Source organism: Faecalibacterium sp. BCRC 81149 (assembly GCF_022750605.1).
GTDB lineage: Bacteria > Bacillota > Clostridia > Oscillospirales > Ruminococcaceae > Faecalibacterium > Faecalibacterium duncaniae.
Genome location: NZ_QXJA01000013.1, coordinates 1 through 57,671, shown reverse-complemented (window position 1 = coordinate 57,671; position 57,671 = coordinate 1). Strand labels below are relative to the sequence as shown.

Below are 57,671 nucleotides of genomic sequence, written 5' to 3'. Positions count from 1 at the left end.
GCTCATCATTGACGATTTCGGCATGGAGCGTGGTACCGAGTACGCACTGGAACAGATCTACAACATCGTGGACAGCCGATACCGCAGCCGGAAGCCGTTGATCGTCACCACCAACCTGACGCTGGACGAGATACGGCACCCACAAGATACAGCCCATGCCCGCATCTATGACCGCCTATTGGAAATGTGCGTCCCGATCTCCTGCATTGGGGTCAGCTTCCGGAAAGAGAATGCACAGGAAAAGCTGGAACGCTTAAAAAGTTTAATCGGATGAATCAAGGGATGTTTCTAAAATTCGCAGGACTGTCAAAGTTCTGCTACAAGGAAATGGAGTTGCCTATTGAAAAAATACTATGACACCGAAACTGACAATGCATCCTTTGTACGCTGTATCGATGTTATGGCAAAGCTGATTCAAAAATATGGCTCAACTGTACTGGAGCAAAAGGAGTCTCCGCTTTGCGCGACCAACAGTAAAGCTGCATAAGCAGATTTACACGTTGCGTAATTTTTGTTTTTATGTTAAAATAATTGCGTAGCGTGTTTTACATATATGAGGACAACTTTATGGACTGCAAAGACAAAATCCTCGAACTGCGCGAATCGACCGGGATGAACCGCCGGGAGTTTTGCACTTTCTTCCAAATTCCCTACCGCACTGTAACAGAATGGGAACTCGGCCACCGCCATGCGCCAGAGTATGTACTCCGGTTGCTAGAGTATTATATCCAGCATGAAAATCTCACACAACAACCAACCGCCGAAAGTGAGGATTTCTTATGAAAAAAGCACGCACCAAATGCTACATTTATACTCGCGTATCTACGGCCATGCAGGTGGACGGTTACAGCCTTGATGCACAGCGTGAAAAGCTGCGCAAATATGCCGATTATGAAGATATGGTCATTGCTGGAGAATATTCTGATGAAGGATTTTCCGGTAAGAACATTCAAGGTCGGCACGAATTTCAACAGATGCTGCGAGATGTGCAAGACTGTAAAGACGGCGTTTCTTATGTTCTGGTATTCAAACTCTCCCGTTTTGGGCGCAATGCGGCCGATGTTCTGAACTCCTTGCAGCTTATGCAGGATTTCGGTGTCAATTTGATTTGCGTAGAAGATGGCATCGACAGTTCCAAAGATTCCGGCAAGTTAATGATTTCTGTTCTTTCTGCTGTTGCTGAAATCGAACGTGAGAATATCCGTGCTCAAACGATGGCCGGCCGTGAACAGAAAGCCCGTGAGGGCAAATGGAACGGCGGCTTTGCACCCTATGGCTATAGGCTGGAAAATGGCGAGCTTTCGATTGCAGACGATGAAGTGGAAGTTATCCGTGTTATTTTTGACCGCTTTATCCATACCAACGATGGTGTAGCAGGTATTGCCCGGTATCTGAACACCCATGGCTATGTGAAAAAGCTCCGTCAGAATGGAACTATTCCAAAGTTTTCTGCTGTATTTGTTAGAGGTATTCTGGACAATCCCATTTACTGCGGTAAGATTGCATTTGGTCGCCGTAAGGTTGAAAAGAAACTCGGCACTCGAAACGAAATGCACGTTGTGAAGCAATCCGAGTTTCCCGTCTATGTCGGTCAACATGAAGCCATCGTTTCCGAGGACGACTGGAATCTTGCACAGACCAAGCGTCAGCGTACCACAGGGCGGCGTGAATATGTGCGTGACCCCGACCACGCACATATTCTTTCCGGCATTCTGAAATGCCCCTGCTGTGGACGGAACCTGTACGGAAATGTCTCTAAGGCTCACAGCAAGGATAACAAAACTCGTTACTACTACTTCTGCAAGAGCATCAAAGGGCAGACTGGACACGAATGTTCTTTCCGGTTGAACATTGAACAGAACGAAATCAATCAGATGGTCGCATCCATCGTATCCGCTATGGTTCACGACCCGCGCTTCGTAGATGCCATCAAAGAAAAAATCGGTTCCGCAGTCGATACCAGCGAGTTGGAGCAGCAGGCCGATGCAATCAAAGCGCAGCTCCGCCAGCGACTCAATACAAAGTCCCGTCTGGAGCACCAGATGGACACACTGGACTTTAATGATCCCTATTATGACCGTAAGTCTTTGGATTTGCAGCGGCGTTACGATGAGCAATATGAACTGATTGAGGACATGGAAGCCCAGCTCGCTGAAATCCAAGGTCAGATTGATGACATTCATCAGGAGAAGATCACAGCGGACAACATCTATCACCTGCTTCTGGCCTTCGATGAAGTCTACAATGCCGCCACTGAGGTGGAGCAAAAGGAATTCATGCGCGCCTTCATCGAGCGCATTGATATTTTCCCGGAAAAACAGCCAAATGGCAACTGGATTCGGAACATTGTATTTGCCTTCCCTGTTCCCTATAATGGAAAAGAGATTCGAGAATTTCCCTTGGAATCGCAATCAACCGTTGAAGCGGTTCTCCTTTTGACCAAACTCAATGTCGAGCGGCACATCGAAGTGGACGTCAGCATGGATGAGCTGGATGTGACTGCTGCGGAGAGCAAGGCGACTTACAACGAGATTCGGGAGTACGTATGGGAACACCACCAGTTGAAGGTTTCCAATCTCTATATCGCACAGGTGAAGCAGAAGTACGGCATTATTGAGCGAGAGAATCACCATAAAGCGAAAAATGAAAATGCGAAGCAGCCCAAGTGTCCGAAGGAAAAAGAGGATGCGATTGTGGAAGCGTTGAAGCATTTTCAGATGATTTGATACGCAATCACCCCAGAGAGAATAGCCTCTTGTGCGTTCTCTCTGGGGTGATTTTTGCGTTATGCTACTTCCGGGTAGCGCATATATACATACTCGTAGATTTTCTTCTGGTAGGTCTGGATATCGCCTACATCATAGCTATTGGGAAGTTCTTGCCAAAGGGTATTGCGAATCAGGTTATCCACAATTGCCTTAGTTTCCTGCTTGTCCGTCCAATGGTCGAGTTTGGCAATCTGCTGTTTGATTTTTGTCAACAAGTCCACAGACACCTCCTTGATCGTTTCAATTTCCTGCTTCGTGAGGTTCTCCGAAAACAGCAAATCGTACACTGAAAGTTCCTCGTCACTGGAAAAGCCCTCACGCACATAGCGCTGCTGCTCCGTGTCCAGTGAACTTGCAAGCTCCATCAGATCCATAAAGGTTTTCTCAATGGTTGCCCGGTTCTGCTCTGCATTATAGGCATCGATGATCTCCTGATAGCGGTCATAATAATCCATGCGGTGCGGGTTTGCAAACAGCATTTTCGCCAATTGCTGATTCACCAGTTCATCCAGATCGCGCAGCAAGAGATTCTTCCGCCGGGTGTGGGCAAACTCCCGGCTCAGCAGGTCAAAATCAATTTTGCTGATGTCAAACTGCCGGGATGGTACAGCCTCCTGATCCGGCTTTTCCACATGGATGTACTCGTTGACGATGCCGTTGATCTGCACTATCAGGTCCGTGTTATCTGCGTGTTTCCGCTTCTGCTGCAAGCCCTCGTAGATGGCGAGAATTGCGTTTTTCCGGGCGCGCACAGTATCGTCCACATCGTCACGGTCTGCGTAGCGGAACAGCCGCGCCAGTTCAGACGCATAGGTCTGAAAGGTTTTCTTGGTTTCCAATGTCTCGCACATTGCGTTGACCGCATCCTGTACAAGGCTCATCTTTTCAAAGTCCTGTGCGTCCACCAGTTCCTGCAGCTGGAACCCATGTTCTGCCAGAAAACCGTCCGTTTCTCCGATGACCGTACGGATACGCTGAATCAGCTCCGTTTTGTCCACCGTTGGGTCAATGCCCGCCGGGCTGTTCTTGCTGACCGTATAGTCCGCCAGAGCCTTGCGCAGCGCCTTTACGATACCAATATAGTCCACGATCAGGCCGTTGCTCTTGCCCTCCGAAACACGGTTTGCACGAGCGATGGTCTGCATCAGGGTATGGGCTTTCAACGGCTTGTCCAGATACAGGCAGGACAGACACTTTACATCAAAGCCCGTCAGCCACATGGCACAGACGAACACCACCCGGAACGGATTCTTGCTGTCCTTGAATTCTTTATCCAGCTCCCGCTTTTCCATTTTGGCACGGTGCGGCAGAATATCCAGCCCCCACTTTTTGAAGGTCTGCACCTCGTTCTGCTCCTGACTGATCACCACTGCCATTTCGGTTTCTTTCATCCATGCCAGTTTGCGGGCAAGCTCCTGTGCTTCCTGCTGGGTCGCTGTACCCTGCCGGGCTTCCAGTTCCCTGATCTTTGCCCGCCAGTATTCCTGCACATAATTGTACATCCGCACACAGGTGACCTTATTCAGGCAGACAAACATCGCCTTGCCGCTGGTCCAAAGGTCAGAGTAATGCTCCACAAAATCCTTTGCAATGGAGCGCAGCCGTTCATCTGCGGTGAGAATATGGATTTCCTTGGCAAATTCTCGTTCCAGCTTTTCCTCCTGCGAGGGATCAAGGTCGGCTGCTTCAATGGCATCCAGAATCCGCCCGGTGATCTCCGGCTTGTCCAACTGGGCGATCTTATCCGCACGGTTTTCATAATACAGCGGCACCGTTGCGCCGTCCTCCACCGCCCGCTTGAAATCATACACCGACAGATACCCGCCAAAGGTTCGCTCGGTGATATGGTCATCTGCCAGAAGCGGCGTACCGGTAAAGCCGATGCGGGACGCCGTGGGCAGCAGGTGCATCATGTTGTCTGCAAAAACGCCGTACTGGCTACGGTGGGCTTCATCCGACAAAATCAGAATGTCGTGATCCGGGTAGATGGGCGGCTCCTTGGGCAGGTTGAACTTCTGGATCAGGGTAAACACAAAGCTGGGGTTGCCCTGTAGCTTTTTTACAAGGTCTGCACCGCTGGATGCAATGAACTGTGAAGCCTTTGTCTTGCCCAGCAGACCGCAGTTTTCAAAGGTATCGCTGATCTGCCGGTTCAGCTCGTCACGGTCGGTCAGAACCACAATGGTGGGCGAGCCTGCAAACTTGCGCCGGATCTTCTGCGCCAGAAAGACCATCGAATAACTCTTGCCAGACCCCTGCGTGTGCCAGAACACACCCAGCCTGCCGTCTTTCAGCTTGCGGCTCTCGTAAGCACTGACGGCCTCGTTGACGCCGAGATACTGGTGGTTGCGGGCCAGAATCTTGGTGGTGCGCCCACCGGAATGGTCGTAAAGGATGAAGTTTTCCAGCAGATCGAGGAAGGTCTTTTTCTCGCAGATGCCCCGCAGCATGGTTTCCAGTTCCACGCTGCCTACATCGCTTTCCTTCAGACGCTTCCATTCGTGGAAAAACTCGTACTTGCTGCCAAGCGTACCCACCTTGGCTTCCAATCCATTGGACAGCATAAGAAAGGCATTGTAATAGAACAACTGCGGAATGGTATCGAGGTAATCCCGATAGTTGTCTAGGTAGGCGTTCTGCACATCCACGGTGGGCTTTTTCAGCTCGATGAACAGCAGCGGAATGCCATTGACAAAGCCCACAATGTCTGTACGGCGGCGGTACAGCTGCGAGTGGATCTTCATTTCTTTTACGGCGAGGAAATGATTGTTTTCCGGGTTTTTGAAGTCGATCACCGCCGCACTCCGCGTTTCAGTGCGGCCATCCGGCCGCTTGACCGTCACCGGGATGCCATCCCGCAGCAGAAAATACTTTTCCTCATTGATCTGCATCAGGGATGCGGTGGAAACATGCGCCGTGAATTTCTTCTGCACCTCGTCCAGCTGGTTCGGAGTGAGCCACGGGTTCAGCCGCAAAAGTGCCTGCCGAAAATACCGGGTCAGCAGCACTTTCCCATAGCTGGTGCGGCCCAACGTCCCGTCCGGCCCCAGCTTTTCGGAGTTGTAAGCCATCACGACCTCCCAGCCCAGAACGTTTTGCAGCAGGTTGCCTGCGCTGTTCTGGACAAGGACATTTTCGGAGTATTCGCGGCTCATAGGATCACCTCTTCATCGTAATTTCAACGATTCGTTTTTATTACATCTGCAATTTCTTTAGCAATATCCTCCACGGTATCGATTGCCGTATTTCTTGCTAATTTATCTGCCAAAGAAGGACTATAATCTATAACTTCCTTCTTCGTAATATTATGCCAAATGGGGAGTATGATTTGCTCACCTGATACAGCCTTTGTTATAATGCCGTCCAACTCATAATTTGTCCAGCCCTTTTTTATGAAATCACGTGATACCACAACGATTCCAAATCGACTATTTGCTAATCCCTTATCAATTTTTCTTCTCAGACTATCTCCTATTCTCATTTCAAATTCGTCATACCAAACTTTTATACCAAGATTTTTAAGTGCATTTGCAAGTGGCCTGACAACCTCATCTTTATCTTCAGATGCATGAGAAATAAAAACGTCATACTCTGGTTCAATTCCAGCGTCTTCATTCATAATCAAGCCGTTATTATGGACAAGCGATGGAACCTCTGCAAGCGGACGATTTTCTATTTGCGGTAACGGTGCTGGTAAAACCCGAACTGAACTTTGAACTCTTCCACCCAACCCCGCCAAATCGATTGCAACATACCAATGCGCTGAGTGCGTCGTCTGCAATCTAACTGGTGATTTCTTTGCAAGCCCTCCAATATATCGATGATTTCGTCCATTTCTGTAATTGTTGAAATTGCTACTGTCCATCAATCGGACATTTGCAGCATTTCCCTTTAAAATAATTTCTACAACACGGCCCTTATCCAGTTGCCCCAAATCGTATTTTGTAAATTGCATTGTGTGCCTCTTTTCATTTTCTAATCATTTGTTCATTAAAAGCTTTTTCACCTATTTTAGCAATACAATGGAGTCTCAATCCTCGTTCATACTGTCCTAGGAGTGTGTACAGCGTACTATCTGATGCCTCTGAAAACGGCACCCATTTTGTCGCACCCTGCGCCATTTCCAAGGCCGAAATTTCCATCAGCGCACTCATTTTTGCATCTCGCAACGCTTCGATCATTCCATCTCTGGTCGGATTCTTCATTTGAGCACGAAGTTTTTGAATTTTATTCATCGCATCTTTTACGTCCTTAAGATCATTTGCTTCGGAACAATATTTATTAAGCGGATTTGACATATTATGAACACCCCTTTCATCAAAGCTCATGAAATTAATTTTATTACTGTCCTATTTTTAACAGCAACGGCAATAACGCAACGCCTACATCACAACTCTTATCTGCCAGCCACGTCAAAACAGGCTTTACTTTTTCCCACTTTGACTTTTTGCTGTCTTTGGACTTTACCACTTCTTCAATCTCAGAGATTTTATCCAGCACTTCCTGTGTCTGTTCATTCGTGAGTGAAGTCATTTCTTCTACTTCTTTGCGTACCTGCTCAAACGTAACATTCACATTCACGCTGTTGGTCACGTTGACGACCTGAGAATTAGAAACTTCCGGCTTGGGCAACTGTACCGCATTCATCTGGTATTTGTACGTTTCCAGCTTTGCCTTCATCATTTCCAGATTTTCGGTCACACAATTCGGATGTTCTACCAGATGTCCATAAAAGACCATTTTCGCATTTTTATCATTGTACCACAGACCATCATACCATTGCTTTACACATGCTTGGTATTTTCCGTCTATTTCTCTATGTAACTTCAATCGTTCCTCGTTGCTTGTAGTTTTTGCCTTTTCAATCCTAGTAATGTCATTACATACCATATTATAAAATTCTTTTGGCATATCCATAGTGTCACACCTCCACTTCTCCGCTCATCAATTTGGGCAGCAATCTATCCCGTGCTTCTCGCAATTTACGATTTTGATTCTCTAACAGAAGTCGCTTATCAAAAAGTATCATGAACGGTTTATAGAATCCTTCTGGTGAAGTCAAAAGATAAATTGAATCCAAATGTTTTTTTCCCAAATGCGCTACCGTTGCACCTACAACTGTCCGCTCAAAAAATTTGATTGGCTCATAGATTGCCTGCAACAGCCAGCCTTTTATCTCTGTGTTTTTAGGTCGTATACAACACACTCGCTGAACGAGATATGCCGTATTACCCGCCCAAGCATTGATATGAAATTCTCCATCCATTCCAACAATAATTTCGCCGTTTTGAACTAAGTAATTTTCACTCACATGCTCTGTCGTGTAATCCATTGTTTCTGCTTGTGGAATGTTGCGAATACGAATTATTGGTGTTCCATTTTTGTCCGCATTAAACAATGTACCATCAAAAGCATACCCATACTGAATCTCTGCTATATCCACCAACCGCTCTTTTTTCCACCCCTCCGGCACGCCATCCACAATTTTCGTGTTTTCATGCCCCGGAAAGTGTAAATCCACAAACCACTCTTTATAAAGCCGCTGGGCTGCTTCTTCCAGCAATTTGATTTGTTTCTGGTTGTTTTCAATCAGGTCATCATAAGCAGAGAGAATATCTGCAATGCGGTGCTGAATATCCAAATCGGGTGCTTTAATCTCGATATTTTCACATTCTGGAACTCGTAAATGTGCAACTGTAGAACCAACGCCTTTTGATATAATTGCCTGCTTGTTATCATGCCACAAAAGCGAATACATCAAAAATCTTCCATCGCATATCTTATCATTTGCACGGAACAAAACCAAACGCTGTCCGAGAAAATAGTTTTTTTCTTCACGAACTAGTCCTACTTCTCCTAGTGGCGCTTCTCTTGTGAAAATCACATCTCCTTTTTGGAGCTTCCCACGGCGCGTCCATTTTTCATAAACTTCCTTTGTCACGCAATTCAGATTTTCAAGATTTATTTTTCCCTCTCTGATATCACTGGTACGAAGCATTTTATACGGAGTAGGCGCATCGCTTGTAGGTGCAGTTTTATTTACGCAGTCAACTATTTCAGAGCAAAGTTGTTTTAGTTTATATGTTTCCCTCTTCATACCCCCATCTCCTCCAGATTCTTCGAGATGGTTTCCATCAGGCGGTTGGACTCTGCCTGCAATTCCAGCAGTTCCTTGTGGATTTCCTTCATCCGCTGGGCAAAATCCACACCGTCATCCTCCACAGGTGCAACGCCCACATAGGCACCGGGCGTCAGGGATGCGCCTTTCTCGTTGAGGATGGTGTCGCGGCTGGCCACCTTGCACAGACCGGGAATATCCTGATAAACGCCCTCGCCAAACTTTTCAATGAGCCAGACGGCCTCCTTGGCAACGGTCAGCTTCTCGCTGAGGGCTTCCAGCGCCTTGTCGAACTTTTCCTGCGTGGTCTTGCGCTCTTTACGGGGTGCTGCCTCCACCGCGGCTTTGGCTTCTTCCCGCTTGGCCTGCACGTTTTGTTCCAGTGCGGCCTGAATCTCTGCAAAGGGGCGGTCGTCCGCCAGTTCTGCGTGATACTCCGCCAGAAGCACCTTGTACTTGTCCTCTTCACCGCGATAGAGCCAGACAATGGCGTTGAGGTTCTTCAGCTGCCAGTCGCTCCACTCGTTCTGGGTGCGGTCCACCACGGTATAATAGTTGCGGGCATCGATGAACAATACGGTGTCCAGCAGATGTTCCGGTTTGCCCTTATCCAAAAACCACAGCGAACAGGGCAGGCTTTTGGTGTAGAAGAAATTGTTGCCCACGCTCATCATCACGTCCACATGGCCGGTCTGAATCAGTTTTTCGCGGATGTCCTTGTCTTTGCCCTGACTGTCGGTAGCCGAGGACGCCATCACAAAACCCGCACGGCCATGCTCGTTCAGGTAGGAGTAGAAATAGGACACCCACAGATAATTTGCGTTGCCCACCTCTTTTGCCTTGTTCACGCCGGGCAGGCCAAAGGGCAGCCGCCCGGCACTCTGCGCCGACTCCGACTTGACCTTATCCACGTTAAACGGCGGATTTGCCATCACATAGTCGCAGCAGCCGTTCAGGTTGTGGGCATCATGATAGAAGGTATTGGCTTCATCGCCGGACTTGATCACGCCGGTCAGACCATGCACGGCCATATTCATCAGGCAGAGCTTGGCATTGTACTCCACCTTTTCCTGTCCGTAGAAAGTCATGGTGTTGTTGGCGATCATGCCCGCATGGTTTACAAAGTCGCCGGTCTGCACAAACATACCGCCGCTGCCGCAAGCCGGGTCCAGCAGAACACCGTGGGCAGGCTCCAGCACATTGACGATCATCTTCACCAGCGATTTCGGCGTAAAGAACACGCCGTCATCCTGTGCCACGTTCTTGGCAAACTTATTCAAAAAGTACTCGTAGATACGGCCGATCACATCGCCGCCCACATCGTCCAACGCATCATTGTTGAAGATGCGCAGCAGTTCCCCCAGCAGTTCATCCGAGAAGATGGTGTAGTCCTTCGGCAGAACGCCCTGCAGCTGCTCGCTCTGCTGCTCCACCAGTTCCATGGCGTTGTTCACCACTTCGCCCAGACTGTTCAGAGGATTGCCCTCAATGCCGGTCAGCCCCTGCTCCGGGATGTTGGCGGGCAAATTGACTAAGTAATTGTACTGCGCCTCCTTGGGCAGAAACAGTGCACTCTTTTCGGCAAAGTCGCTTTGCTCCACCGGCAGCACCCGACCGCCGCGCATGGGACGGTCTTTCAGGATCTCCTGCTCTACCAGTTTGAAGCGGCTGTACGCATACCGCAGAAAAATCAGTCCCAGTACCGGCATACAGTATTGGTTCGAGGTGAGTTTAGAGCCTGCACGCAGCAGATCTGCCGACTCCCACAGGTCAGCTTCCAGTTTTTTGACGTTCACATTATTTGCCACGAGGGGATTCCTCCTGTTGTTTGGATTTTCATTTTCTATTGTATCACATTTTTCTGCAATGTTCATCTTTAATCATCGCTATTTTCTTTTTTGACTGGAAAAAGTTGTTTACCAATGGCTGACAATGTGTTAGAACCATAGACTTTCTCATTTGGAGACGCTAATCCTGCAGATGCAGTTCAAGGGTTTGGGTGTCCCCAACAAGTATTTTGCAGAGCAAAATTTGCGTTTGCGGAGCGCAGCGCAGCAATGAAAGCCCCAGTGGGGCTTTTAAGCGACAGAACGGTCTGCGACAGCAGATGGAGGGGCCTCGCCCCGACAAGTTCGCAGATGTATATACGTCTGCATTGCTTGCGGGTGCTATGAAGCCTCTCAAGGTGCTTTCCAAATTTGAAAATTATTTTCTAATCAGGACCGTCAGCTTTCAAGTTCACCTTGAAGCTGGCGGTTATTTTTCTACACAAAAATTTTCGAGTTTGCAACCGCAGCAAGTAGGGCGAGTTAGTACCAACTTGCAATTTTTGAATCCGATTTTACAAATCCAGCTTCAAAACACTTGTTGGGCTTCGCCCAAACCCGATGTTCAGCACAAGAATACGCTAGTTCCGCACCTTAACGGACGCTGAATAAGCAAATTTCTTGGAGAAAAATTCGTTTCGGAAAAATCAGCGTTGATTCATCCAATATCACATCAAACCGGACCTATTACTTCCGGTTTTGAAGGTAAAAAGCGGAAGTAATAGGTCCTAAAAAATCGAGTGACTTTATGGTATGCTCTATCCAGAACATTTTCTAAAAAGCGGAAGCATCCCTTCCGGTTTTTCCTTGGGATTCTCCTAAAATCCACTGAAAACCGGAAGGAATGCTTCCTAAAAATTTCTGCTTCATTGTGATATGCTTTCTACAAGCCTTCATCGAACCTTGAGAACCAAATGACCGTCTGCATGGGATACCCGGCGATGACCCCCAAGTGGGAGAGCCGGAAGACACCGCCGGAAGGGGGCAGGAAACCCATGCAGGGAGAACGGCAGAAATACCAATAGATTTTTGAAAGGAGATTTTGCCTATGAAGAAAAACAAGTTTGAATTTATCATTGATTCTGAATTTCAATCTCAGATTCCTGCATTGACCGATGAAGAATTTCAGCAACTGGAAGAAAACATCCTTTCAGAGGGCGAAGTCCTGTCTCCCCTGATCGTCTGGGGCAACATTCTTGTTGATGGTCATAATCGCTATAAGATTCTCCAGCAGCACCCAGAAATTCCTTATGCCACCCGTTCGATTTCCTGCACCTGCGAAACCCGTGAAGATGTTCTGGCATGGATCTGCAAACATCAGCTGGGTCGTCGGAATCTGACACCCGAGCAGAAAAAGTTTCTGATTGGAAAGCAGTATCACTCTGAAAAATCCACTCGTGGGGGAAACCATGGCAATCAGTACACGCAGGTGGCAAACTGTCAAATTGACAATTTGACATCGGTAGAAAACACGACCGAACGAATCGCCAAAGAAAATAATGTAAGTTCCTCTTTTGTAATTCGTGCCGAGCAGTTCATGAAAACCGTTGAGCTGATGGAAAAATACTGCCCCGGCATTCAGAAAGAAATCTTATCCGGCAAACTTAAGCTATCCCAGCGAGAGGCTATCATTATCCGTGGAACTCCCACGGAAGCATTGCCCACCGTGGTATCAACATGTCGAGAAGAAAAGATGAACGGTAAAGCAGAAGATAGTGCAGACACCTATGAGAATTTAGAATTACTTTCCAAGGTCACCGAACGCAATTTCTCTAGTGCTGCCACATCGAAGATCCAAACGGCTGATCCACTCTCAGAGAATCGACCTTTTATTTCATCGGGAAAGCGCAGCACCGAACTCCAGACCATTCGTGAGCTAGGAGAAAAGATGGCAACGGTTGATCATGTCGCCGATGCCGAAGGGATGTTTTGCGAAATCAAAAGTGCCTCTGATAGCTTTATTTTTCGCCTCGAACACTGCTTTGCTCTTTATCCTGACTTTCTGACAAATGTGGAGATTGAAGCAAAAGTTATTGCTGCTTTGCAAAAAGCAAAAAGCTATATTGTGCATCTGAAAGAACAGCATCGGCAGCATCTTCTGGAGACTGCCAACAGCCAGTAAAATGCTTTCCAAAAATTTGTTTGATGAAAAAACACTGGAGGTGAATTCTATTTCCGACTACCTGACTGTCACTACGCCCTTACCGCAATATCTACCCTATCCCCGCTTTCTGCTGGATACCAACCTGAGCCACACAGCAAAACTACTCTACACCCTGCTGCTTGACCGAGCAACGCTTTCTCAAAAGAACAACTGGATCGATGCACAGGATCGCATTTATGTAGTCTATCCGCTTTCTCATCTGTCAAAAGACTTGAGATGCAGCATTTCCAGTGTAACGCGCTCTTTCTCCGAGCTGGAAAACGCACAGCTCGTGGAACGTATCCGCAGTGGATTTTCCAAGCCCAGCCGTATTCTGCTCAAGGTTCCGCATACTACGCAGAATTGCGCAGTCACAGTATGCAAAAATGCCGAGCATGACTGTGCAGAAACGGACAGTATGATTGCGCAAAAATGCACACCTAACCAACGTAATAAGAACAACCTGAAAGAGAACCACCTGATAAAAACAACAGATGCTTATTTGACCTTTGGAGAATATCAGAATGTCTTTCTGACGGAAAAAGAGTACAAACAGCTCAAGGCAGGCTTTTCCGGGCTGGACAGCCTGATCGAACAGCTATCCGCTTATATCCAGTCCACCGGAAGGAAGTACGCCGACCATGCTGCTACACTTCGTATCTGGGCAAAGCGGCAGAAAACAGAACGAAAATCGACACCGGGCATCCCGAACTACACATTCAAGGAAGGAGAAAGCCTATAAAGACGATAGAAAAAATTTTGGAACAGCTCCCATCCAGTATTCCCGAAAACACCGATGATTATTATGGCAAGGATGGCCTGCTTTATTGCGGAAAATGTCATACCCCAAAAGAAGCGTTCTTTGCAAGGAGCATTGCCCTGATGGGCAAAAACAAGCACCCAATCGAATGCAGCTGCCAGCGCACGGAAAGAGAACAGCAGGAAGCCCTTATTAACCAACAAAAGCACATCGACCTTGTGCGGCGGCTGAAAGCCGAGGGATTTTCTGACCCGGCAATGCTGGACTGGACGTTTGAAAACGACAACGGACGCAGCCCACAGATGCACCATGCACACCGCTATGTAGAGCAGTGGCAGACCATGCGCTCAGAGAACATTGGGCTTCTGTTCTGGGGCGGTGTCGGCACAGGCAAGAGTTTCCTTGCCGGGTGTATTGCGAATGCTCTAATGGCTCAGGAAGTACCTGTGTGCATGACGAACTTCGCACACATCCTGAACGAGCTGAATAACAGCTTTTCCGGGCGGAATGAGGTGGTGGAAAGGCTGTGCCGCTATCCTTTGCTTATCATTGACGACTTCGGGATGGAGCGTGGCACGGAGTATGCGTTAGAACAGATCTATAACATCGTGGACAGCCGCTATCGCAGTCGGAAGCCACTCATCGTCACCACCAATCTGACGTTGGACGAGATTCGGCACCCACAGGATACCGCCCATGCCCGCATCTATGACCGCCTGCTGGAAATGTGTGTTCCGATTTCCTGCATTGGGGTCAGCTTCCGGAAGGAGAACGCACAGGAAAAGCTGGAACGCTTAAAAATTTTAATCGGATAGATCAGAAACATTTCTGAAGGAATCCGCAGGACGTCCTAAGTTCTGCTACAAGGAAATGGAGTTGCCTATTGAATAATTTTCATCGTACAGAAAACAATCCCACCCCTTCGGAATGCTCTACGCCCACACTCGATGAATGGAGCGCATTCGCAACCTTTCTAGCCGATGTGATCGAGAAGTACGCATCGGTCTTGGAAATAGACAACGCCGTATCCTCAACCAACAACAAAAATCGACAAGATACTGTTGATACCGCTCTTGCAGCATGATATAATATTCTTGTAATATTTGTCCCAACACAGTGGTAAGGTCTCCCCTTCCACTGTATTACATACACGGAACGAGGTGCTTAAAATGAATCGACCAGATGACTCTCCTAAAAATTCCATCCTCATTTACACCACAGAAGATGGCCTGACCAAAATTGATACTACCTTTGACGGTGACACCGTCTGGCTTTCCATTGACCAGATGGCTGAGTTATTCCAACGTGACAAATCCACAATTTCCCGTCACATCAAAAACATTTTTGCAGAGGGTGAGCTTGAACGAGATTCAGTTGTTGCAAAATTTGCAACAACTGCCGCAGACGGAAAGACCTATCAGGTCGAATTCTACAATCTTGACGTCATTATTTCTGTTGGTTATCGTGTCAAATCCAAACGAGGCACACAGTTCCGTATCTGGGCAACTGGCATCCTGAAGGAATATATGCGCAAGGGATTTGCGCTGGATGACGAACGCCTGAAAAATCTGGGCGGCGGTGGATATTTCAAAGAGCTGTTAGAACGCATCCGTGACATCCGTGCTTCCGAAAAAGTGTTTTATCGTCAGGTTCTGGAAATCTATGCAACCAGCATTGACTACAACCCAAAAGCAGAAATCTCCGTCCAGTTCTTCAAAAAAGTCCAGAATAAAATTCATTATGCCATCCACGGTCAGACTGCCGCCGAGGTCATTTACAACCGTGCAGATGCCGAAAAGGAATTTATGGGTCTGACCACTTTTGCAGGAAACCAACCCACTTTACGAGAAGCTACTATTGCCAAAAACTATCTGAACGAGAAAGAGCTTCGTGCTATGGGGCAGTTGGTTTCCGGTTATCTGGATTTTGCTGAGCGTCAGGCAGAACGTGAACAGCCCATGACAATGCAGGATTGGGCAAACCACCTTGACCGTATTCTGACTATGAGCGGCGAGCAGCTGCTTGTTGGCAATGGCAGTGTGACCCACAAGCAGGCAGTGGACAAAGCTACTACCGAATATCGGAAATATAAGGCTAAAACCCTCAGCGATGTGGAGCAGGATTATCTGGATTCCATTAAGTTTCTGGAGCAGAAAGCAGACAAGAAATAACTGTTTTGTGAGGTTTTTATGTCACAGGAAAAGACAAAGGTTTACATTTACACCCGTGTTTCCACGACCATGCAGATCGATGGCTATTCGCTGGATACACAAAAGGCTCGCATGAAAGCCTATGCTGACTTCAACAATTACCAGATCGTCGGCGAATACGAGGATGCAGGCAAGTCGGGCAAATCCATTGAAGGCCGTGCTTCTTTCTGCCGGATGATGGAGGACATCAAATCCGGCAAGGATGGTGTTGCCTACGTGCTGGTGTTCAAGCTCTCCCGTTTTGGCCGCAACGCTGCCGATGTACTGTCTACCTTGCAGGTAATGCAGGATTTTGGTGTGAACCTGATTTGCGTGGAGGACGGCATTGATTCTTCTAAAGACGCTGGCAAACTGATAATCTCCGTTCTGTCCGCTGTCGCTGAAATCGAACGTGAGAACATCCGTGTCCAAACCATGGAAGGCCGCATTCAGAAGGCACGGGAAGGTCGCTGGAACGGCGGTTTTGCGCCTTATGGCTATCGTTTGGTTGACGGTGTGCTGCAAATCAATGAGGATGAAGCCCCTGCCATTCGCACGATTTTTGAGCAATATGTAAACACCGACACAGGCGCAAATGGTCTTTCCAAATATCTGGAGACCCACGGCTTTCAGAAGCTCGCCCGTCAGAACGGCACCTCTCCCCTTTTCAGCGCAACATTGATTCGTGCCATCCTGAAGAACCCCGTCTACTGTGGAAAAATCGCCTTTGGTCGCCGCAAGCTTGAAAAGATCCACGGCACCCGGAACGAATATCATCAGGTTCCACAGGAGAATTATTTGCTGGTGGACGGCCTGCACGAGGGCATCGTATCAGAAGAATTGTGGAACGCTGCACAAGTCAAGCTGTTGGCGCAATCCAAACGATACGAGCCAGTCAACCGCAGCAAGACGGAACAGGCGCATTTATTATCCGCCCTTGTCAAGTGCCCCATTTGCGGTGCTGGAATGTACAGCAACAAATGCACCAAACGAAAGAAAGATGGCACACCCTATAAATCTTTCTCTTATTACAGTTGCAAGCACCGCAAGATGCAACGTGGGCAGAAGTGCGATTTCAACAAGCAAATTCAGGAAGAAGTTCTGGACAACGCCGTGGTGGAGGTTATCATCAAATTGGTCAGCAATCCAAAGTTTGCCGCCATGATGCAGGAGAAGATCAACAGCAAAGTAGACACCACCGCCATTGAACAGGAAATCGCAGCCGCCGAAAAGCAACTGCGCCAGTATTACTCCGTCAAATCCAAACTCATGGATGAAATCGACACCCTTGACCCGGATGACCGGCACTACATCATGCGCAAATCCGACCTTGACGAACGGCTCTACAAGATGTACGATAAAATCGAGGGTACCGAGAATCAGCTTGTGACGGCTCGTGCCAAGAAACAGGCCATCGAAGCAGACAAAATCACCGGCGACAATATTTACAAGATTCTGCTCTGCTTTGAGAAGCTCTACAACGTTATGAATCCTGTCGAACGCAAAAAGCTGATGGAGCACCTGATTTCCGAAGTCCATATCTACCCGGAGCGTCAGCCCAACGGCCAGTGGCTCAAGTCCATCAAATTCCGACTGCCTATCATCGAAAATGGCGCGGATTTGTGTTTGGACAATGGAAGTCACGTGGAATGTATCACGGCATTTGTCCGCATAAATCCTTGATTTCTAGCACTTTCAAGGTTTGAAGAGCAGTAATTTTCCACCTTTGAACCGGCTCCAGATCAGCCAGAATAATCTTCACCGTCTCATGGAACTGCGAACAAGAAAACCGCCCTGCCGTATAGCTACGACAGAGCGGTTTTCTGCTGTATGGACTCGAAGGGAGTCGAACCCTCGACCTTTCGGATGCGAACCGAACGCTCATCCCAACTGAGCTACGAGCCCTCAACTGTCCTCTGACCACTAGAGCCAGAGGACATCGTTCATTTTGACTTTATTATTTTACTGCTTCTGGAATCATTTGTCAAGAGTTTCTACCTTCCGGCGAAGCAGACTCATGGGGGGCAGTTCCGGGGTAGGGATGGTGTACTTTTCCATGGCGTGGGGGGTGGATTCCACGCTCTCCCCTGCCTCGTTTTTGATCCACTCCGGGTGCAGCGGGATGCTGCGCCCATCCGGGCAGAGCACCTCCAACGTATCCCCAAGGCTCCATTTGCCGCGCTGCTGGCAGGAGGCAACACCATTCTCCCAGCTTTCCACAGTGCCCACAAACTCCCACTCACGGATATAAGTAGCACTGTCGGTTGCCTGACGGGCCTGCTCGCGGCCAAAGTAGAAGCCCGGGGAGTAGTGCCGGTGGCTGGTACGGGCCAGCTCGGCCAGAACGTCATCGCTCAGCTCAAAGTTATCGTTGAGCGGGTCGGCCAGATACTGATCCAGAGCCTTACGGTAGGCGGCGGTGACGCTGGCGACATAGTAGAACGTCTTGGCGCGGCCCTCGATCTTCAGGCTGTCCACACCTGCCTTGCAGATGAGGTCGATGAAGGGAGCGGTGCACAGATCGTTTGCATTGAGGATATAGCTGCCGTTCTCATTTTCGCCGATCTCATACAGCTGGCCCGGGCGGGTCTCCTCGCTCAGGTAATACTTCCAGCGGCAGGGCTGGGCGCACTGGCCCCGGTTTGCATCCCGGCCTGCCATGTAATTGGAGAGCAGGCACCGGCCCGAAATGCTCATGCACATGGCTCCGTGGACAAACGCCTCGATCTCCAGCTCCGGCGGGGTCTTATCGCGCAGGGTGGCGATATCCTGCAGGCTCATCTCACGGGCCAGCACCACACGCTTTGCACCCATGTTGTAAGCGGCACGCGCAGCGGCCCAGTTGGTGATGCCGGTCTGGGTGGACATGTGGACATCGATCTCCGGGGCGAACTGCTTACAGGCTTCCAGCACACCCAGATCGGCCACGATAAAGGCATCCACACCGGCGGCAGCAGCAGCCTTGATGGCTTCGGGCAGGCGGTCAGCTTCCTCATTGGTGGGCAGCGTGTTCATGGTCAGATAGACCTTGCGGCCGCGGGCATGGGCATAGATCACACCCTCAGCCAACTGCTCCGGCGTAAAATTGGCAGGAGCCGACCGCATACCGAACTCCGGCAGGCTGCAATAAACAGCGTCTGCTCCATAGTTGATGGCATAACGCAGGCGCTCCAAGTCGCCTGCCGGGGCCAGCAGTTCCGGGATCTGTAACATAAAATCGTCCTCTCTTTTTAGCACCCTCTCTGTCATCGCTGATGCGATGCCGCCTCACCGGATCGGTTTCTGCAAACCTGACTCCGGAGCCGCAATTGGCACTCCCCTTGGGAGAACTTTCAGCATAGCGGACTGAGAGGGACTTACTTCTTCAAACTCTGATTGACTTCAGCCGCTTTCCGGCAGTTGGCCTGATGTTCAGCATAGGTCTTGGCGTAATAGTAGTGACCGGAAAGGTCCGTAACAAAGAAATAGCAGTCCCTGACTTCCTCATCGCACTGAGGTGCCAGAGCAGCCTGGATCGCGGCAAGGCCCGGGTTCGAGATGGGCCCGGCGGGCAGGCCGGTGCAGGTGTAGGTATCGTAGGCATTCCGGATGTTCTCGGGGATATTCTCCCAGCCGCCATAATACGGGGCCACCCAGTTCCAGAGGTAGTTGTTGTCCTCGTCGCTCTGCACATAGCTGGACGTATTGCTCTGGAGCTTGGGGTAAGGCGAACCCTCGGCCAGACGGTTGCGGAACACCTGCGCCACATTGGAATCCTGATCGTTGCCCGCTTCCTCTTGCACAAAAGAGGCCAGTGTAATGACCTCGGGCAGGGTCAGCTCCTGCTTTTCCAGTTCCCTGTACATCTCGTCCGTAAACTGCTTATTGAAGTGTGCATAGAACGTTGCAACGTAATGATGCACGGTATCGTCCGTCAAAAACTCATAGGTGTCCGGAAAGAGGTAGCCCTCACACTTCATAAAGCGGTCGGGGGCATCGTCCGGGACATACTGCCAGAAGGTGTACTCACTGAAATCTCCGGTGTTGGCTTCTTCCAAAAACTCCTCGGCAGTACACAGACCGGCTTCCTCCATTTTCCGGGCAATTGCAATGGCGGTGGTTCCCTCCGGGAAGGTCAGACGCACCGAATCCGCCTTGGCATACGCAGACAACTCTGTGATCAGGCCATCGTAGGAATATCCGCCGGTTTGCAGCGTAAAATCACCGTACTGCAGTTTTCCGGCGGCACCCTTGTGCCCCACATACCAGCGGAACAGATAGGCCGAACGGATCACTCCAGCCTCCTTCAGCTCCTTTGCGATGGCAGCAACGCCGCTGCCCTGGGGGATGCTGACGGTCACCTCTGCACCGGGCTTTCCTCCATTGCCGTTGATCTCGTTATACGCAAACACACCTGCCGCACCGACTGTCAGTACCAGCAGCAACAGCACGGCCAACAGGATCTTCAGCGCACTGCCTTTTTTCTTTTTCTGGTGTTTCTCTGCCATATCCACGTTCCTTTCAGTCCATCATCAGGCGCATGTAGCTCTCCGAAACATCAAAAGGTTCTCCTTCAAAGCGGATGAGGCCATACTCCTGCCGGGTTCCCTCGCCCAGGAACAGATTCTGGGCAGCCCCCACCGTGATGACAGCTTTTTCCACGATGACCTCTTTCTCCCGGGCGGCTTCCATCAGCACCTCGGCAGCACGGTCATTTTCCGCCATCATCTCCACAAAGTAAAGGGTATCCTCCCTGCGGAAATAGATGCCATAGCCCTGCTCACTGGATACGATGGTCGCACCACGGGAATACAGGTCCCGCAGAACTTCCCCCATCTGCTCCGGCGGCAGCTGAACGGTGTCGGGCCAGTATTTTGCCCGCAGCTCGCAGAGTTTTTTTGCCGTCACGGAATCGAATTCCGCCTGGCTCCACAGGTTGCGCTCCACCTCCCGGGGCAGGCAGCGCAAGGCAAAGGCTTTCTGGAAGCCTTTATCCTGCAGCAGCGTTGATTGTTCCGGGCTGGTGGGCACTGCCACCACAAAGCCTGCGCCCCGCAGTTTCTGCTGGGCACACAGGGTATCCACCAGGCCCGCAAGGAGCAGGCTGCCCTGCCCGCACAGACCGAACAGATAGCTGCCCGGGCGGCCCTGCAGGGTCACTGGCACAGCCAGTGCCACAGCCTCAATGTGGTCGTTTTCCTCCGCGACGTAGACATTCTGCACCCCGGCAAAGCGCTCCACAGCGCCACGGACAAACTCCTCCGTGTCGCCGCGCTGGGCCTGCCACAGGGCCAGCACCTCCGCCCAATCGGACGGCTGCATCAAACGGTACATGATATAGGATGCCTCCTTTTGTTTCAAATAACAGCGAGAGCAAGGGTTCTGACCTCTTCCTGAATATCCTCAATGCTCCGCATCTTCTCCCCTGCCGTGCAGTGGACGGTATCCCAGCCGAGGTGAGCGGCGCAGTATTCTGCCGCCCGGCGGCTGCGGGCCAGATATTCGGTGTCCTTTTCATGGACATCCTTCCTGGTCTCGTCGCCATGGTAGCGGGCAGTCATCAGCCGCTGGCTCACCGCCGGGTCAACCTGCAGATAGATCACCTTATCCGGTGCAGGCAGGCCCAGCAGGTGGTATTCATAGTCAAAAAGCCACTGCAGGAATGTGTCCCACTGCTCCGGCGGGAGCTTCGAGCACTGATGCACGGCATTGGAGGTGGTGTAGCGGTCAGCGATCAGGATGCCGCCTTCCTCGTAGAACTTGCCCCAGTCCGACTTATACCCCGCATAGCGGTCCACAGCATAAAAGCTGGATGCCGCGTAGGCGTTGACATCGTCAGGCTTGTCGCCGAACTGCCCGGCCAGATACATCCTGACCAGCGCACTGGAATCACTGGCATAATCCGGGAAGGTGATCTCTCTTACCAGATGATCCGTCACCGTCAGGTGCTTTGCAAGCAGTTTTGCCTGCGTGCCCTTGCCGCTGCCGTCCAGCCCTTCCAGAACGATCAGCTTGCCTTTGCTCATACACCAGCCTCCTGCTTGATGGCCTCATACTTTGCGCGGACTTCGGCAGTTCTGCCGCAGCACATCTTGCCCTCGGGGCAGGGGCCGCTGACACAGGCCGGGCCGGCCTTGGCAAAGATATGGGGTGCCACCGGGTAAACCAGCCGGAACATTTCCTCAGCCAGCTGACGGATCTCCCACTGAGCGCGGGAGCAGCAGCGCAGATGGAAGAAATTCTGCAGACTGCGGGCGTTCATGGTCACGACCATCTTCGTCTCGCAGGCGTTGGGCAGCACGAAGCGGGCATCCTCGTTGGCCTGTTTGGAGGCCTTGGCGCGGGCCTGCTTTTCGGGCATCCCCTCCGCCATCAGGCGGGCAGTGTGGCCGTCCTCCAGCTTTTTTGCAAGATCCAGGTAGCGCTTCGCATCCTCATCCATGCTCTCAAGAAAGGCTGTCTTTGCCTCAGGGATGGCCTCGATCTCCGGCGGGATGACATAGTGGAAGTCGTCCAGCCGGACATACCGCTGGCTCTGGACACTGAAGGATGCGATGCGGTGCCGGGTGATCTGGGCCAGCAGGGTGCGGCTCACGCCCTCAATGCCAAAGGTGAAGCTGGCATGTTCAATGGGGCTGGCATGGCCCAGGTCGCTGAGCATGGTCAGGAACTTGGCCGTTTTCTCCTCGGTCAGGCCGTCCAGCAGGTCGGTGATATGGGCATCGGAGTAGCAGAGCTTGGCCGCTGCCGCCACCACCTTTTCCGGTTCCGGGGTATGTGCGATCAATCGAACGGTCATCATAGTTTTCTCATTCCTCCGTAATTTTCGTCAGCGGCGCAAAATTTGCCATGGTTTTCTTCACGCCGACCTTTTCAAAGTTGACCTCCACGATCTGGTCTCCTGCAGCGGCCTTGACCGCCAGCACCCTGCCCCGGCCAAAGACCTTGTGCTCCACAATGTCGCCAACCTCGTAATGCTTTGGGCCGGTGGGTGCCGGGCGGGAAGCTGCCGGGCTCCCCGGAAAGCTCACGGGTTTGGACGCTGCCTTGGGGGCCGCGGGGCGGCCATAGCCCGCGCCAAAACCGGAGGAGCCAGACGCGCGCGGGGCGCTGCTTCCGCTGCCAAACCCGGAAGCACTGCTGCCACGGCCTGCATAACCGGAGCCGAAGCCGCCGCGCTCAGAGGCATTGTATTCCCGGTTGAGGTAGCTGCCGCCGGTGCGGCCGCCGAAGCTGCTGGAATTGCGGCCCCAGCCGGACGCGCCGGAGTAGCCCGAGGCCCCGCCGGGAACGGTATCACTGTAACTGGAACCCCAGCCCATGGAAGAACGGCGTTCCAACGCCGGGCTGCGGGTCTCTTCTATATACTCAGGCTCGATCTCGCGCAGGAAGCGGCTGGGTTCGTTGCGCTGGGTGCGGCCGTAGAGCATCCGGGAGACGCTGTTGGAGATATACAGCTCCTTCTTGGCGCGGGTGATGCCGACATAGGCCAGACGGCGCTCTTCCTCCAGATCTGCCTCGGAGTATTTGCTCATCTCGCTGGGGAACACCCCCTCCTCCATGCCAATGAGGAACACATAGGGGAATTCCAGACCCTTTGCAGAGTGGATGGTCATCAGGACCACCTGGTCAGCGCTCTCGTTGTAGCTGTCAATGTCGCTGATGAGGGCGATATCCTCCAGATAGCCTTCCAGTGAAGCATCCTCGCCGTGCTGGTCGCAGTAGTTTTTGACGTTGTTGACCAGCTGGCCCAGGTTCTGCAGGCGGTCTGCCGCATCCTCGTGGCCCTTGGCCGCATCGGCTTCCAGCATGGCCTTGTAGCCGGTCACCTCAATGACATCCTGGGCAAATTCATCCAGTGTCCTGGTTTCCAGCGATTCCTGCAGTTTTTCGTAGATCTGCCAGAATTTCAGCAGCGGCATAATGGCGCGGCTGAGCTTGGCGTATGCATCCGCGTGGGAGATAACTTCCAGCATACTGATCCCCTGCTGGGCGGCAAGGTCAGCGATCACGTCAACAGTGGTATTGCCGATCTTCCGGGCAGGCTCGTTGATGATGCGGCGCAGGCGCACATCATCCCGGGCGTTCGCCACGATGGACATATAGGAGTGGATGTCCTTGACCTCTTTGCGGTCATTGAAGCGCTGGCCGCCCACGATCTTATGGGGAATGCCCGCGCGGGTAAAGTAGCTTTCGATGGGGGCCGACTGGGCATTCATACGGTAGAGCACCGCATGGTCCGCCAGATGCCCGCCCTCTTTCAGGTGCTCACCGATGACATCCGCAATGTGCATGGCTTCGTCCTGCTCATTCTCGGCAGTGTAGACCTGCACCTTGTCGCCCTCGTCGTTCCGGGTCCACAGGGTCTTGCCCTTGCGCTCGGTGTTGTGCTGGATGACGCAGTTGGCAGCATTCAGGATATTGGAGGTGGAACGGTAATTCTGCTCCAGACGGATGGTCTTGGTGCCGGGGAAGATGCGCTCAAAGTTCAGAATGTTCTCAATGGTGGCACCGCGGAAACGGTAGATGCTCTGGTCATCGTCACCGACAACGCAGATATTCTTTTCCGGGCCGGTGAGCAGGCTGACCAGCCGGAACTGGGCCACGCTGGTATCCTGATACTCGTCCACCAGCAGGTAGCGGTACTTGTTCTGGTAGAACTCCCGCACATCCTCGTGCTCCGCCAGCAGCTGCACGGTCTGGTAGATCAGGTCGTCGAAGTCGAAGGCTCCTGCCTCCCTGAGCTTTTTTTCGTAGGCGGCATAGACTTTGGCGGCAATGGCTCCCTTGGTGTCCCGGGCCGGGGTGCGCAGCGCCTCCTCCGGGCTGACCAGCTGATCCTTCCAGCGGCTCATCTGGTTGATGGCGCTCTTGATCGGGAAGAACTTGTCGTCGATGCTCAGTTCCTTATAGACCGCCTTCATCACGCGCTGGGAGTCATCGGTATCATAGATGGTAAAGCTGCGGGGGTAGCCGATGGATTCTGCCCAGCGGCGCAGGATGCGCACACAGGCCGAGTGGAAGGTGGAGGCAAACACCTCGTCCCCCTCTTCGCCGCCCAGCATATTGCGCAGGCGCTCTTTCAGCTCCCCTGCCGCCTTGTTGGTAAAGGTGATGGCCATCACATTCCAACTGCGAACAGCATTTTGCCGCAGCATCCCGTCCAGCCAGGCGGGCGCATCGGTGCCGGTCATAATTGCCGTTTTCAGAGCCTTGACATCATCCTCGGTCACCTCATGGGGGGTCCAGTCAGAGCCATGGGCTGAGCCAAACCGGATCAGGTTTGCAATGCGGTTGACCAGAACAGTGGTCTTGCCGCTGCCTGCACCGGCCAGAATGAGCAGCGGGCCGTCGGTGGTAAATACCGCCTGCCGCTGCATATCGTTCAGGCGGCCAAACTGCTTTTCAATATAGGTATCGCGCAGAGCGCAGAATTCCTGTTGGAGACTTGCTGCCATTGTTTCACCTGTTCTTCTATAAAATCACTTACTTTATAAGTATATCACAATTCAAGAGGGTTGTACATAAAAAACCGCCCTTCCTGCATAGCACAGGAGGGGCGGCAGTGTTCAGATAAAACTTAGCCGAAGATGTTGATCAGGATACCGGCAGCAACAGCGGAGCCGATAACGCCAGCGACGTTGGGGCCCATGGCGTGCATCAGCAGGAAGTTGGAGGGGTTCTCGCTCTGGCCGACCTTCTGAGAAACACGGGCGGCCATAGGAACAGCGGAAACACCAGCGGAGCCGATCAGGGGGTTGACCTGACCGCCGGTCAGGGCGTACATCACCTTGCCGCACAGAACGCCTGCAGCGGTACCAAAGGAGAAGGCGATCAGACCCAGCACGATGATGAACAGGGTGCGGCTGTTCAGGAAGGTGTTTGCAGAGGTGGTGCAGCCAACAGACAGAGCCAGGAAAATGGTGATGATGTTCATCAGTTCATTGCCGGCAGTCTTCTGGATACGATCCACAACACCGGACTCTTTCATCAGGTTGCCCAGCATCAGCATACCGACCAGAACGGCAGCATCGGGAACGATCAGAGAAACAACGATGGTGACCATGATGGGGAAGATGATCCTCTCGGTCTTGGACACGGTGCGCAGCTGCTTCATCACGACTGTGCGCTCTTTCTTGGTGGTGAGCGCCTTCATAATGGGCGGCTGGATCACGGGCACCAGAGCCATGTAGCTGTACGCCGCAACAGCGATGCTGCCCAGCAGCTCAGGTGCCAGACGGGAGGTAACAAAGATGGCAGTAGGGCCGTCTGCACCGCCGATGATGGAGATTGCAGCGGACTGCTTCTGGGTGAAGTCCACAATGCCGGTAGCAGCCAGCAGACGAGCGCCCATGTAAGTGCCAAAGATACCGAACTGAGCGGCAGCGCCCAGCAGCAGGCTCTTGGGGTTGGAGATCAGGGGGGCAAAGTCGGTCATGGTACCGATGCCCAGGAAGATCAGCGGGGGGTAAATGCCCAGCTTGACACCCATGTAAAGCATATCGGCCAGACCACCGTTGTTCAGGATCTCGATCCACATCGGGTGCTCAAGACCATCACCAACGAAGTACTGCATGTGGATAATGCCGCTGCCGGGCAGGTTGGCAAGGATCATGCCAAATGCCATGGGCAGCAGGATCAGGGGCTCAAATTCCTTCACGATGGCCAGGTACAGCAGGAAGCAGCCCACGCAGATCATGATCGCGTAGAGGTAGCCGCCCGGCTCACCGAACCGTGCAAAGCCGGAACTCTGGAAAATACCGACCAGAGTATCGATAAACTGTGTCATGTTTTTCCTCCTGTGTTAAAAAGGTGCGGTGGTGTCGTTGACACCAGCCTTGCTCCAGCCATTTGCAGCACGGCGCACGGCCTTCAGGGTGTACTTGCCATTGCCCATGGCATGGATGGCAGCCATAATTGCGGCAACCACATCGCCGGGGATGCCTTCCTCCACCACAGGGGCGGGAGCAGCCTGCTGTACGGGGGCAGCGGGCTTTGCGGCAGCCTTGGGAGCAGCAGGCTCCTTGGCTGCCTTCTTCTTGGCGGCCATACCGTCGAAGATCTTGCCTTCCAGCATGATGATGAGCATCAGCAGGACGAGGATGGCAAACACCAGCACGATACCGGTAATGGTGATAACCACATCAGAACCCAGATTCATGGTCTTCCTCCTAATAATAATTTACTCCGCACTCCGGAGCAGGCCCCGGCGCGCAAAAAGCGATTTGAAAATATTATACAATATTTCCCGACCCGATTCAACAAGTATGAACAAAATTTTGTTGCAACTTTTCCAATTTCTTAACGAGCCGGGTCAGGGCCCCGGTTAACGGCGGCCCATGCGGGGGGTCGCATCCAGGAAGCCGGTCTCCAGCTTATCGTTCAGGCCCAGACTCATGGCAGTGCCCAGCGCCACACAGTTCACGGGATCGGGCGAGACGGTCACATCCACCTTGAGTTCCTGGCTCAGGTATTCGGGCAGGCCGTGCAGCTGTGCGCCGCCGCCGGTCAGCACCACACCATTGCGGAAGATATCGCCTGCCAGCTCGGGCGGGGTCTTTTCCAGCACCTGATGGGCAGCAGTGCCGATTTGCTCACTCAGCATCATCACAGGCTCGTAGAGGTCGCTGGTGGAAACATTCACCTTGATGGGCAGGCCGGTCAGCAGGCTACGGCCCTTGACCTCCATCGTCTCGTCAAAATCAGCCTTCTGGGGGCAGCAGGCGACATTCTTTTTCAGTTGCTCTGCGGTACGCTGACCGATGGCAATGCTGAACTTGTTGCGGACATGCTTCAGGATCTCGTCATCATAGTGGTTGCCCGCCACACGGACACTGGTGGCCTTGACCTTGCCGCCCAGAGACAGGACAGCGATATCGGTGGTGCCGCCGCCGATATCAATGATCATCCGGCCATCGGGCTGGGTGATGTCGATGCCGGAACCCAGTGCAGCGGCAATGGGCTCATCGATCAGGTAGACCTGACGGGCACCGGCGGCCATCACGGCCTCCACCACGGCATCACTCTCAATGCCGGTGATGGCAGCGGGCACGCAGACAGCCACCCGGGGCTTGACCATGTGGGAGCTGTACACCTGATTCACAAACCGGCAGATCAGCTCCCGGGTCATGGTGTGGTCGCTGATGACACCGTCCTTCAGCGGGAAAATGGCGGAAATATAGTTGGGGGTGCGGCCTACCATGGCCAGGGCCTTGTCGCCCACCTCCAGCACGGAGTTCTTGCGGGTATCCATTGCCACCACGCTGGGCTGGTTGAGCACGACCCCCTGCCCTGCCTGTGCAATGATAATGGTCGTTGTGCCCAGATCGATGCCGATGTCATTCTGTGCCATAATGAAACGTTCCTTTCTCTGCTCCCCTGTTTTTCTATCGTAAATGCCCGTTCGGGCGGGAAATCAAATCAATTTATATTGTAGCATAAGCCAGTAAAAAAGTATAGACCAAACCTCTCCTAGTAGGAGAGGCAAGTCAGCAGCCTGGCTCCCCTATTAGGGGAGCTGGCGCAAAGCGCCTGAGAGGTTATTCTGCCGCCATCTGTTCCGGCGGCAGATTCTCTTTCAGCAATTCGCACAGGCCGCTGTACCGCAGGTTCTGCCGGACATTGGACATCATCCGGTTCACCACGTCCCGCCGCCCGGCCACGATGCACAATTTGCGGGCGCGGGTCACGCCGGTGTAGAAGAGGTTGCGGTAGCAGAGCCTCGGCGGCACCTGCGCCACCGGCAGCACCACCGCCGGGAACTCGCTGCCCTGGCTCTTGTGCACCGTGATGGCGTAGGCGATCTCCAGCTCGTTCAGGTTTTCCGCCGGGTAGAGCAGGCGGCGGTCATCCATCCGCACCACCATGGAGCGGTCGCGCATGTTGATGGATTCCACAATGCCGATATCGCCGTTATAGGCTCCCACGCCCTGTTCCCCGCCAATGCGGTTCCAGACGATCTCGTAGTTGTTCCGCACCTGCATCACCTTGTCGCCCACCCGGAACACCCGGGAGGCGCTTTGGAGCTGGGGCTTGCCCTTCTGCTCCGGGTTGAGCAGGTTCTGCAGCTCCACATTCAGCGCCTGGGTACCGGTGGGCCCCAGCTTGGTGGGGCAGAGCACCTGAATATCCCGGACAGGGTCAAAGCCATAGCTCCGGGGCAGACGAGTGGTGACAAGATCGCACACCAGTTTCTGCGCCGCATCGCCGTCCGATTCCAGAAAGAAGAAATCGTCTGTCTTGCCGCCCTTCTGCAGCGGCTCACTGCTGATGATGTGGTGGGCGTTCTCCACAATAAGGCTGCGTCTGGCCTGCCGGAAGATCTCGTTCAGGCAGACGGTGGGCACCAGCCCGGAGCGGATGACCTCCCCCAGAATGTTGCCGGGCCCCACGCTGGGCAGCTGATCGGCATCGCCCACCATGATAATGCGGCAGCTGTACCGCAGGGCTGCAATGAGCGCCTGAAACAGCTTCACATCCACCATACTCATCTCATCCAGAATGACCACATCGCATTTGAGCAGGTTCTTGTCATTGTGGATGAAGCTGACCACGCCGCCGGAGTAGTCCACCTCCAGCAGGCGGTGGATGGTAGATGCCTTGCGGCCGGTCAGTTCACTCAGCCGTTTGGCCGCACGGCCCGTGGGAGCACAAAGTGCCACCCGGTCTGCCTGATGCTCCAGCAGCTGCAGGATGGCATTGACTGTGGTGGTTTTGCCGGTACCGGGGCCGCCGGTCAGCACAAGGCAGTTTTCGGTCATGGCCTTGCGGATGGCTTCCCGCTGCAGGGGCGCATAGGAAAAGCCCTGGGTCAGCTCCAGCACCTGGATGTTTTTATCAAGGTCCCGCACCGTCTGCTTTTCCCGCTTCGCCAGCAGGGCCAGCCGGTCGGCAATGGCCTGTTCTGCTTCCAGCAGGTCAGGCAGATAGATATACGGCACCGCCTCCAGCATCTTTACGCCAAGCTGCCCGGTCTCAATGCAGTGGTCCAGCGCGCGGGCCAACTTCTCGGGCGGCTGCTGGATGAAGTGGGATGCCGTGTCAAGCAGCTGCGCACGGGGCAGACAGGTGTGGCCGTTGCCCGCGTTGTGGCGCAGGGTACGGAGAAGCGCTGCTTCCAGCCGCTGGGTGCAGTCCCCTTCCATATGATAATACTGTGCAATGCTGTCCGCATGGCGGAAATCCAGCTGCAGGGGTTCCCCACAGAGCAGATAAGGGTTCTGGGAAATGGCCTGCATGGCACCGGGGCCAAAGACGCGGAACACCTCCATGGCGCGGCGGGGGCTGATCTCGAACTGCGCCAGATAGGCGATCAGTTCCCGCATTCCGAACATCCGCTTGAACTCCTGCTGGATGCGGTCGGCCTTGTCTGCCGAGATGCCGGGGATCAGGGTGAGCTGGGCGGGATCGTTGGCAATCACCTCCAGCGCCGCCGCGCCAAATTTATCGATGATCTTATTGGCCGTGCGCGCTCCGATGTAAGGCAGAGAACCGCTGGCAAGGAAGGCGTATACCGCTTCCAGATCCTTCGGCATATCGGTCTCGCATTCCTGGGCGTGGAACTGGCGGCCATAGGTGGCGTGGTTCTCATATTTACCGCGGCAGACCACGCTCTCGCCCGCATGGAGCTCGCCCACGATCCCGCACACCACGGTCACCGTGCCGCCGCCGGAAATTTCAAACACCGTGTAGCCGTTATCCGGGTTCTCGTAGATGATATCCTCCACCGTGCCCTCGATCTGTTCCAGCTCCATGCTCCTCACCCCCTTGTGACATAATTATTTATAGTATAATCGTTTTGGTGTTATTTGTAAAGGAATCGGGCAGGCCCTGCTCTATACAACCTCTCAGCTTTGGCGTTGCGTGAAGCTTTCCCTCTTCGCCAAGGCCTCCCCTACTAGGCAACAAAAGAGCCGCCCTTCTGCGGTTTCGCAAAAGAGCGGCTCAATTTTTACAAGTTTGCGTGCGGTCTTGCTTTTTCCTGTTTCAGCTTCCGGAACACAACGATATATGCAGGGATCAGGAAGAAGCAGGCAAAGAACCAGGCCACCGGATTTGCAATACAGGCGGCAAAATAGCCCCACAGCGGCACGAACAGGAAACCCACCAGAGCACGGGCGATCATCTCCGCCACACCAGCAAACATGGCCAGGCTGGAATAACCCAGACCCTGAATGGTGTAGCGGTAAATGATAAGGACCGCCAGCGGGATATAGAACACGCTGTTCCAGAAGATGAAGCTCTGGGCGTTGGCCATGATCTCGGTCTGGCTGCTCTCAAGGAACAGGCCGATCAAAGCCTTATCCAGCACGCGCAGGATCAGGAAGGATGCCACACTGTACACACAGCCGATGCCCAGGGCGGTGTTCACGCCCTTGTTCACACGGTTCAGGTCGTTGGCACCCATGTTCTGGCTGGCGTAGGTGGTCATGGCCGTGCCAATGCTCTCCAGCGGGACGGACAGGAACTGTGCCGCCTTGCCGCCTGCAGTCTGTGCTGCCACGATGTCGCTGCCCAGGCCATTGACTGCACCCTGCAGCACAACGGAACCGATGGCCGTGATGCTGCACTGCAAACCCATGGGGATGCCCATGCCGCACAGCTTGACACAGTGCTGTCTGCTCAGGCGGCTTTCTTCTTTGTTCCAGCGCAGCTCATTATAATGCTTGAGGATGTACCACAGGCTGCCCAGACCGGCTACTGCCTGGCTGAACACGGTGGCGAACGCCGCACCGAACACGCCCATCTTGAAGACGATGATACAGAGCAGATCCAGCCCGATGTTCAGAAAGCTTGCCACCAGCAGGAAGTACAGGGGCCGCTTGCTGTCGCCCAGAGCGCGCATCAGGGCGCTGGTCATGTTATACAGCAGCGTAAACGGGATGCCGATAAAGATGGTGCGGATGTAGATATCTGCCAGATCAATGATGTTGTCCGGGGTATTGGTCCAGACCAGAATGGAACGGGTCATGGCCACTGTGACCACGGTAAGCACTGCGGCAAAAAAGACGCTCAGCCAGACGGCATTGGCGGTGTAGCGGCGCATCTCCGCATAGTCTTTTGCACCGAATGTCCACGAGATGGGGATGGAGAAGCCGCAGGCAATGCCGTTGACAAAGCCCAGCACCAGATAGTTCAGACCGCCCACACTGCCGACCGCCGCCAGGGCTTCCACGCCCACAAAGCGGCCCACGATGATGGTATCTGCCAGATTATAGAACTGCTGGAACAGGCTGCCCAGCATCAGCGGCACCGCAAAGGCAAGGATCAGCTTGAGCGGGCTGCCCTGCGTCATATCTTTCGTCATACACACGTTCCTCCTTGGGAAAGCATCACAGACCTTATCACACGAATTTTTTCCGACAAAAACGCCCTGCCGCGCAATGGGCAGGACGTTTTTGTTCATGTGGGTATTATATCAGGTTGTGATGAATTTTCAAGAGGCTTTTTCAAATTTCTCAGTGCTTCCCGGCCAGATGCTTCAGCAGCTGGAACAAAACGCTCCAGAAACCCGTTCCGGCATTGCCCGAAGGCGGGGTATCCTCATCCGGAACGCTCAGCGGCGGGTCATTCTGAATAGTGTGCGAGGAACTGTCTGGTACGCTCCTCCCGGGGATGATCGATGAGCTGTTTGGCCGGTCCTTCTTCCACGACCACGCCGCCATCCATGAACAGGATGCGGTCGGCCACATCGCGGGCAAAGTGCATCTCATGGGTGACAATGATCATCGTGGTCTTGCGGTCAGCAAGATCGCGCAGGACCTTCAGCACCTCGCCGGTCAGCTCCGGGTCGAGGGCGCTGGTGGGCTCATCAAAGCAGAGGATATCCGGGTGAAGCGCCAGCGCGCGGGCAATGGCCACACGCTGCTGCTGACCGCCGGAGAGCTGATGCGGGTAGTGGCCGGCCCGCTCCGAAAGGCCCATCTGCGCCAGCAGTTCTCTTGCCTGCTGTTCCAGCTCCGCGTGGATGACTTTTTTATTCGCCTGATACTCCGGGCGTTCCTTTGCCAGCAGCTCCCCTGCCAGCATCACGTTCTGCAAGGCCGTGTACTGCGGGAACAGGTTGAAGTTCTGGAACACCAGACCAAAATGGAGCCGCTTTTTGCGGATCTCACTTTCCTTCTGGGTGGCAGGGTCGGCGGCATCCCACATGGTCTCGCCGTTCACCTTGATCACACCCGTGTCAGGCCGTTCCAGAAAGTTCAGGCAGCGCAGCAGCGTTGTTTTGCCGGAACCGGACGAGCCGATGATCGCCAGCGCTTCACCCTGCTCCAGATCCAGGGAGATGTCCTTCAGCACATGGGTCTCGCCAAAATTTTTCCCGATACCGGAAGCTTCGAGCAACGCCATAATCTATCTGCCTCCTTAGCAGCGGAAATAATCGAGCTTTTTTTCAGCCCAGTTGAACAGGATGGTCAGTGCGCCCACAAACACCAGGAAGAAGAGCGCGGTAGAGAACAGTGGCCAGATCAGGCCCTTTGCGCTGTACTCCTTGGCCATCATAATGATCTCCTTATTGGCAATGGTGTTTGCCAGCGAGGTATCCTTGACCAGCGTGATGATCTCATTGCCCATGGGGGGCAGGATGCGCTTGACGACCTGAAGCAGAGTCACCTTGAAAAAGATCTGCGTTTTGGTCATGCCAAGCACCTGCCCGGCTTCGGTCTGCCCCTTGGGCACCGCTTCAATGCCGCCGCGGTAGATCTCAGAAAAATAGCAGGCATAGTTGATGGCAAAGGCCACCACCGCCGCCACCATCCGTCCGCCGGAGCCGGAGGGCCAGGGGTTGTTCATGCCCAGCAGGCCGGGGCCCAGATAGATCACAATGATCTGCAGCATCAACGGAGTGCCGCGGATGATCCAGACAAAGGTCTTGACCAGCCCGGCCAGCGGCTTGCAGCGGCTCATGGAGCCAAACGAGACCACCAGCCCCAGCGGCAGTGCAAACAGCAGTGTCAGGGCAAAGAGCTCACAATTGAGCAGGAACGCGCCGGACAGGCGCATAAGAATCACAGACACAAAAACACACCTTTTTTATTCAGAATCCATATTCCCCTTCCATCACAGCCGGTGAAAGTTCCCTCTGCTTGGGAGCCTTTCACGCATCGGCAACAAAAAGCCTCCCTCACCGAGGGAGGTTGCATCGCATAGCGATGACGGAAGGAGCTTTTCAACAAATTCAGTCAGCCAGTGCCAAATCGTACTTATCGGCCAGTGCCTGCATAGTACCATCGGCCTTCAGTGCATCAAAGGCCTCATCCACAGCGGCGGTAGCATCACTGCCCTTGCGGAATGCCACGCCGTACTCCTCGGCGTTCAGCTCGTCCACGATCTTCAGGTCGGCATAGTCAGTGCCCTCACCGATCATGGCGTTGGCCAGGGTCAGGTCAAGTACAGCGGCATCGGCAGTGCCTGCGGCAACTTCCATCAGGCAGTCGGTCTGAACGCTCTTGGAAACGTAATCAGCCTGTGCCAGGTTCTCGTCTCCCTCAATGGCGGCCTCACCGGCGGAACCCGCCTCGGCAACCACAGTCTTACCCACCAGGTCAGCGGTAGAGGTATAATCGGTGCCATCTTTCACAACGACCACCTGTGCATTCTTTGCATAAGCCTTGGTGGCAGCGGTGTTCTGCATGATGTCATCGGTCAGAGTCATACCGTTCCAGATGCAGTCGATGCTCTTGGCATCCAGCTCCACGACCTTGGTATCCCAGTTGATCTCCACAAACTCCGGCTCCACGCCCAGCTTTTCGCAGACAGCAGTGGCCAGCTCGGTATCAAAACCCGTGAAGTTGCCATCCGCATCGGTGTAGTTCATGGGCTCGTAAACGGTGTAGCCGATGACCAGCTTTCCCTTGCCCTTGATGTAATCCAGATCGCTGCCTGCAGACTGGGATGCGGCAGCACTGCCGGAAGCAGAAGCAGAGGCAGATGCGGCAGTGGAAGTGGAAGCGGCACCGCCGCAGGCGGCAAGGCTCAGTGCCATGGCACCGGCCAGGAATGCAGATACAAGACGTTTCATATACGGTTCCTCCCTCAGTGGCAAGCAGCCTTGTTTCATTGCTTTACCATGCTAAATCGCTAAACTGTGGTTATAGAATAGCGCGTTTTCTGCCGTTTTGCAAGGGGGAAAACTGATTTTTCGCAGTTTGCTCAAATCTTTACCGCTTTACCATGGCAAAGCGGGCAATTTGACAAAATAAAATCGCCGCGTCGGCAGCTGCCAGACGCGGCGAGAGGTTTCTCTCTGAAAACGCAGCGGAATGCCACCGCCCCCTATCCGGGAGAGCCGGTGCGCGATTGCAGGACTGAATGGGCTTTCTCCTCAGCTCAGGGCATCCAGCGCCGCCTTTTGCAGATCGGTGATGTCAATGGTACACAGAGCCTTCAGGTCGGCATCGCCGCCGGAAAGTCCGGCGATCTCGGTGCGGGTCTTGCCCTTGAGGGCATCACAGAAGCCTTCGCTGTGCTCATACCACTCCTTGCCCAGCGCCGATGCGCCGCGCATCCCATAGTCCTCGCCCAGCTCCAGCTTGGTCTTGACGAGGTCCGGGGCTGTCACACCGCCGTCCGACACCACCGTCAGGGCCGGCTCGGCCATATCCGCAATGGCACTGGTCACGCGGTGATCCGCATCGGTGGTCAGTGCCACGATGCTCACATCCACCTGCGCATTCACATCCTTGTCATCGGTGGCGGTAATGTCCGAAGTCCCGTTCACCGCTTCGATGCCCAGCGCGGCCCTGTCGCCCTTGGCGGCACCCAGTGCCCTGGCATTGGCGCAGGCCCGGGTCACGGCATCCCGGTAACGGTCCACAGCAATGGTACACCCGCTCAGCAGGTCGGCATCCGTGGCTTTGCCATCCTTATCCACTTTGAGCATGGAGACCTGTTCCGGGGTCATGCCGATCAGGTAACTGGCAAAGGCATCCGCCTGTTCCGCCCACCCCTTTTTCAAGGAAGAGACCTCGGCCAGCGGGTAATCGTCCCCCTTCTGCCGCTTGGTGCGCCAGTCGGTGGGCAGGGTCACATGGCCGGTGCTGTCCGCCGAAACAGACACTTCCAGCTCATCCAGCAGAACACTCTCCAGTTTGCCCTCGCCATCCAGCAGGACAGCGGCCGCTGCCAGTTCAATTTTCCCTGCCCTGTCCTGATCGGTGGCCTCTGTTACCACACCCAGACCGGTTTTCCATGCCGCTGTCTGGGTCTGTGCGGAGGATGTGCCGCTGCTTCCGCTCATGCTGCCGGAGCTGCCCGACCCGGCGTTCGTTTTGCCGCAGGCGGTCAGCAGCAGCGCCGCCGCCATGGCACAGCTCCAAAGAGCCCGATGGTTCTGATTCATAGATACGCTCCCTTTCCACACGGCCCGTTGGGCCTTTGCCCCATAGTATGTCCAGAAGAACGTAAAATTACGCAGCCGACGGGAGTTTTCCAAAGCAAGTGTCCGCTGGGGTGGGACCCTGTTGCCGCAGGCAATAGGGCGGGCGATGGAATGGCCCGTTTCACTTGCGCGGAAAAGCTCCCCGAGTGCTGCGCGCAGCCGCTTACATCAACGGACTCAGCAGCCGCAGCACGCTGTCCAGTGCTGTGCCCGGCAGATTGGTGCGGCAATCGGACCGCATGATCTCCCGGCACTGCGGCAGGGTGCGCTCCACATCCTTCCGCAGGGCGGCGATCTGGCTGTTATGGAAAAGCAGTGTTCCACATTCAAAGTGGAGGAACAGGCTCCGATAATCCATATTGATGCTGCCCACCACGGCGACACGGTCATCACTGACATAGCACTTGGCGTGGAGGAAACCGGGCGTGAATTCATAAATGCGCACGCCCGCCCTGAGCAGGGGCAGATAGTAGGAGCGGCTGAGCCGGAACACCAGCTTCTTGTCCGGGATCCCGGGCAGGATGAGCCGCACGTCCACCCCGCGCTTGGCCGCATTTTTCAGAGCATCCAGCATCTCCTCGCCCACGGCCAGGTAGGGCGTATAGATATAAACATATCTCTGGGCCTGAGAGAGGATGTCCAGATAGACTGTCTCGGCCAGCGGTTCCTCATCCAGCGGGCTGTCCGCGTAGGGCTGCACCACGCCATCCTGCACTGCGGGCAGGCGGGTGGGCGCAAAGGCGGTGTAATCGGTCTCCTGCGGGCGGAAGGCGTTCCATGCATTGAGGAACATCACGGTAAAGTTCCAGACAGCGGCACCCTCCAGCCGGATGGCCGCATCCTTCCAGTAGCCGAAGCGCTGCTCGGCATTGATATACTCATCCGCCAGATTCACGCCGCCGGTGTAGGCCACATTGCCGTCAACCACCACGATCTTGCGGTGGTCGCGGTGGTTCATCACCAGCGAGACCAGCGGCACCACCGGGTTGAAGGGGATGCAGCGGATGTGCGCCTTCTCCATGCGGATGACAAAATCACTGGGCAGGCCCAGCAGGCTGCCAAAATCATCGTAGATCAGCCGCACATCCACACCCTGAGCGGCCTTGCGGCGGAGGATCTGCTCCACGCCGTCCCACATTTTGCCGGAACGGAGGATAAAGAATTCCAGAAAGATGAACTTCTCCGCCTTGTCCAGATCCGCCAGCAGCTGGGGATACATCTCCTCCCCACAGGAAAAATAGTGGGCAGCGGTATCCCTCCAGGCCGGATACGGCCCGAACTTTGCCACGTAGCGGCTCAGGTTCCGGCTGGAGATATCCAGCGCATCGGTCTGGCCCTCGGGCTGGGCAAGCTCGGTCTGATGGGCCTGTTCCACCTTCTGCATCCGCTCCCGCAGATACTTGGCGGGGGCCTTGTTGCCAAAAGCCAGATAAAGCGCGCCGCCCAGCAGGGGCAGAAGACCGATCAGAACGATCCAGCCGATCTTATAAGCACTGTTTTCATCCTTGCGCACCAGATACAGCACGATCATGATGCTCAGCGCCTTCAGGGCACCGTTCAGCCAGACCCGCCCCGCCGTGAACGACCAGAACGCCCAGAGCAGCCAGAGCACCTGTAAAGCCACCAGCACCACTGTGATCGTGACACGGTTGAAGATGCGGTTGAAAAACTTGACGATAGGCAATCTGAACATGCGGTATCCCTCCCCTGCCGCCAACGGCGATTTTGATGCTGTTAGTATAGCGCAGAGCGGAAGATTTTGCAAACAAAAAAGCGCCCACAACGGCTTTCCCCGCTATGAGCGCCTATTCGATCGTGGGCAGAATTTTTCCGAGGGCCGTTCGCTTATGCTTCCGCGTCCTCATAACCAACCAGCAGGCCGCCCAGCTCTGCATAATAGCTGCACAGACCGCCGCATTCGCTGATGTCCACCTTTGCTCCATCAAACACAGCCTTTACCATGTGCTTCAGGCGCTCGGCGGCAGCGGGATTGCCGCAGTGAGAGATATGGAGCCTGCCGTTGGTGTAGCCGTGCTCCTTGAGTTCCAGCACGATGCGCTCCAGCGCACCATGCTCGCCACGGGTCTTGCAGAGAACATCCAGCTCTCCGGCCTCACTTGCCTGACCGATGACCCGGATGCCCAGCATCCGCGCCACAGCGGCAACGGCAGGCTTCACGCGGCCATTGCGGGCCAGATTGGCCAGCGATTCCAGCGAAAAGAGCAGATGGGTGTGCTTGTGGTAGCGGAGCATCTCTTCACAGATCTCGTCAAACTCCTTCCCCTCAGCCAGCAGATCCCGCAGATGCTCGGCCAGCAGGCGCTGCTCCGGGCCGGTGGAAAGGCTGTCCAGCACGAACACCCGCTTGCCGGGGTTCTCCTGCTGGTATTCCTCGGCGGCCAGCTGGGCGGCATTGTAGCTGCCGGACAGGGTGCCCGTGATGGTAATGGCATACACCTCGTCGGCTCCCTCGTAGGCAGCCAGCCAGTCGCTGACGTTGGGGCAGGAAGTTGAGGTCTTGCCCTTATAGGTGCGCAGGGTCTGGGCCATGCCCACGGCATCCATCGTGCCGTTGTCCAGATATTCGGCATCGTCGGTGATGATCTTCAGGGGAACGCATTCAAAATCCACGCCCTGCAAGGTGTACAGGCTGGCGGAGGAATCCACAACGATCTTGGTGTTCATAAGCATTTATCTCCATTCCGGCGGCAGAGGATGCCGCAGTTTTTCCTGTTGTCTGAATCACTATATCAGCTTTTCAAAACCCTGTCAACTGTTTTATTGAATTATTTCAAAAGTTTTCAATTTCCTGTTGACCGCATTTCCAAAACATGGTATACTGTCCGCATGAAATTAGAATCAAACCGCCGCGTTGCGGCCTGCGCCGCAGGGTTTGCCCTGCCCCGGTATGCAGAACTCCCCACCGTAGGGCTTTATCTGGATCAGAGTGTACAGTTTGTCAACGGGTGTTTCCGCACATTTCAGGGGGTGGAGCTCACCGCTTCCATGGTGAGCAACTACGTTAAGAAAGGGATCATCAGCCACCCCATCAAAAAGAAGTATACCCGGGATCAGCTGGCCTGCCTGATCTACATCGTAGTTTCTAAAAATGTCCTGTCCATGGAAAACATCGACAGTCTGTTCAAGATGCAGCGGGCGCATTATACCTCCGCGCAGGCGTATGATACCTTTTGTGATGAGCTGGAGAATTACCTGCCCTATGTGTTCGGCCTGACCAAAAGCTTTTCCGAGCTGGAGCCGGATGTTGATGATGCACGCAAGCTCCTGCGCAGTACCATCATCTCGGCTGTGAACAAGATCTATCTGGACTGCGTTTTCACCGACCTGCGGCAGGAGCAGGCCCTCTGGCCCGATATCCTGCCGGATCTGGCATAATAACAAAAAACAACCCTCTCTGTCACGCTTTGCGAAGCATTGACGGAGAGGGCCTTTTTCTTAAAATGTAAGCGCGGGGCTGATCTCATTGCGGCGCTGGGCCTGTACGATGCAGTCCTTTTCCGGCACGACACCCGCCGCACCCAGGGTGTTGAACATGGTCTGCAAAGCAAGCGCCGGGGTGTTGTTCTCCTGCGAGAGATGGCAGAGGGCAAACTTTTTGCATCCCTCCTGGATCAGCTCCAGCAGCTTTGCCGAGCACTCATCGTTGGAGAGATGGCCCCGGTTGGACTCGATGCGGGAGCGCAGGTAGTAGGGATACCGCCCGCTGCGGAGCATGTGGAGGTCGTAGTTGCTTTCCAGCGCCACCAGGTCACAGCCGCTCAGGGCCTGATGCACCGGCGGGGTCAGGACTCCCAGGTCGGTGGCAATGGTCATGGTCTTGTTGTCCGGGGTGTGGATGCGGTAGCCCACGCAGGGCACGTCGTGGCTGGTGGGGAACATCGTCACGCCGAAATCTCCCACATCCTCTTCCCCGCCGGACAGGGTGCGCAACTCACAGCTGGCGGGCACGATACCGTTTGCATCCAGGAAATCCAGCGTATCATCTGCACCATACACTGGCAGTGGATTCTTTTTGAGAAAGGTGGTCAGCCCCTTGACATGGTCAGAGTGCTCGTGGGTGACCAGAATGCCCGCACAATCGCTGATGTTCAGGCCCAGTTCCTTGAGTGCCGCCGAGGTGGTGCGCACACCCTTTCCCATATCGATGATGATGTACTTTTCCCCCGTGCGCACCACGCTGCAATTGCCGGAGGAGCCAGAGTATAACGAGATGAATTCAGACATTTCAAACCTCAAGAAACGAACCTCTCCGTCATGGCTTCACAAAAGCTCCCTGTCAGGGAAACTTCTGCGAAGCAGACTGAGAGGTTCTGAATGATTACATTGCCGATTCCAGTGCAGCGGGCATCCGCTCCACCTTGCTGATCTCAGCGCCCAGGCCGCGCAGCTTTTCCACGATGTTCTCGTAGCCGCGCTCAATGTGGCCGATCTCCTCGATCTCGCTGGTGCCGTCTGCCATCAGGGCAGCAACGACCATGGCCGCACCGGCACGCAGGTCAGAAGCGCGCAGGGGGGCGGGATTCAGCTTGTCCACCCCCTCAAACACGGCCACCTGACCGTCCACCTGCACCACTGCGCCCATCTTGCGCAGCTCGTCCACATAGCGGAAGCGGTTGTCCCACACGCTCTCGGTGATGGTGGAGGTGCCCTTTGCCACGCTGAGCAGCACACCCATCAGGGGCTGCATATCGGTAGGGAAGCCCGGGTGAGGCATGGTGTTGATCTTCAGCGGCAGGATATCGCCCTTGCGGGAGACGCGGACGGAATCATCGAATTCCTCCACATCCACACCGGCACGGCGGAGCTTTGCCGTGATGGGTTCCAGATGCTTGGGGGTGACATTTTTGATCAGAACGTCGCCGCCGGTGGCAGCAGCGGCAACCATGTAGCTGCCCGCCTCGATCTGGTCAGGGATGATGCTGTAAGTGCAGCCGTGCATCTTTTCCACGCCGCGCACCTTGATCACATCGGTGCCGGCACCGCGCACATCCGCGCCGCACATATTCAGGAAGTTTGCCAGATCAACGACATGGGGCTCCTTGGCGCAGTTTTCCAGAATGGTCTGGCCCTGTGCCATCACAGCGGAGAGCATACCGTTCATGGTAGCGCCCACGCTGACCTTATCAAAGAAGATATGGGCACCGTTCAGTTCCTTGGCACGCACGGTGATCATGCCGTAGTCCACGCTGTCCTCTGCACCCAGTGCGCTGAACACCTTGAGGTGCTGGTCGATGGGGCGGGGGCCCAGATTGCAGCCGCCGGGCATGGCCACCTGTGCCTTGCCAAAGCGGGAGAGCAGTGCACCCAGGAAGTAGTAGCTGGCACGCATCTGGCGGGACAGATCGTCCGGGACGTTGGTGCAGTTCAGATGGGTGGTGTCGATCTCGTAGGTATTGCGGTTCAGCATCTTGATGCCGGCACCCAGGGTGCTCAGGATCTTCAGGCTGACTGCCACATCACTGATGTCCGGCAGATTTTCGATCACACAGACATCTGCCGCCAGAATGGTGGCAGGCAGAATGCCCACAGCCGCATTTTTTGCACCGGAAATGGTGACTTCGCCATGCAGGGGCTTGCCGCCCGTAATAACAAACTTTTCCAATTTTATAATCTCCTTGTCGCAGGCCCGCCAGCGGCAGGGCCACTCAGGGTTCTTACTTGATTTCTCCGCGCACCGCTGGGTACACACCCTCACGATACAACTATCTTATTATACACAACTTCGGGCAAAAAGCAAAGCCCCCTTTTCCCCTGCCCGATTATTTTCTGTTTTGCCCAGAATCTGCGGAAATATTCGATATTTTTGTTTCTTATTTCAAAAATTTTACAATCAGCGCCCCTTACCAGACGCAATCCTCGCTGCAGGTCTCCTTGATCCAGCCCAGCTGATAGGCCTTGACCAGCTGTTTCAGGTCATGCACCCGCTCCCGCAGGATCTCGCCCTCGTCCGTCTCTTCCACCAGAATGCGGTGGTTCTCCGTTTCCAGTATGTTCTTCTGCGACACGATGTCGATGTTTTCGTTCACGGCCTTTTCAGCACTGACAAAGGGCTGATGGGTCCGCAGGGACATGGTGCGGCTGGAGTACACCAACGTATACCCTGCAATGCCGGTCTTTTCATGGTAGGCGCGGCAGAACCCGCCGTCAATGACGACCAGACGGCCCCCGCCCTTGATGGGGCTCTCGCCGCTCTTCTCCCGCACCGGCACATGGCCGTTGACGATGTGGCTGGTGCCGGGCAGGCCGAATTCTGCCAGGATGCGGCGGCAGGCGGCCTCTTCATTGTACCATGTATAATAGGGGTCCTTGACTTCCTCATGGGTAGCGGGGTCGGCAATATACAGCCGCTCAAAGGTGGTCATGGCGCTGCGGCCGAACAACGGCGACAGCTTGCCGCACCACAGATACCACAAAAAGTCCTGACCGCTCCGCCGGGCAGCGCTTCCCTCGGGAGCAAAGTAGCCGCAGCGTGCCCGCTCGTCACAGTAGTCCATCAAGCCGCGGCCCGAGTAGTTGTGTCCCTCGAACCGCTCCACGGCAAAACTGCCGTTTTTGGTCATGGGCACCACGCCGTGGTAGAGCAGGTTGCCGTTCTCGATGTGGTAAACGCTGCCCTTGGCATACAAAAATTCCACATGCTGCTGCAAACGCTCGCTCTGCCGAAAGGATTCCACCAGCTTGCGAAGCACCAGCCGCTCATCCTCATTCAGGGCGGCGGGGTCTGCCGGGTCCACAGTGGGGAAGCTGGTGTCCCGCAGGGGGTATGCCTGCCCGTTCAGGGTTACTGTTCCCTTTTTCCAATCGATGTGCCGCAGGAAATCCCGACCCCGCATCTTGAAATCCGGGTTGCGGTCGATGACCTTGCACTCCATCTTGAGCATCAGAATGGTCACGGCCTTGTGCATCACGGCACAGCGGTGGAGCATTCCCTCGGTGTAAGGGCCGCGCGCCGCGTCGGTGTGGGGCATCCAGAGGGTCAGGTCGTCATTTCCGTAGAACTGCTCGGCCATCCGCTGCAGATGCCGCAGGTTGATGCCGTAGCAGTCCTCAAGCATGGCATGGTTGTGGTAGGCCAGTGTCGTTTTGAGCACGGTGCAGACGCAGATGGGACTTCCGGCGGCGGCACCCATCCAGACCACGTCATGGTTGCCCCACTGGATATCCACATGGTGGTGGCGCATGAGCCGGTCCAGTATGATATCAGGCCGGGGGCCGCGGTCAAACAGGTCACCCACGATGTGCAGCTTGTCCACAGCCAGCCGCTTGATGAGCTCACACAGCCGGACGATGAACCGGTCGGCGCGGCCATTTTCGATGATGCTGCCCACGATCTGCCCGTAATAAAGGTCCTTGTCGTGGTCCTCAAAGTGGGCATGGAGCAGCTCATCCAGAATATACCCGCAGCTGGACGGCAGGCAGGAGCGCACATGCTGCCGGGTATGCTTGGAGGACACCAACCGGCAGATATCAATGAGCTGAAGCAGGGTCTCTGTGTACCAGTGGTCAAGCGCTTCCTCATCCGTGCACTTGGCTTTGAGCCGGGGCAGTTTCTCGTTGGGGTAATAGATGAGCGTTGCCAGCTCTGCACGAGTCTGTTCCGGCACACTCTCCCCCAGCACGATGTCCACCTTTTCCCGGATGACACCCGAAGCCGAGTTCAGGATGTGGACAAAGGCCTCGTTTTCACCGTGCAGGTCGCTCATAAAATGTTCGGTGCCCTTGGGCAGCTTGAGCAGGGCCTGGGTGCTGATGATCTCACTGGCGGCGGCCGCCTGCGAGGGGTAATCCCGTGCCAGCAGGGAGAGATATTTCAAATGATCCCGGATCTCCTCGTTTTCGGTGCGCATGACATCCTCCGTCTGATATGTAGTATTTTTGCATGATATATAATATTCTATCATAGTATACCACATTCCATATCATAAATGGTATAATAAACAAGAGTAATTCTGTCAAATCTTTTGCAAAGGACTTGGATATTATGCCCAAAACCATTTCTGTTGCCGTGCCGGAAGCCTGTACTCTCTGCCCCCGGCAGTGCAAAGCCGACCGGGCCGCCGGGCAGACGGGCTTCTGCGGGGCGGGCCGCACCCTGAAAGCGGCCCGCGCTGCCCTGCACTTCTGGGAGGAGCCCTGCATCAGCGGCACCCGGGGCAGCGGCACGGTGTTTTTCTCCGGCTGCACCCTCAAGTGCTGCTTCTGCCAGAACTACCCCATCAGCGCCGAGGGACTGGGCAGGGAGATCACGGTAGAGCGCCTGGCCGAGATCTTTCTGGACCTGCAGGCGCAGGGAGCCCACAACATCAACCTTGTCACACCCGGGCAGTGGCGGCCCTGGATCATCGCCGCCCTCGACCTGGCCCGGGCGCAGGGGCTGCATCTTCCCATCGTCTGCAACACCGGCGGCTACGAGACCGTGGAGAGCGTGCACGCCTGGCGCGGCTTCATCGACATCTGGCTGGCCGACCTGAAATATGTTTCCCCTGCCCTTTCGGCAGAGCTTTCCGCCGCGCCGGACTATTTTGCACAGGCCAGGCCCGCCATTGAAGCCATGATGGCTCAGGCCGGACACCCCGTTTTTGACAGTGAGGGCATCCTGCAGCGGGGCGTGATCCTGCGCCACCTTGCCCTGCCCGGCCATGTGGACGACAGCTTTGCCGTGCTCGATCAGATGGCGGCCTGGAACAAGGCCGACCCCGGGTGCTTCCTGCCCAGCGTGATGAGCCAGTACACCCCCTTCTATCAGGCGGCAGACCACGGTATCGGGCGGCGCATCACCACCTACGAATACCGCCGGGTGGTCAACTACGCCATGGATCTGGGCCTCAGTTCTGGCTATATGCAGCAGAAGAGCAGTGCAAAGGAAGAGTATACGCCCAGCTTTGACCTGACGGGGGTGTGAACCCCGCCGTCATCCCGCAGGTGACCGAGGGGTTCTTTCGTCAAAACAACCAAAATTTCTTTTTCTTTTTCTCTCGGCCGAAACAGCATTTGCTTGCTATCCGGTGCGCTGTGCGGTATAATGGATACAACAATGTGTTCTCACATGAAATGGATCCCAGAAACGACTTTTTAGGAGGAGCGTTATGGAACACTACAATCCCATCCTCGGCAGCGAACCCAACGGCCAGAAATTCATCACCTGCGGCGAGATCATGCTCCGTCTGACCCCGCCGAACTACGAAAAGATCCGCATGGCATCCAGCTTTGAAGCCAGCTACGGCGGCAGCGAGGCCAACATTGCACTGGCCCTGGCCAACCTGGGTGTGGACAGCACCTTCTTCAGTGTAGTGCCCAACAACAGCCTGGGCAAGAGCGCGGTGCGCTGGCTGCGCTCCAACGATGTGCATTGCACCCCCATGATCCTGACCGAGCCCAACGAGACCCCCTCCAACCGGCTGGGTACTTATTATCTGGAGACCGGCTACGGCATCCGCGCTTCCAAGGTCATCTACGACCGCAAGCACAGTGCCATTACCGAGTATGACTTCTCCCAGGTCGATCTGGACGCTCTGCTGGACGGCTACGACTGGCTGCACCTGAGTGGCATTACCCCGGCACTGGGCCCCAACTGCCGCGGTCTCATCATCGATATGCTCAAGGTGGCCAAGAAGAAGGGCCTGACTGTCAGCTTTGATGGCAACTTCCGCTCTACCCTGTGGAGCTGGGAGGAAGCCCGCGATTTCTGCACCGAGTGCCTGCCTTATGTTGACGTTCTGCTGGGCATTGAGCCCTACCACCTGTGGAAGGATGACAACGATCACAGCAAGGGCGACTGGAAGGACGGCGTGCCCCTGCAGCCCAGCTATGAGCAGCAGGACGAGATCTTCCAGCATTTCATTGCCCGCTACCCCAACCTCAAGTGCATTGCCCGCCATGTGCGCTATGCCCACAGCGGCAGCGAGAACAGCCTCAAGGCCTTTATGTGGTACGACGGCCACACCTTTGAGAGCAAGCTCTACACCTTTAATATTCTGGACCGCGTGGGCGGCGGCGATGCCTTTGCCAGCGGCTTGATCTACGCCATGCTGCACAACTATAAGGCTATGGACATGATCAACTTTGCCGTGGCAAGCAGCGCCATCAAACACACCATCCACGGCGATGCCAACATCACCGACGATGTCAGCTCCATCCGCAACCTGATGAACATGAACTACGATATCAAGCGGTAAGCTTTCCGTACTCAACCCGTTCCCGGATTTTCCCCGGGGACGGGTTCTTTTTTATTGCCCGCGATGCTGGAAAAGCCTTTTCTTGTACATTCCTCCAAACTTTTTTGTGAGTTCCTACAATTCCATTGACAGAGAATTCCACGCATGGTATTCTTCAAATTGGTATTATTACCTTTTTTTGCCATACATTCTATGTCGTTTTTCTGCGGCACTAAACCATGAAAGCGAGGAAATCCATGAAAAAACGATTTGTCAGTCTATTAGTGGCACTCAGCATAACGTTAACATTCCTACCCATGGGAGCAGTAGCAGCAACTAAGATTACTAAAGGAAACCTCAAATATATAGTTAACGCCGATGGAAAATCGGTTACAGTTTCCGGTACATCAGAAAACCCTACACAACTTACCATTGGGAGCTCAATTTCAGATGGTAATGGTAAATCATATACTGTAACAAAAATTGGAATGGGGGCTTTTAATAATGTACGTAACACGCTTACGGAAGTTACATTGCCTCCTACGTTGGACGAAATTGAAGACAGTGCATTCTTTAAATGTTCCAGTCTAACTGAGATTACAATCCCTGAAGGTGTTACAAAAATTGGCCAAGCTGCTTTTTATGGTTGTTCTCAGTTAACAAGCATTACGATTCCGAGTACCATCAAAAATATGGATGCGGCTTTTCCAAGCAATCCCAAGTTATCTCAAGTCACCTTAACAAATGGCATTTACAGAATCAGTAGTAGCGCTTTTAAGGATTGTACAGGGTTAACAGAAATAAAGGTACCTACAAGTGTGTATGAAATCTGCTCAGACGCGTTTAATGGATGCACAGGTCTTACAAGCGTGACCCTTGAAAAGGGTATTAACATTATAAATAGAAACGCATTCAAAGATTGCACAGAACTAAATGATGTAAAATATAATGGATATAAAACAGACTGGGAAAAAGTCAGAGTTAATAACGCAGGCAATGATACACTAACCAGCAAAGTTCGGTATCTGTGTGATATCAACTTTGATTTGAACGGTGGCACTATAAATGGTAGTGGCACTATGGACAAGCAGACTGTTTACAGCAACGAGAAGCTAGGGACTGCAAGCGTCCCCACCACACCCCCACAGCGTACAGGTTATGATTTTGATGGCTGGTATACACAGGCAGAAGGCGGCACAAAATATACATTTACAGAAGCCGTCAGCAGCAACATCATCTTGTATGCCCATTGGAACGCACATAGCCATACTGTAACACTGGAGAACGACGAAAACAAGAAAACGAACTCGTACGACTATGGTTCGTCCGTTTCTGTTCCTACACCCACAAAGAAAACCGGCTATAACTTTAATCATTGGGAAGTTACTGTTCCTGATGGAGAAACCGCCCCATCCTTGAACGGCCCAGATGAGAACGGCAATTATAGTTTCTCCATGCCGGACTATGATATAACCTTGACTGCAAAATGGACACAAAAAGATGTGATCGACCCGGATGTTGACCTCAAGTTTGACGCGGTAACCGGAGAAGTGACATCGAACAATACTCAAGTCAATGCTGATGATATCATCAATAGGAAGTTTTATGATGATAAGGGAAATGAAGTTCCCGGTGAGAAATTGAATGACCGCGGGCTCCCTACGGAACCGGGCGATTATATCGTCAAAGTTGATGTCAAAGAGACCGAAAATACCGCTCCCGCGAATCAAGTCACTGGCAATCAGATTAAGTGGAGTTACAATGTTCCCCAGAAAGAAGAAAAGGTCACCTACACTCTATCCCTTCTTGGCGGTATTGCAAAAGTAAACGGCAAGGATGCTACTATCAATGACAATGGTGACATTACCATTGAAAAAGGTGCAACAGTGGAAGTAACCTTTGATAAGAGCATTCTTTCCGATGCTCAGACTTTTGACCAGTGGACAATTAAGCCTGCCAGCGTGCTGAACGCTGTTGAACCCAAGGCTGAAACCATTACCTTTACCATGCCGGGTGAAAATGTTATTATCGAAGCCATGACAAAGGATGCAAGCATTGAGGAAGAGCCCAACATTCTGGGCACTACCCTCATCATTGGTACTGCCGCCGCAGGTACCGCGGTGCTGGCCTACCAGACCTATCAGTTGGGTACTGAGTTCTATCTGATTTGCGCCCTGCCAACCGGTACAGCTATTCCAACAAACCGAGGTGAGCTGGCTGCACTGGTGTGGAACAATGCAGGAAAGCCTGAACCCGCCGCCGTGCTGAACGCCAATGCCACTGAGACTGACAAGGCCATTGCATGGGCCGTGGAGAACGACCTGCTCAAGGCCGCGAAGAACAACGGCGAAACCTATGAAGCAACTGATCCTGTAAGCCGCACAGAGGTTATCAAGGCATGGAATCAGGTGCAGGCGTTCAAAAAGTAAATCGTACCGTAACGAGAAGAACAAATAACACCGCAAACCCAATACTCTAATAGAGAACCCCCCTGCCGGTGATCTCCCGGCAGGGGGGTTCTCTATGTTTTAAGAAGCAACTACTTTATTGCCGCTTCATCTTTTTTAAGAAAGGATCATACGGTCGTTGGCGAACTCGCCGCCGGACGCGATCTGGAACTTGGCCAGCAGGTCGGAGACATGCAGGTTCTTCTTCTCTTCCCCGGAGACATCATAGATGATGTGGCCCTCGTGCATCATGATCAGGCGGTTGCCGTACTTGATGGCATCCTTCATGTTGTGGGTGATCATCATGGTGGTCAGGTGGTTCTCCTCCACGATCCTGGCCGAGAGGGTCAGCACCTTGAGCGCCGTCTTGGGGTCCAGAGCGGCGGTGTGCTCATCCAGCAGCAGGAGCTTGGGCTTGTTCATGGTAGCCATGAGCAGGGTCAGTGCCTGACGCTGACCGCCGGACAGCAGGCCCACGCGGGCGGTCAGGCGATCCTCCAAGCCCAGGTCCAGGCTCTTGAGCAGTTCACGGTAGCGCTCCCGTTCGGCCTTGGTGATGCCGATCCTCAGGCCGCGGCGCTTGCCGCGCCGGGCGGCCAGGGCAAGGTTCTCCTCGATCTGCATGGTGGCGGCGGTGCCGGTCATGGGGTCCTGGAACACGCGGCCGATATAGGCGGCGCGCTGGTGCTCCCCCAGTTTGGTCACATCGGTGCCGTCAATGATGATCTTGCCGCTGTCCACAGGCCACACACCGGCCACAGCGTTCAGCATGGTGGATTTGCCCGCACCGTTGCCGCCGATGACGGTGACAAAATCACCTTCGTTCAATTTCAGGTTCAGACCATTCAGGGCCGTTTTCTCGTTGACGGTACCGGCGTTGAAGGTCTTGGAAACATTCTGGATCTCAAGCATTTTTTGCATCCTCCTTCTGTGCCTTCTTTGCCGCGGGCTTTGCGAAGTACTTGCTCTTCCAATAGGGCACGGCCAGGAACACCGCCACCACGGAGGCGCTCAGCAGCTTGAGCAGATTTGCGTCAAAGCCGAGGGTCAGCACCAGCTGGATGACGATGTAGTAGATGATGGCACCCAGCGAGACGGACACCAGCTTGAGGGCAAAGTTGTGGAAGATGCGGCTGAACAGGGCCTCGCCGATGATGACAGCGGCCAGACCGATGACGATGGCACCACGGCCCATGCTGACATCGGCAAAGCCCTGATACTGGCTCAGCAGTGCGCCGGACAAGGCTACCAGACCGTTGGAGACTGCCAGACCCAGCACCACATTGAAGCTGGTGTTGATGCCCTGGGCGCGGCTCATGGCGGGGTTGGAACCGGTGGCGCGGATGCCGCAGCCCAGCTCGGTGCCAAAGAACCAGTACAGCACACCGATGACCACGGCGCTGACCAGAATGACCATGATGATGGGGTTGTGCAGGGCAAGCTCCTTGACCCAGCGCAGGGAGATGAGCAGGTCGTACTTGTCCACGTTGATGGACTGGTTGGCCTTGCCCATGATCTTCAGGTTGATGGAGTAGAGAGCCAGCTGGGTCAGAATACCAGCCAGAATGGCCGGGATGCCCATAAAGGTGTGGAGCAGACCGGTGACAAGGCCGGTGGCCAGACCAGCCAGCAGGGCGATGAAGAGCGCTGCCCAGACGTTCATGCCGGAGAGCAGGCACATAACGCAGACCGCGCCGCCGGTGCCAAAGGAACCGTCCACGGTCAGGTCAGCCACATCCAGGATGCGGTAGGTCAGGTACACACCAATGGCCATGATGCCCCAGATGAGGCCCTGCGCACAGGCACCGGGCAAGGCACCGGGCAGGTTGGCAAGTCTTGCAAGAATATCCAAAACGTTTTCCTCCTGTAACTACACTTTTTTCTGATACGGGAAAGCGGAGAAGAGCAAAAATTCGCTCTTCTCCGCTGATTTTATTGTAAAGCCTCTCCGTCACTGCAGCGTGAACTCTGCGCCCCTATCAGGGGAGCTTTCTGCAAAACAGACTGAGCGCCTGTTATTCCTCAATGGCCTCGTAACCCTCGGGAACGGTCATGCCCAGATCATCGCAGATGGTCTTGTTGTACTTCTTGGTCACGTTGGTGTACTCAACGGGCATGGTGGAGATATCGGCCTCACCGGTCAGGACCTTGGCAGCCATCTCACCGGTGGTGTAGCCCAGATCGTAGTAGCTGATGGACAGGGTCGCCACGCCGCAGCCGGAGCAGATGCCCTCCTCACCGGCGAACACGGGCTTCTTGGCCGGGCGGCAGATGCCGTCGATGATGCCGGTGTTGGCAGCGCAGGTGTTATCGGTGGGGACATACACTGCGTCGTTCTCGTCGGCAGCCTTCTGGCAGACAGAAGCCAGATCGTTGGAATCAGAGAAAGCGTACTGGGTAGCGGTAACGCCCTTGGCCTCAAGGTACTTCTGGACCTCGTCTACCTGATACTGACTGTTTGCCTCGGCAGAGCAGTAGAGCAGGCCCACCTTGGTGGCCTCGGGCAGCCACTCGGTGATCATATCTGCCTGCTGATCCAGCGGAGCCAGATCGGAGGTGCCGGAGACATTGCCGCCCACGGTGCCATCGAAATCGGTCAGACCCAGAGCAACACCGTACTCGGTGACGGAGGTGCCCAGAATGGGGATGCTGTCGGTGGCAGCCTGTGCTGCCTGCAGGGCGGGGGTAGCGTTTGCCATGATCAGGTCAACGCCTGCGGAAACAAAGCCGTTGGCAATGGTGGCGCAGGTTGCGGAATCGTTCTGGGCGTTCTGGAAGTCAAAGGTGACATTCTCGCCGAACTGTGCGGTCAGAGCATCCTCAAAGCCCTGGGTGGCAGCGTCCAGAGCGGCGTGCTCCACCAGCTGGCAGATGCCAACGGTATACTTCTGGCCGTCAGCCGCTGCGGAAGAGGCCGCAGCAGAGGAAGCGGTGGAAGAAGCAGCCGTGGAGCCGGAGGAACCGCCGCAGGCAGTCAGGGCAGCAGCTGCGCCGCAGACAGCGGCGGCAGACAGGAACGAACGACGAGAAATTTTACGCATGATATTACTCCCTCAATTCTACTTTCGCGGCAGCAGGACACCGCATGAAAGTCAGTATTCAAGCGGCCTGTCGCATCGCGCTTCCGCTTTACACTCGTGAAGTATATCACACTTTCCGCTCCAAAACAACCGGGGAACAGCCCGAATTATCAATCAAAGTAATTTTATCTATTACTTTTTTCGATGGTTCTGTGCCGCATCTGCATTCCTTCGAGCTTTTTCAGCTCACCGTCCAGCCAGAGCAGATTTTCTTCCAGCTGGGGGCGGTACTCTTTTGCAAAGTCGTACCGGTAATACAGCGCCTGCCACAGCTTTTCCTGCATCCGCCGGGCAAACACCGGCTCAAACAGAGCCTCCAGCCGCTCCACGGTATCTTCCAGCGCCATGCACAACTGCGCCCAGCGCACATCGGTGGCCTCCCGGGCGGGCACATCGTAACGGGCCAGATAATCCCCCACCCTTGCCGCAATGACCTGCCCGCCGCACTGGGTGGGCTGCAAAAAGTAGGATACCTGCCCCTCCTTCGTGATCTCCTGCGCCAGCGGGTAAAGGGCGCAGACCAGCGGCTCGGCATCGTGGATGGCGCAGTGGTTCCCGGTGAGGAAGGGGCAGTTGCCGCGCTCCTCCTTCAGCGGGGCCAGCCGCAGCACCGGCAGGCGGCTGACCCGCCCGATGCTTCCCCGGCAGAACGCCCGGGCCGCGGTGCGGGGCGGCAGGCGCAGGCGGGCCGCGATGCGCCACAGATCAAAGCCCGACAGCACGATATCCTCCCGCCCCCGGCAGCAGCCGCCGCAGCCCGCGCAGGCAAACGAAAACGCCTCATCCCGGGCAAGCAGGGGCGCGGTGCGGGTAAAATCGGTGCGGCCGCAGAGATCGACCTGTGAATCCTTGAGCATGATGGTTCTCCTGTTCTGTGAATGGTTTTGTTCCATTGTACCACAAAGCCGGGCACAGAAAAAGGGAGCGCATCCGCTCCCCTGTTCAGGACCCCCGGCTCACACGGCGGTAGACCGTTACGGCATCCTCGATATGGTAGGGCGCGGTGCTGTGGTCTCCCCCCGCCCCGGCCGTGACCAGAATGTATTCCCTGCCCTTCACCTCAGCCAGACTGGCAAGGCAGAGCCCTGCTTCCCCGGTGTAGCCGGTCTTACCGCCCAGGATCCGGCCACGGTGCAGCTCTGTGCCGTCCAGCTGGCTCAGCAGGGTGCTGTGCATCGTGAACCCCTGCGGGTGGCAGTTGGTGGCCGGAACGGTATACCGCTCCGTGGTAAACAGCTTGCGGAAGGTCTCGTTCTGCAGGGCTGCTTCTGTCAGCCGGGACATATCCCGCACGGTGGAAACATGTTCTGGGTCGTGCAGGCCCGTGGGGTTGCAGAAATGCGTGGCGGTCATCCCCAGCTCTGCCGCTTTCTGGTTCATCCGGGCCACAAAGGCTTCCTCGCTGCCGCTCACCTCCCGGGCCAGCGTCTCGCAGCATTCGGCCCCCGAGGGCAGCATGGCCCCGTACAGCAGATCCCGCACCGTGGCCGTTTCCCCGGCCTGAAACCCCGCCAGCGAGGCATTCTGGGCCTGCAGAGCCGGAAAGATCTCCTCCGGCAGGGTCACGGGCGTGTCGAGGTCCGGGTTTGCTTCTATGGCCAGCAGAGCCGTCATCATCTTGGTCATGGAAGCCGGATAGATCGTGCTGTCTGCATCCTTTTCGGCCAGCACCTCCCCGCTGTCGGCCTGCAGTAAAATGGCATGGGGACTGTTCAGCCCATCCAGCGTGACCCGCCGGGGCCACAGCAGCAAAAGCAGGGTTGCCAGCACCAGCAGCCAGAACAGCCGCCGGAAGGCTCTGCGCCGGTGCTTCCGGCGGCGCGGTGAAGTTTTCATTCTCGTTCTCATCCTTTTTTGCAAAATCAAAAGCGCTTTCATCCCCTAATACGAGACGAGAGCGCCTTTTTCTGCAAAAAGTGGGGCCGCCCCACAAAAATTTGTGCAGCGGCCCCAAGCCAGTTTAATATTTTACCTTTTTACGTCATCTACAAGAACGTGTTTAGTGCTGTGCCTTATGGAACATGCCCTTGCGCTTACGCTCCAGCAGATAACCGGCAGCCAGCAGGACACCGCCTGCACGCACCAGAACATCTGCCACCCAGTTGGTGGTACCGGTCTGGATCAGCTTGCCGCTCTCCGGGGCGGGCGTGGTCTTAGCGACTGCCTGCTCCACGGTGGGAGTGGTGGGCCGTGTATTCTGCACAGCCGGGGTAGTCGGCGTAGTGGAAGCCGGAGGAGTAGGAGCGGAGTCCTCGGGCGTTTCCGGAGCCGGAGGAGTAGGATCGGGGTCCTTGGGCGTTTCCGGTTTCGGGTTCGTGGGGATCACAGGGTCGGTCACTTCCCGCAGAGCGCCGTAAATGGTCACGGTGTACTGTGCGGAGTCGGTGCCATCGACGGTTTCACCGGTGACCTTCACGTTGGAATCCGGGCCAAAGGCATCCAGCACGCCCGCTGCTGCGGTGGTGTTGGGGTTGTTCTGGCTCTCATAGCCCCAGACGATGGTATAGGTCTTGCCCTCATACTCGTACTCGGTGCCATAGACCATATCATAGGCGCTGGGCGCACCTTCTGCCTGCTTTTCGTAGTTGCCCCAGATGAGCTTGGTGTTGCCCTCTGCATCGGTGGTCTTGGTGAAGTTCAGGCTCTTGCCGTTCACCACCATATCCCGCAGAATAACGACCTGATCGCCATTCTCAGCGGTCTGATAGGCAGTGTCGAATTTGTATCCGGCCTGCTTCAGCTCTTCCAGCACCTTGCCGATGATCTCCGGGTCATGGGAACCGTCCACATCCAGCATATAGTTCAGTGCGGCGGCGGGCACCCACACGGAAAGATACTGCTTCCCGGTCTCCTTGTTCAGGTCAGAGAGGTAGGTATAGGTCTGGCCTTTATAGGAAAGGGCATCGAAGTTTGCGTGGGCATCATCCTTGGTCAGCAGGAAATTGGTCAGCTTGTCGCCCTGCTCGTTCACCGGCCACAGGGTGTTGTCGGCGCTATAATCATAGGTCAGTGTGCCGCCGGTAACGATGAGGTTCTGGTTTTTATGCTCAGCGTCATACGTAATCGATTCAACATCTACATGCGAATTGTCCTTGAAACGGATATTGATATCATTACCATAGGCATTGATACCACCATATTGATATTTACCGTTTGTGGTTATAACGCCGTTATCAGCAATCAAAGAGACCCCATCGTCCATCATAATACCCGCAGAAGCAACATATGGTGAACCGGCCGTATCACTGATGTTCATTGCACCATTATCGTTGACCAGAATCGTATGAGTCGGCTTTCCTTGGTATGCACCATCTGCTACACATGCCCATACGCCATAATGAAAAGCGGTCGTCAAATTATACAAACTGTTTGAAACATTCAGTTTAGTCGCATTCCCTTCACTACCGGTCAGGATGATGCCTGCTGCACTCGAGTTGGAATTCACAACGCTTCCATCTCGAATATTCACATTCTTATATCCCGCCCTAATACCATAACCATAAAATGCGCTGGCATCAATATCGAGCTTACTGTGAGCGATATTCAAATCGCCCTTACCGCCTTTTTCCGGGCCATAAATTGCAGTGCCTCCTGCGCCTACGGTTATTTTAGCTTCTGTATCGTCAAGTTTAATGGAAGAAGTACCGTTGTTTCCGGTCGTAATACCGATATTGCCAGCATCAATATTAACCTTTGCCTTTTCAAACGTAATATCACCGGCAGATTTGAGTGCCTTTCCCTCCTTGTCTACACCTGCACCCTCGTACTCAATGGCTTTTTTAACATCGCTGATATTTAGCGTACTATCCTTCACAGTCAGGCTTGCATCCGAGCCTTGATGTCCGTAAATACCGGTCGCAGCACCACTGATATCCAGCGTACTGCCATCCTCGACTGTGATATCATCCCAGCTGGCAATACCAATACCGGTATGCGGCGCTTTATTGTCCTTCCCACCGTCTATCGTTAGGGAAGAGCCGCCGGAGAGGGTCAGATCACCGTGCTGGGTAACAGCGCGGCCTGCCTGAGTGGAACTGGAGGTCTTAGTATCCTCAATGGTCACATCAGCGCCGTCCGTGATTTCCACGTCCGAGCCATCTGCCATTACCAGACCGCCTGTGGTCTTACTGATGGTCAGTGAGCCGCCAGCGGGGCTTTCCGTTTCTTCTGTGTCTGCTTCCGCAGTTTCGGTCTTTTCTACACCGCCGCTGATAGTCAGGTGCGTTTTTGCACCCTCGCTGGCGCCCGAACCGTCACCTGCGCCGCCACCGCCCACACGGATACCCTCGACATTGACATTCTTTTTAAGGTCCTCGTTTTCAATTGCCTTGGAGCCATCAATGGCATTCTCGCCCTTCAGGGTAAGATCCACATTAGAATTGTCCTGTACGTTGATACCCGCCTTTCCGTTTTGTGTCAGGTTGACTTTGGTATTATCCAGCGTCAGGTCAACATTGGCTCCCTTGTTTTCATCCTCACCTTTCAGATTCACACCAATATCAATGCCGTTGCCGCCGGTGGTCAGGTTGGAATCCCTGACTGTCAAGTCAACATCTGCACCCTCGCCCACCTTGATGATGGTTTTATCCCCTGTGCTCCCGGTATCTGGGAGTGCTTCAGTCTGGGTGCTGGTGTCCACATTCACGCCGTCAACCACGATGGTTGCATCTTTTACATCTTCTTTGACCGTGATGGTGTTTCCAGTTGTGGTCTCAGACGTGGAACTGTTCTCTGTGTTGTTGCCAGAAGCATCGGTGGATTGTGTGTCATTATCCGTAGGCGTGGTTTCCTCTGTGCCATTGTTGGAGGTATCAGTGGTTGGCGCGTTGCCGTCCTTAACGTAGATCGTACCATCGCCAGTTTCCGCTTTATCCTCGTTGACGTAGGTGCGGTGCTCCTCACTGCCGTCCTCACCCTGATAACTATACGCGCCGCGAGTGTCATCCTTGTCAACAGTTACACTGCCATCGCCCAGATAATACGTCACCGCAGAAGCGCTGGGGCCAACCGCGCTCACTGCAACCGCGGTGGCCAGCGACATTGCTGCCAACTTGAATTTCTTGTTTGTCATTTTTCTTCTGCTCCTTTCCAGTTCATGCTCACATGATCGAAAAGTGGTGGTCAAACAGCCGACCGATCCTTTGTCAGTCATCAATACTCCCAGTTTCTCTATGGAAAGCGCCTGGACAAAAAGAAAAAAGCGCCGCACCAGCCAAATGGCTGGTACAACGCTTTGCGTTTTGTACTTTAGGGGTGCTCGCCCTCTCTATCTATGCTTTAACCCGCCGCTTCTCTCAAGGGCAGGGTGATCGTGGTACCCGGAAAAGCTAATCCCATAAACTTCTCCATAACCCCGCACCGGCTGCCCTTTGGGGGGTGCCGGCACATTTCCGCATAGTCGAAGAGGGTTGCAGAGCAAAGTGCAGCTGACGGCCCCTACCGGGCCTTCCGCCTTGCGTCACAGCCTTCCGACTGGTTTGCCGATCTTTCTGTTTTGCTCACAAGGTGCTTTTCGCACCTTATCATACCCCCCCCCCTATAAAAAATCAAGGGGTCTGGACGAAGTTTGTGAACATTCACAAATCCATGTGATTTTTTAGGCTATTTTAACGGAAAGGCACACGCACAACAAAAACAAACCCCTGAAGAATTTCTTCCTCAGGGGTTTCATGTAAGTCGGCGACTACCTATTTTCACGCGCCGTTTCCAGCGAACTATCTTGGGCACGAGTGAGCTTAACTTCTGTGTTCGGAATGGGAACAGGTGGAACCTCACCGTCATCGTCACCGACCAATATGACTGGTTC

At 54.4% G+C, this 57,671-nt stretch carries 45 protein-coding genes, 1 tRNA gene and 1 rRNA gene (1 of these 47 running past the window's edge); 13 read left to right on the top strand and 34 right to left on the bottom strand.

Annotated features, from left to right (window positions below):
• The 3 genes from D3F01_RS12880 to D3F01_RS12870 form a co-directional block, all read left to right on the top strand.
• On the top strand, positions 1 to 274 hold the final stretch of the coding sequence (locus D3F01_RS12880; protein WP_242889114.1) for an ATP-binding protein. 563 nt of this gene lie to the left of the window's left edge; only the last 274 of its 837 coding nucleotides appear in the window; its start codon lies off the left edge, out of view; its stop codon occupies positions 272 to 274.
• A 293-nt stretch (positions 275 to 567) separates the two neighbouring features.
• On the top strand, positions 568 to 783 hold the full coding sequence (locus tag D3F01_RS12875; RefSeq protein WP_097792018.1) for a transcriptional regulator: 216 nt from the start codon (positions 568 to 570) through the stop codon (positions 781 to 783).
• A complete protein-coding gene (locus D3F01_RS12870; RefSeq protein WP_242889092.1) occupies positions 780 to 2,726 on the top strand; it encodes a recombinase family protein in 1,947 nt (648 codons plus the stop codon). Before D3F01_RS12875 ends, D3F01_RS12870 begins: the two co-directional genes overlap by 4 nt.
• 59 nt (positions 2,727 to 2,785) lie before the next feature.
• Here D3F01_RS12870 and D3F01_RS12865 read toward each other — a convergent pair whose 3' ends face one another.
• From D3F01_RS12865 to D3F01_RS12840, 6 genes are read right to left on the bottom strand one after another with little or no spacing between them, the layout of a single operon-like run.
• Positions 2,786 to 5,923: a type I restriction endonuclease subunit R gene (locus D3F01_RS12865; protein WP_242889090.1), complete on the bottom strand. Its 3,138-nt coding sequence runs from the start codon at positions 5,921 to 5,923 to the stop codon at positions 2,786 to 2,788.
• Between the two features lie 23 nt (positions 5,924 to 5,946).
• Positions 5,947 to 6,723, bottom strand: coding sequence for a DUF1883 domain-containing protein (locus D3F01_RS12860; protein WP_097771751.1), 777 nt, complete (start codon positions 6,721 to 6,723; stop codon positions 5,947 to 5,949).
• A gap of 13 nt (positions 6,724 to 6,736) precedes the next feature.
• Positions 6,737 to 7,066 (bottom strand): hypothetical protein, encoded by a 330-nt coding sequence (locus D3F01_RS12855; protein ID WP_242889088.1) that lies wholly within the window; start codon positions 7,064 to 7,066, stop codon positions 6,737 to 6,739.
• Between the two features lie 43 nt (positions 7,067 to 7,109).
• Entirely contained in the window at positions 7,110 to 7,685 is a 576-nt protein-coding gene (locus D3F01_RS12850; RefSeq protein WP_242889086.1) for a hypothetical protein, read from the bottom strand.
• Between the two features lie 4 nt (positions 7,686 to 7,689).
• Positions 7,690 to 8,865, bottom strand: coding sequence for a restriction endonuclease subunit S (locus tag D3F01_RS12845; RefSeq protein ID WP_242889083.1), 1,176 nt, complete (start codon positions 8,863 to 8,865; stop codon positions 7,690 to 7,692).
• Entirely contained in the window at positions 8,862 to 10,694 is a 1,833-nt protein-coding gene (locus D3F01_RS12840) for a class I SAM-dependent DNA methyltransferase (RefSeq protein WP_242889081.1), read from the bottom strand. The genes D3F01_RS12845 and D3F01_RS12840 overlap by 4 nt, the downstream gene beginning before the upstream one ends.
• Before the next feature lie 1,066 nt (positions 10,695 to 11,760).
• Here D3F01_RS12840 and D3F01_RS12835 point away from each other — a divergent pair.
• From D3F01_RS12835 to D3F01_RS12810, 6 genes are all read left to right on the top strand, one after another.
• Entirely contained in the window at positions 11,761 to 12,834 is a 1,074-nt protein-coding gene (locus D3F01_RS12835) for a hypothetical protein (protein WP_242889079.1), read from the top strand.
• Between the two features lies 1 nt (position 12,835).
• Positions 12,836 to 13,597 (top strand): replication initiator protein A, encoded by a 762-nt coding sequence (locus D3F01_RS12830; protein ID WP_242889077.1) that lies wholly within the window; start codon positions 12,836 to 12,838, stop codon positions 13,595 to 13,597.
• Complete coding sequence (locus tag D3F01_RS12825) at positions 13,594 to 14,430, top strand: ATP-binding protein (protein WP_098922142.1); 837 nt, start codon at positions 13,594 to 13,596, stop codon at positions 14,428 to 14,430. Before D3F01_RS12830 ends, D3F01_RS12825 begins: the two co-directional genes overlap by 4 nt.
• 68 nt (positions 14,431 to 14,498) lie before the next feature.
• Complete coding sequence (locus tag D3F01_RS12820; RefSeq protein WP_242889075.1) at positions 14,499 to 14,699, top strand: hypothetical protein; 201 nt, start codon at positions 14,499 to 14,501, stop codon at positions 14,697 to 14,699.
• 85 nt (positions 14,700 to 14,784) lie between these two features.
• Positions 14,785 to 15,786 (top strand): virulence RhuM family protein, encoded by a 1,002-nt coding sequence (locus D3F01_RS12815; protein ID WP_098922140.1) that lies wholly within the window; start codon positions 14,785 to 14,787, stop codon positions 15,784 to 15,786.
• Between the two features lie 18 nt (positions 15,787 to 15,804).
• Complete coding sequence (locus D3F01_RS12810) at positions 15,805 to 17,487, top strand: recombinase family protein (protein WP_098922138.1); 1,683 nt, start codon at positions 15,805 to 15,807, stop codon at positions 17,485 to 17,487.
• 148 nt (positions 17,488 to 17,635) lie between these two features.
• Here the strand turns inward: D3F01_RS12810 and D3F01_RS12805 are convergent.
• From D3F01_RS12805 to D3F01_RS12720, 18 genes are all read right to left on the bottom strand, one after another.
• Positions 17,636 to 17,709, bottom strand: a tRNA-Ala gene (locus tag D3F01_RS12805).
• 72 nt (positions 17,710 to 17,781) lie between these two features.
• Positions 17,782 to 19,017 carry a U32 family peptidase gene (locus D3F01_RS12800; RefSeq protein ID WP_098922137.1) on the bottom strand — a complete coding sequence of 412 codons (1,236 nt, stop codon included), beginning with the start codon at positions 19,015 to 19,017 and terminating at the stop codon, positions 17,782 to 17,784.
• Between the two features lie 143 nt (positions 19,018 to 19,160).
• On the bottom strand, positions 19,161 to 20,291 hold the full coding sequence (mltG, locus tag D3F01_RS12795; RefSeq protein WP_242889073.1) for an endolytic transglycosylase MltG: 1,131 nt from the start codon (positions 20,289 to 20,291) through the stop codon (positions 19,161 to 19,163).
• Between the two features lie 13 nt (positions 20,292 to 20,304).
• Positions 20,305 to 21,117, bottom strand: coding sequence for a hypothetical protein (locus tag D3F01_RS12790; protein ID WP_097771763.1), 813 nt, complete (start codon positions 21,115 to 21,117; stop codon positions 20,305 to 20,307).
• Between the two features lie 23 nt (positions 21,118 to 21,140).
• On the bottom strand, positions 21,141 to 21,809 hold the full coding sequence (locus D3F01_RS12785) for a deoxynucleoside kinase (protein ID WP_242889071.1): 669 nt from the start codon (positions 21,807 to 21,809) through the stop codon (positions 21,141 to 21,143).
• On the bottom strand, positions 21,806 to 22,585 hold the full coding sequence (thyX, locus tag D3F01_RS12780) for an FAD-dependent thymidylate synthase (protein ID WP_242889069.1): 780 nt from the start codon (positions 22,583 to 22,585) through the stop codon (positions 21,806 to 21,808). The genes D3F01_RS12785 and thyX overlap by 4 nt, the downstream gene beginning before the upstream one ends.
• A gap of 7 nt (positions 22,586 to 22,592) precedes the next feature.
• On the bottom strand, positions 22,593 to 25,241 hold the full coding sequence (locus D3F01_RS12775) for a UvrD-helicase domain-containing protein (RefSeq protein ID WP_242889067.1): 2,649 nt from the start codon (positions 25,239 to 25,241) through the stop codon (positions 22,593 to 22,595).
• A gap of 122 nt (positions 25,242 to 25,363) precedes the next feature.
• Complete coding sequence (locus tag D3F01_RS12770) at positions 25,364 to 26,572, bottom strand: sodium ion-translocating decarboxylase subunit beta (RefSeq protein ID WP_156066636.1); 1,209 nt, start codon at positions 26,570 to 26,572, stop codon at positions 25,364 to 25,366.
• A gap of 15 nt (positions 26,573 to 26,587) precedes the next feature.
• Entirely contained in the window at positions 26,588 to 26,944 is a 357-nt protein-coding gene (locus D3F01_RS12765; RefSeq protein WP_097771767.1) for an OadG family transporter subunit, read from the bottom strand.
• A 165-nt stretch (positions 26,945 to 27,109) separates the two neighbouring features.
• Positions 27,110 to 28,135: a rod shape-determining protein gene (locus D3F01_RS12760; protein ID WP_005936170.1), complete on the bottom strand. Its 1,026-nt coding sequence runs from the start codon at positions 28,133 to 28,135 to the stop codon at positions 27,110 to 27,112.
• A 187-nt stretch (positions 28,136 to 28,322) separates the two neighbouring features.
• Entirely contained in the window at positions 28,323 to 30,536 is a 2,214-nt protein-coding gene (locus tag D3F01_RS12755; RefSeq protein ID WP_242889065.1) for an ATP-dependent RecD-like DNA helicase, read from the bottom strand.
• Between the two features lie 197 nt (positions 30,537 to 30,733).
• Positions 30,734 to 32,089, bottom strand: a complete 1,356-nt coding sequence (locus tag D3F01_RS12750) for an MATE family efflux transporter (RefSeq protein WP_242889063.1) — start codon at positions 32,087 to 32,089, stop codon at positions 30,734 to 30,736.
• Between the two features lie 260 nt (positions 32,090 to 32,349).
• Positions 32,350 to 33,132: an amino acid ABC transporter ATP-binding protein gene (locus D3F01_RS12745; protein WP_242889062.1), complete on the bottom strand. Its 783-nt coding sequence runs from the start codon at positions 33,130 to 33,132 to the stop codon at positions 32,350 to 32,352.
• Between the two features lie 15 nt (positions 33,133 to 33,147).
• A complete protein-coding gene (locus tag D3F01_RS12740) occupies positions 33,148 to 33,786 on the bottom strand; it encodes an amino acid ABC transporter permease (RefSeq protein WP_005936193.1) in 639 nt (212 codons plus the stop codon).
• A 175-nt stretch (positions 33,787 to 33,961) separates the two neighbouring features.
• Positions 33,962 to 34,804 carry a transporter substrate-binding domain-containing protein gene (locus D3F01_RS12735; protein ID WP_242889060.1) on the bottom strand — a complete coding sequence of 281 codons (843 nt, stop codon included), beginning with the start codon at positions 34,802 to 34,804 and terminating at the stop codon, positions 33,962 to 33,964.
• A 303-nt stretch (positions 34,805 to 35,107) separates the two neighbouring features.
• Positions 35,108 to 36,124: a hypothetical protein gene (locus D3F01_RS12730; protein WP_242889057.1), complete on the bottom strand. Its 1,017-nt coding sequence runs from the start codon at positions 36,122 to 36,124 to the stop codon at positions 35,108 to 35,110.
• 202 nt (positions 36,125 to 36,326) lie between these two features.
• A complete protein-coding gene (gene cls, locus D3F01_RS12725; RefSeq protein ID WP_223454465.1) occupies positions 36,327 to 37,856 on the bottom strand; it encodes a cardiolipin synthase in 1,530 nt (509 codons plus the stop codon).
• Between the two features lie 152 nt (positions 37,857 to 38,008).
• The gene (locus D3F01_RS12720) at positions 38,009 to 38,848 is read right to left on the bottom strand and encodes a DegV family protein (RefSeq protein WP_242889055.1); all 840 of its coding nucleotides are present in this window, start codon (positions 38,846 to 38,848) and stop codon (positions 38,009 to 38,011) included.
• Between the two features lie 162 nt (positions 38,849 to 39,010).
• Here D3F01_RS12720 and D3F01_RS12715 point away from each other — a divergent pair, with 162 nt between their 5' ends.
• A complete protein-coding gene (locus D3F01_RS12715; protein ID WP_117477426.1) occupies positions 39,011 to 39,559 on the top strand; it encodes a DUF1836 domain-containing protein in 549 nt (182 codons plus the stop codon).
• Between the two features lie 60 nt (positions 39,560 to 39,619).
• Here D3F01_RS12715 and D3F01_RS12710 read toward each other — a convergent pair whose 3' ends face one another.
• From D3F01_RS12710 to D3F01_RS12700, 3 genes are all read right to left on the bottom strand, one after another.
• A complete protein-coding gene (locus tag D3F01_RS12710; RefSeq protein WP_242889054.1) occupies positions 39,620 to 40,408 on the bottom strand; it encodes an MBL fold metallo-hydrolase in 789 nt (262 codons plus the stop codon).
• A 94-nt stretch (positions 40,409 to 40,502) separates the two neighbouring features.
• Positions 40,503 to 41,786 carry a UDP-N-acetylglucosamine 1-carboxyvinyltransferase gene (locus D3F01_RS12705; RefSeq protein WP_117504404.1) on the bottom strand — a complete coding sequence of 428 codons (1,284 nt, stop codon included), beginning with the start codon at positions 41,784 to 41,786 and terminating at the stop codon, positions 40,503 to 40,505.
• A gap of 238 nt (positions 41,787 to 42,024) precedes the next feature.
• Positions 42,025 to 44,031: a fructose-1,6-bisphosphatase gene (locus D3F01_RS12700; protein ID WP_242889053.1), complete on the bottom strand. Its 2,007-nt coding sequence runs from the start codon at positions 44,029 to 44,031 to the stop codon at positions 42,025 to 42,027.
• 134 nt (positions 44,032 to 44,165) lie between these two features.
• On the opposite strand from D3F01_RS12700, the gene D3F01_RS12695 reads away from it, so the two are divergent.
• The 3 genes from D3F01_RS12695 to D3F01_RS12685 all read left to right on the top strand — a co-directional run bounded on the left by D3F01_RS12695 (position 44,166) and on the right by D3F01_RS12685 (position 48,767).
• Positions 44,166 to 45,086, top strand: coding sequence for a radical SAM protein (locus D3F01_RS12695; RefSeq protein WP_097773758.1), 921 nt, complete (start codon positions 44,166 to 44,168; stop codon positions 45,084 to 45,086).
• A gap of 184 nt (positions 45,087 to 45,270) precedes the next feature.
• Positions 45,271 to 46,359: a sugar kinase gene (locus D3F01_RS12690; protein ID WP_117477422.1), complete on the top strand. Its 1,089-nt coding sequence runs from the start codon at positions 45,271 to 45,273 to the stop codon at positions 46,357 to 46,359.
• Between the two features lie 236 nt (positions 46,360 to 46,595).
• A complete protein-coding gene (locus D3F01_RS12685; protein WP_242889052.1) occupies positions 46,596 to 48,767 on the top strand; it encodes a leucine-rich repeat protein in 2,172 nt (723 codons plus the stop codon).
• Positions 48,768 to 48,902: 135 nt separating this feature from the next.
• Here the strand turns inward: D3F01_RS12685 and D3F01_RS12680 are convergent, their stop codons facing one another.
• From D3F01_RS12680 to rrf, 7 genes are all read right to left on the bottom strand, one after another.
• The gene (locus tag D3F01_RS12680; RefSeq protein ID WP_207697757.1) at positions 48,903 to 49,697 is read right to left on the bottom strand and encodes an ABC transporter ATP-binding protein; all 795 of its coding nucleotides are present in this window, start codon (positions 49,695 to 49,697) and stop codon (positions 48,903 to 48,905) included.
• Complete coding sequence (locus D3F01_RS12675; RefSeq protein WP_098922117.1) at positions 49,690 to 50,637, bottom strand: ABC transporter permease; 948 nt, start codon at positions 50,635 to 50,637, stop codon at positions 49,690 to 49,692. Before D3F01_RS12675 ends, D3F01_RS12680 begins: the two co-directional genes overlap by 8 nt.
• 163 nt (positions 50,638 to 50,800) lie before the next feature.
• Positions 50,801 to 51,826 (bottom strand): ABC transporter substrate-binding protein, encoded by a 1,026-nt coding sequence (locus D3F01_RS12670; protein WP_242889051.1) that lies wholly within the window; start codon positions 51,824 to 51,826, stop codon positions 50,801 to 50,803.
• Positions 51,827 to 51,990: 164 nt separating this feature from the next.
• On the bottom strand, positions 51,991 to 52,722 hold the full coding sequence (locus D3F01_RS12665; RefSeq protein ID WP_242889050.1) for a YkgJ family cysteine cluster protein: 732 nt from the start codon (positions 52,720 to 52,722) through the stop codon (positions 51,991 to 51,993).
• An 85-nt stretch (positions 52,723 to 52,807) separates the two neighbouring features.
• Positions 52,808 to 53,701 carry a D-alanyl-D-alanine carboxypeptidase family protein gene (locus tag D3F01_RS12660; RefSeq protein WP_242889049.1) on the bottom strand — a complete coding sequence of 298 codons (894 nt, stop codon included), beginning with the start codon at positions 53,699 to 53,701 and terminating at the stop codon, positions 52,808 to 52,810.
• Between the two features lie 163 nt (positions 53,702 to 53,864).
• A complete protein-coding gene (locus tag D3F01_RS12655) occupies positions 53,865 to 56,936 on the bottom strand; it encodes a hypothetical protein (RefSeq protein WP_242889047.1) in 3,072 nt (1,023 codons plus the stop codon).
• 603 nt (positions 56,937 to 57,539) lie between these two features.
• Positions 57,540 to 57,656: ribosomal RNA gene (gene rrf, locus D3F01_RS12650) — 5S ribosomal RNA — on the bottom strand.
• Between the last annotated feature and the right edge of the window lie 15 nt (positions 57,657 to 57,671).

Coding starts and splice junctions, on each gene's coding strand:
- D3F01_RS12755 (WP_242889065.1), bottom strand. CDS start 30,536: ATGGAGCTGGAACAGATCGAGGGCACGGTGGAGGATATCATCTACGAG.
- D3F01_RS12745 (WP_242889062.1), bottom strand. CDS start 33,132: ATGGCGTTGCTCGAAGCTTCCGGTATCGGGAAAAATTTTGGCGAGACC.
- D3F01_RS12715 (WP_117477426.1), top strand. CDS start 39,011: ATGAAATTAGAATCAAACCGCCGCGTTGCGGCCTGCGCCGCAGGGTTT.
- D3F01_RS12785 (WP_242889071.1), bottom strand. CDS start 21,809: ATGAGCAAAGGCAAGCTGATCGTTCTGGAAGGGCTGGACGGCAGCGGC.
- D3F01_RS12660 (WP_242889049.1), bottom strand. CDS start 53,701: ATGAAAACTTCACCGCGCCGCCGGAAGCACCGGCGCAGAGCCTTCCGG.
- D3F01_RS12735 (WP_242889060.1), bottom strand. CDS start 34,804: ATGAAACGTCTTGTATCTGCATTCCTGGCCGGTGCCATGGCACTGAGC.
- D3F01_RS12855 (WP_242889088.1), bottom strand. CDS start 7,066: ATGTCAAATCCGCTTAATAAATATTGTTCCGAAGCAAATGATCTTAAG.
- D3F01_RS12765 (WP_097771767.1), bottom strand. CDS start 26,944: ATGAATCTGGGTTCTGATGTGGTTATCACCATTACCGGTATCGTGCTG.
- D3F01_RS12730 (WP_242889057.1), bottom strand. CDS start 36,124: ATGAATCAGAACCATCGGGCTCTTTGGAGCTGTGCCATGGCGGCGGCG.
- D3F01_RS12690 (WP_117477422.1), top strand. CDS start 45,271: ATGGAACACTACAATCCCATCCTCGGCAGCGAACCCAACGGCCAGAAA.
- D3F01_RS12655 (WP_242889047.1), bottom strand. CDS start 56,936: ATGACAAACAAGAAATTCAAGTTGGCAGCAATGTCGCTGGCCACCGCG.
- D3F01_RS12710 (WP_242889054.1), bottom strand. CDS start 40,408: ATGTCTGAATTCATCTCGTTATACTCTGGCTCCTCCGGCAATTGCAGC.
- D3F01_RS12720 (WP_242889055.1), bottom strand. CDS start 38,848: ATGAACACCAAGATCGTTGTGGATTCCTCCGCCAGCCTGTACACCTTG.
- D3F01_RS12865 (WP_242889090.1), bottom strand. CDS start 5,923: ATGAGCCGCGAATACTCCGAAAATGTCCTTGTCCAGAACAGCGCAGGC.
- D3F01_RS12700 (WP_242889053.1), bottom strand. CDS start 44,031: ATGCGCACCGAAAACGAGGAGATCCGGGATCATTTGAAATATCTCTCC.
- D3F01_RS12770 (WP_156066636.1), bottom strand. CDS start 26,572: ATGACACAGTTTATCGATACTCTGGTCGGTATTTTCCAGAGTTCCGGC.
- D3F01_RS12800 (WP_098922137.1), bottom strand. CDS start 19,017: ATGTTACAGATCCCGGAACTGCTGGCCCCGGCAGGCGACTTGGAGCGC.
- mltG (WP_242889073.1), bottom strand. CDS start 20,291: ATGGCAGAGAAACACCAGAAAAAGAAAAAAGGCAGTGCGCTGAAGATC.
- D3F01_RS12670 (WP_242889051.1), bottom strand. CDS start 51,826: ATGCGTAAAATTTCTCGTCGTTCGTTCCTGTCTGCCGCCGCTGTCTGC.
- D3F01_RS12835 (WP_242889079.1), top strand. CDS start 11,761: ATGAAGAAAAACAAGTTTGAATTTATCATTGATTCTGAATTTCAATCT.
- D3F01_RS12685 (WP_242889052.1), top strand. CDS start 46,596: ATGAAAAAACGATTTGTCAGTCTATTAGTGGCACTCAGCATAACGTTA.
- D3F01_RS12870 (WP_242889092.1), top strand. CDS start 780: ATGAAAAAAGCACGCACCAAATGCTACATTTATACTCGCGTATCTACG.
- D3F01_RS12750 (WP_242889063.1), bottom strand. CDS start 32,089: ATGACGAAAGATATGACGCAGGGCAGCCCGCTCAAGCTGATCCTTGCC.
- D3F01_RS12680 (WP_207697757.1), bottom strand. CDS start 49,697: ATGCTTGAGATCCAGAATGTTTCCAAGACCTTCAACGCCGGTACCGTC.
- D3F01_RS12695 (WP_097773758.1), top strand. CDS start 44,166: ATGCCCAAAACCATTTCTGTTGCCGTGCCGGAAGCCTGTACTCTCTGC.
- cls (WP_223454465.1), bottom strand. CDS start 37,856: ATGTTCAGATTGCCTATCGTCAAGTTTTTCAACCGCATCTTCAACCGT.
- D3F01_RS12875 (WP_097792018.1), top strand. CDS start 568: ATGGACTGCAAAGACAAAATCCTCGAACTGCGCGAATCGACCGGGATG.
- D3F01_RS12830 (WP_242889077.1), top strand. CDS start 12,836: ATGCTTTCCAAAAATTTGTTTGATGAAAAAACACTGGAGGTGAATTCT.
- D3F01_RS12815 (WP_098922140.1), top strand. CDS start 14,785: ATGAATCGACCAGATGACTCTCCTAAAAATTCCATCCTCATTTACACC.
- D3F01_RS12850 (WP_242889086.1), bottom strand. CDS start 7,685: ATGGATATGCCAAAAGAATTTTATAATATGGTATGTAATGACATTACT.
- D3F01_RS12665 (WP_242889050.1), bottom strand. CDS start 52,722: ATGCTCAAGGATTCACAGGTCGATCTCTGCGGCCGCACCGATTTTACC.
- D3F01_RS12775 (WP_242889067.1), bottom strand. CDS start 25,241: ATGGCAGCAAGTCTCCAACAGGAATTCTGCGCTCTGCGCGATACCTAT.
- D3F01_RS12810 (WP_098922138.1), top strand. CDS start 15,805: ATGTCACAGGAAAAGACAAAGGTTTACATTTACACCCGTGTTTCCACG.
- D3F01_RS12760 (WP_005936170.1), bottom strand. CDS start 28,135: ATGGCACAGAATGACATCGGCATCGATCTGGGCACAACGACCATTATC.
- D3F01_RS12790 (WP_097771763.1), bottom strand. CDS start 21,117: ATGTACCGTTTGATGCAGCCGTCCGATTGGGCGGAGGTGCTGGCCCTG.
- D3F01_RS12740 (WP_005936193.1), bottom strand. CDS start 33,786: ATGCGCCTGTCCGGCGCGTTCCTGCTCAATTGTGAGCTCTTTGCCCTG.
- thyX (WP_242889069.1), bottom strand. CDS start 22,585: ATGATGACCGTTCGATTGATCGCACATACCCCGGAACCGGAAAAGGTG.
- D3F01_RS12860 (WP_097771751.1), bottom strand. CDS start 6,723: ATGCAATTTACAAAATACGATTTGGGGCAACTGGATAAGGGCCGTGTT.
- D3F01_RS12845 (WP_242889083.1), bottom strand. CDS start 8,865: ATGAAGAGGGAAACATATAAACTAAAACAACTTTGCTCTGAAATAGTT.